General features: G+C 73.3%; 53 protein-coding genes (1 of these 53 running past the window's edge). 29 read left to right on the plus strand and 24 right to left on the minus strand.

Annotated elements, in window-relative coordinates; translation table 11 throughout:
* Window positions 1–174: 174 nt before the first annotated feature.
* Both ABID81_RS08380 and ABID81_RS08385 read right to left on the minus strand, forming a co-directional pair.
* Window positions 175–873: a response regulator gene (locus tag ABID81_RS08380; protein ID WP_354594341.1), complete on the minus strand. Its 699-nt coding sequence runs from the start codon at window positions 871–873 to the stop codon at window positions 175–177.
* On the minus strand, window positions 870–2,783 hold the full coding sequence (locus ABID81_RS08385) for a sensor histidine kinase (RefSeq protein WP_354594342.1): 1,914 nt from the start codon (window positions 2,781–2,783) through the stop codon (window positions 870–872). Before ABID81_RS08385 ends, ABID81_RS08380 begins: the two co-directional genes overlap by 4 nt.
* Before the next feature lie 196 nt (window positions 2,784–2,979).
* On the opposite strand from ABID81_RS08385, the gene ABID81_RS08390 reads away from it, so the two are divergent.
* Together ABID81_RS08390 and ABID81_RS08395 are read left to right on the plus strand one after the other, a co-directional pair.
* Window positions 2,980–3,462, plus strand: a complete 483-nt coding sequence (locus tag ABID81_RS08390) for a hypothetical protein (RefSeq protein ID WP_354594343.1) — start codon at window positions 2,980–2,982, stop codon at window positions 3,460–3,462.
* Window positions 3,463–3,724: 262 nt separating this feature from the next.
* Window positions 3,725–5,251 carry a CitMHS family transporter gene (locus ABID81_RS08395; RefSeq protein WP_354594344.1) on the plus strand — a complete coding sequence of 509 codons (1,527 nt, stop codon included), beginning with the start codon at window positions 3,725–3,727 and terminating at the stop codon, window positions 5,249–5,251.
* A gap of 78 nt (window positions 5,252–5,329) precedes the next feature.
* Here the strand turns inward: ABID81_RS08395 and ABID81_RS08400 are convergent, their stop codons facing one another.
* From ABID81_RS08400 to ABID81_RS08420, 5 genes are all read right to left on the minus strand, one after another.
* Window positions 5,330–5,671 carry a hypothetical protein gene (locus ABID81_RS08400; protein ID WP_354594345.1) on the minus strand — a complete coding sequence of 114 codons (342 nt, stop codon included), beginning with the start codon at window positions 5,669–5,671 and terminating at the stop codon, window positions 5,330–5,332.
* Complete coding sequence (fliS, locus tag ABID81_RS08405; RefSeq protein WP_354594346.1) at window positions 5,661–6,122, minus strand: flagellar export chaperone FliS; 462 nt, start codon at window positions 6,120–6,122, stop codon at window positions 5,661–5,663. The genes ABID81_RS08400 and fliS overlap by 11 nt, the downstream gene beginning before the upstream one ends.
* Window positions 6,123–6,124: 2 nt before the next feature.
* A complete protein-coding gene (gene fliD, locus ABID81_RS08410; protein ID WP_354594347.1) occupies window positions 6,125–7,519 on the minus strand; it encodes a flagellar filament capping protein FliD in 1,395 nt (464 codons plus the stop codon).
* A gap of 167 nt (window positions 7,520–7,686) precedes the next feature.
* Window positions 7,687–8,856: a flagellin N-terminal helical domain-containing protein gene (locus ABID81_RS08415; protein ID WP_354594348.1), complete on the minus strand. Its 1,170-nt coding sequence runs from the start codon at window positions 8,854–8,856 to the stop codon at window positions 7,687–7,689.
* A gap of 115 nt (window positions 8,857–8,971) precedes the next feature.
* The gene (locus ABID81_RS08420; RefSeq protein ID WP_354594349.1) at window positions 8,972–9,793 is read right to left on the minus strand and encodes a sigma-70 family RNA polymerase sigma factor; all 822 of its coding nucleotides are present in this window, start codon (window positions 9,791–9,793) and stop codon (window positions 8,972–8,974) included.
* Window positions 9,794–10,271: 478 nt separating this feature from the next.
* Here ABID81_RS08420 and ABID81_RS08425 point away from each other — a divergent pair, with 478 nt between their 5' ends.
* From ABID81_RS08425 to ABID81_RS08460, 8 genes are all read left to right on the plus strand, one after another.
* Window positions 10,272–10,775 (plus strand): flagellar protein FlgN, encoded by a 504-nt coding sequence (locus ABID81_RS08425; protein ID WP_354594350.1) that lies wholly within the window; start codon window positions 10,272–10,274, stop codon window positions 10,773–10,775.
* Window position 10,776: 1 nt separating this feature from the next.
* The gene (flgK, locus tag ABID81_RS08430) at window positions 10,777–12,201 is read left to right on the plus strand and encodes a flagellar hook-associated protein FlgK (protein WP_354594351.1); all 1,425 of its coding nucleotides are present in this window, start codon (window positions 10,777–10,779) and stop codon (window positions 12,199–12,201) included.
* A gap of 3 nt (window positions 12,202–12,204) precedes the next feature.
* Window positions 12,205–13,089, plus strand: coding sequence for a flagellar hook-associated protein FlgL (flgL, locus tag ABID81_RS08435; RefSeq protein ID WP_354594352.1), 885 nt, complete (start codon window positions 12,205–12,207; stop codon window positions 13,087–13,089).
* Window positions 13,086–13,490 (plus strand): flagellar assembly protein FliW, encoded by a 405-nt coding sequence (locus ABID81_RS08440; RefSeq protein ID WP_354594353.1) that lies wholly within the window; start codon window positions 13,086–13,088, stop codon window positions 13,488–13,490. Before flgL ends, ABID81_RS08440 begins: the two co-directional genes overlap by 4 nt.
* Before the next feature lie 156 nt (window positions 13,491–13,646).
* Window positions 13,647–14,855: a PQQ-dependent sugar dehydrogenase gene (locus ABID81_RS08445; protein ID WP_354594354.1), complete on the plus strand. Its 1,209-nt coding sequence runs from the start codon at window positions 13,647–13,649 to the stop codon at window positions 14,853–14,855.
* A gap of 178 nt (window positions 14,856–15,033) precedes the next feature.
* Complete coding sequence (locus tag ABID81_RS08450; RefSeq protein WP_354594355.1) at window positions 15,034–16,287, plus strand: hypothetical protein; 1,254 nt, start codon at window positions 15,034–15,036, stop codon at window positions 16,285–16,287.
* 21 nt (window positions 16,288–16,308) lie between these two features.
* Window positions 16,309–16,764 (plus strand): SprT-like domain-containing protein, encoded by a 456-nt coding sequence (locus tag ABID81_RS08455; protein WP_354594356.1) that lies wholly within the window; start codon window positions 16,309–16,311, stop codon window positions 16,762–16,764.
* A gap of 88 nt (window positions 16,765–16,852) precedes the next feature.
* Window positions 16,853–17,497: a CGNR zinc finger domain-containing protein gene (locus tag ABID81_RS08460; protein ID WP_354594357.1), complete on the plus strand. Its 645-nt coding sequence runs from the start codon at window positions 16,853–16,855 to the stop codon at window positions 17,495–17,497.
* A 162-nt stretch (window positions 17,498–17,659) separates the two neighbouring features.
* Here the strand turns inward: ABID81_RS08460 and ABID81_RS08465 are convergent, their stop codons facing one another.
* Entirely contained in the window at window positions 17,660–17,965 is a 306-nt protein-coding gene (locus ABID81_RS08465) for a DUF427 domain-containing protein (protein WP_354594358.1), read from the minus strand.
* Between the two features lie 49 nt (window positions 17,966–18,014).
* Window positions 18,015–18,611: a hypothetical protein gene (locus tag ABID81_RS08470; RefSeq protein WP_354594359.1), complete on the minus strand. Its 597-nt coding sequence runs from the start codon at window positions 18,609–18,611 to the stop codon at window positions 18,015–18,017.
* Between the two features lie 155 nt (window positions 18,612–18,766).
* Between ABID81_RS08470 and ABID81_RS08475 the strand changes: the two genes are divergently transcribed.
* A complete protein-coding gene (locus ABID81_RS08475; RefSeq protein WP_354594360.1) occupies window positions 18,767–19,255 on the plus strand; it encodes a hypothetical protein in 489 nt (162 codons plus the stop codon).
* Window positions 19,256–19,530: 275 nt separating this feature from the next.
* Here ABID81_RS08475 and ABID81_RS08480 read toward each other — a convergent pair whose 3' ends face one another.
* Window positions 19,531–20,034, minus strand: coding sequence for a nucleoside deaminase (locus tag ABID81_RS08480; RefSeq protein ID WP_056259843.1), 504 nt, complete (start codon window positions 20,032–20,034; stop codon window positions 19,531–19,533).
* Between the two features lie 200 nt (window positions 20,035–20,234).
* Here ABID81_RS08480 and ABID81_RS08485 point away from each other — a divergent pair, with 200 nt between their 5' ends.
* The 4 genes from ABID81_RS08485 to ABID81_RS08500 all read left to right on the plus strand — a co-directional run bounded on the left by ABID81_RS08485 (window position 20,235) and on the right by ABID81_RS08500 (window position 24,273).
* On the plus strand, window positions 20,235–20,864 hold the full coding sequence (locus ABID81_RS08485) for a DUF1684 domain-containing protein (protein ID WP_354594567.1): 630 nt from the start codon (window positions 20,235–20,237) through the stop codon (window positions 20,862–20,864).
* Between the two features lie 96 nt (window positions 20,865–20,960).
* Complete coding sequence (locus tag ABID81_RS08490; RefSeq protein ID WP_354594361.1) at window positions 20,961–21,344, plus strand: hypothetical protein; 384 nt, start codon at window positions 20,961–20,963, stop codon at window positions 21,342–21,344.
* 483 nt (window positions 21,345–21,827) lie between these two features.
* Window positions 21,828–23,738: a DEAD/DEAH box helicase gene (locus tag ABID81_RS08495; protein ID WP_354594362.1), complete on the plus strand. Its 1,911-nt coding sequence runs from the start codon at window positions 21,828–21,830 to the stop codon at window positions 23,736–23,738.
* 229 nt (window positions 23,739–23,967) lie between these two features.
* On the plus strand, window positions 23,968–24,273 hold the full coding sequence (locus tag ABID81_RS08500; RefSeq protein WP_354594363.1) for an EthD family reductase: 306 nt from the start codon (window positions 23,968–23,970) through the stop codon (window positions 24,271–24,273).
* Between the two features lie 55 nt (window positions 24,274–24,328).
* Here the strand turns inward: ABID81_RS08500 and ABID81_RS08505 are convergent, their stop codons facing one another.
* Both ABID81_RS08505 and ABID81_RS08510 read right to left on the minus strand, forming a co-directional pair.
* Window positions 24,329–25,297 carry a type IV toxin-antitoxin system AbiEi family antitoxin domain-containing protein gene (locus tag ABID81_RS08505; protein WP_354594364.1) on the minus strand — a complete coding sequence of 323 codons (969 nt, stop codon included), beginning with the start codon at window positions 25,295–25,297 and terminating at the stop codon, window positions 24,329–24,331.
* Window positions 25,298–25,435: 138 nt separating this feature from the next.
* Window positions 25,436–25,984 (minus strand): NUDIX hydrolase family protein, encoded by a 549-nt coding sequence (locus tag ABID81_RS08510; RefSeq protein ID WP_354594365.1) that lies wholly within the window; start codon window positions 25,982–25,984, stop codon window positions 25,436–25,438.
* 98 nt (window positions 25,985–26,082) lie between these two features.
* On the opposite strand from ABID81_RS08510, the gene ABID81_RS08515 reads away from it, so the two are divergent.
* The 5 genes from ABID81_RS08515 to ABID81_RS08535 all read left to right on the plus strand — a co-directional run bounded on the left by ABID81_RS08515 (window position 26,083) and on the right by ABID81_RS08535 (window position 29,984).
* Window positions 26,083–26,790, plus strand: a complete 708-nt coding sequence (locus ABID81_RS08515) for an alpha/beta hydrolase (RefSeq protein ID WP_354594366.1) — start codon at window positions 26,083–26,085, stop codon at window positions 26,788–26,790.
* 98 nt (window positions 26,791–26,888) lie between these two features.
* A complete protein-coding gene (locus tag ABID81_RS08520; RefSeq protein WP_354594367.1) occupies window positions 26,889–27,566 on the plus strand; it encodes an SIMPL domain-containing protein in 678 nt (225 codons plus the stop codon).
* A gap of 38 nt (window positions 27,567–27,604) precedes the next feature.
* Window positions 27,605–28,036, plus strand: a complete 432-nt coding sequence (locus ABID81_RS08525; RefSeq protein WP_354594368.1) for a DUF1810 domain-containing protein — start codon at window positions 27,605–27,607, stop codon at window positions 28,034–28,036.
* A gap of 110 nt (window positions 28,037–28,146) precedes the next feature.
* Window positions 28,147–29,130, plus strand: coding sequence for a prolyl aminopeptidase (gene pip / locus ABID81_RS08530; RefSeq protein WP_354594369.1), 984 nt, complete (start codon window positions 28,147–28,149; stop codon window positions 29,128–29,130).
* Complete coding sequence (locus ABID81_RS08535; RefSeq protein ID WP_354594370.1) at window positions 29,127–29,984, plus strand: NAD-dependent epimerase/dehydratase family protein; 858 nt, start codon at window positions 29,127–29,129, stop codon at window positions 29,982–29,984. Before pip ends, ABID81_RS08535 begins: the two co-directional genes overlap by 4 nt.
* Window positions 29,985–30,263: 279 nt before the next feature.
* On the opposite strand, the gene ABID81_RS08540 is transcribed toward ABID81_RS08535, so the two are convergent.
* Window positions 30,264–31,157, minus strand: coding sequence for an SDR family oxidoreductase (locus ABID81_RS08540; RefSeq protein ID WP_354594371.1), 894 nt, complete (start codon window positions 31,155–31,157; stop codon window positions 30,264–30,266).
* A 145-nt stretch (window positions 31,158–31,302) separates the two neighbouring features.
* Here ABID81_RS08540 and ABID81_RS08545 point away from each other — a divergent pair, with 145 nt between their 5' ends.
* On the plus strand, window positions 31,303–31,875 hold the full coding sequence (locus tag ABID81_RS08545) for a phosphatase PAP2 family protein (protein WP_354594372.1): 573 nt from the start codon (window positions 31,303–31,305) through the stop codon (window positions 31,873–31,875).
* Between the two features lie 37 nt (window positions 31,876–31,912).
* Here ABID81_RS08545 and ABID81_RS08550 read toward each other — a convergent pair whose 3' ends face one another.
* Genes ABID81_RS08550 through ABID81_RS08560 form a run of 3 tightly spaced genes read right to left on the minus strand, consistent with a single transcriptional unit; the run spans window position 31,913 to window position 33,889 of the window.
* On the minus strand, window positions 31,913–32,911 hold the full coding sequence (locus tag ABID81_RS08550) for an aldo/keto reductase (protein WP_354594373.1): 999 nt from the start codon (window positions 32,909–32,911) through the stop codon (window positions 31,913–31,915).
* 10 nt (window positions 32,912–32,921) lie between these two features.
* Complete coding sequence (locus tag ABID81_RS08555; RefSeq protein ID WP_354594374.1) at window positions 32,922–33,194, minus strand: hypothetical protein; 273 nt, start codon at window positions 33,192–33,194, stop codon at window positions 32,922–32,924.
* A 50-nt stretch (window positions 33,195–33,244) separates the two neighbouring features.
* Complete coding sequence (locus ABID81_RS08560; protein WP_354594375.1) at window positions 33,245–33,889, minus strand: FMN-dependent NADH-azoreductase; 645 nt, start codon at window positions 33,887–33,889, stop codon at window positions 33,245–33,247.
* 142 nt (window positions 33,890–34,031) lie between these two features.
* On the opposite strand from ABID81_RS08560, the gene ABID81_RS08565 reads away from it, so the two are divergent.
* The 4 genes from ABID81_RS08565 (at window position 34,032) to ABID81_RS08580 (ending at window position 41,883) form a co-directional block, all read left to right on the plus strand.
* Window positions 34,032–35,231, plus strand: a complete 1,200-nt coding sequence (locus ABID81_RS08565) for a Fic family protein (RefSeq protein WP_354594376.1) — start codon at window positions 34,032–34,034, stop codon at window positions 35,229–35,231.
* Window positions 35,232–35,273: 42 nt separating this feature from the next.
* Entirely contained in the window at window positions 35,274–40,268 is a 4,995-nt protein-coding gene (locus ABID81_RS08570; RefSeq protein ID WP_354594377.1) for an Lhr family ATP-dependent helicase, read from the plus strand.
* 3 nt (window positions 40,269–40,271) lie between these two features.
* A complete protein-coding gene (locus tag ABID81_RS08575) occupies window positions 40,272–41,048 on the plus strand; it encodes a DNA-formamidopyrimidine glycosylase family protein (protein WP_354594378.1) in 777 nt (258 codons plus the stop codon).
* Window positions 41,049–41,190: 142 nt separating this feature from the next.
* Window positions 41,191–41,883 (plus strand): peroxiredoxin-like family protein, encoded by a 693-nt coding sequence (locus ABID81_RS08580; protein WP_354594379.1) that lies wholly within the window; start codon window positions 41,191–41,193, stop codon window positions 41,881–41,883.
* Between the two features lie 189 nt (window positions 41,884–42,072).
* On the opposite strand, the gene ABID81_RS08585 is transcribed toward ABID81_RS08580, so the two are convergent.
* The gene (locus ABID81_RS08585; RefSeq protein WP_354594380.1) at window positions 42,073–42,537 is read right to left on the minus strand and encodes an MSMEG_6728 family protein; all 465 of its coding nucleotides are present in this window, start codon (window positions 42,535–42,537) and stop codon (window positions 42,073–42,075) included.
* 244 nt (window positions 42,538–42,781) lie between these two features.
* Here ABID81_RS08585 and ABID81_RS08590 point away from each other — a divergent pair, with 244 nt between their 5' ends.
* Entirely contained in the window at window positions 42,782–43,474 is a 693-nt protein-coding gene (locus tag ABID81_RS08590) for a peroxiredoxin-like family protein (RefSeq protein WP_354594381.1), read from the plus strand.
* Between the two features lie 160 nt (window positions 43,475–43,634).
* Here the strand turns inward: ABID81_RS08590 and ABID81_RS08595 are convergent, their stop codons facing one another.
* Window positions 43,635–45,182 (minus strand): APC family permease, encoded by a 1,548-nt coding sequence (locus ABID81_RS08595; RefSeq protein WP_354594382.1) that lies wholly within the window; start codon window positions 45,180–45,182, stop codon window positions 43,635–43,637.
* Between the two features lie 152 nt (window positions 45,183–45,334).
* Between ABID81_RS08595 and ABID81_RS08600 the strand changes: the two genes are divergently transcribed.
* Complete coding sequence (locus ABID81_RS08600; protein WP_354594383.1) at window positions 45,335–47,131, plus strand: outer membrane protein assembly factor BamB family protein; 1,797 nt, start codon at window positions 45,335–45,337, stop codon at window positions 47,129–47,131.
* 171 nt (window positions 47,132–47,302) lie between these two features.
* Here ABID81_RS08600 and ABID81_RS08605 read toward each other — a convergent pair whose 3' ends face one another.
* Entirely contained in the window at window positions 47,303–47,812 is a 510-nt protein-coding gene (locus ABID81_RS08605) for a GNAT family N-acetyltransferase (RefSeq protein WP_354594384.1), read from the minus strand.
* Between the two features lie 105 nt (window positions 47,813–47,917).
* Between ABID81_RS08605 and ABID81_RS08610 the strand changes: the two genes are divergently transcribed.
* Window positions 47,918–48,811, plus strand: a complete 894-nt coding sequence (locus ABID81_RS08610) for an Abi family protein (RefSeq protein ID WP_354594385.1) — start codon at window positions 47,918–47,920, stop codon at window positions 48,809–48,811.
* A gap of 21 nt (window positions 48,812–48,832) precedes the next feature.
* Here ABID81_RS08610 and ABID81_RS08615 read toward each other — a convergent pair whose 3' ends face one another.
* A complete protein-coding gene (locus ABID81_RS08615; protein WP_354594386.1) occupies window positions 48,833–48,988 on the minus strand; it encodes a hypothetical protein in 156 nt (51 codons plus the stop codon).
* A 187-nt stretch (window positions 48,989–49,175) separates the two neighbouring features.
* Between ABID81_RS08615 and ABID81_RS08620 the strand changes: the two genes are divergently transcribed.
* Entirely contained in the window at window positions 49,176–50,831 is a 1,656-nt protein-coding gene (locus ABID81_RS08620) for an outer membrane protein assembly factor BamB family protein (protein WP_354594387.1), read from the plus strand.
* 153 nt (window positions 50,832–50,984) lie between these two features.
* Here the strand turns inward: ABID81_RS08620 and ABID81_RS08625 are convergent, their stop codons facing one another.
* The 4 genes from ABID81_RS08625 to ABID81_RS08640 form a co-directional block, all read right to left on the minus strand.
* A complete protein-coding gene (locus ABID81_RS08625; protein WP_354594388.1) occupies window positions 50,985–53,006 on the minus strand; it encodes a glycosyl hydrolase in 2,022 nt (673 codons plus the stop codon).
* 185 nt (window positions 53,007–53,191) lie between these two features.
* A complete protein-coding gene (locus ABID81_RS08630; RefSeq protein ID WP_354594389.1) occupies window positions 53,192–53,923 on the minus strand; it encodes an efflux RND transporter periplasmic adaptor subunit in 732 nt (243 codons plus the stop codon).
* Window positions 53,920–56,013 carry a glycosyltransferase family 2 protein gene (locus ABID81_RS08635; RefSeq protein ID WP_354594390.1) on the minus strand — a complete coding sequence of 698 codons (2,094 nt, stop codon included), beginning with the start codon at window positions 56,011–56,013 and terminating at the stop codon, window positions 53,920–53,922. Before ABID81_RS08635 ends, ABID81_RS08630 begins: the two co-directional genes overlap by 4 nt.
* Window positions 56,014–56,468: 455 nt before the next feature.
* On the minus strand, window positions 56,469–56,579 hold the 3' portion of the coding sequence (locus ABID81_RS08640; protein WP_354594391.1) for a hypothetical protein. Its footprint extends 780 nt past the window's final position; 111 of the gene's 891 nt are visible here — the last part of the coding sequence; the start codon falls outside the window, past its right edge; the stop codon is at window positions 56,469–56,471.

Genomic DNA, 56,579 nt, shown 5'->3' on the forward strand with positions numbered 1-56,579 from the left:
TACCCCGTCCCCCCCCCCTCTCCGCGCCCCCGGCCTGTACCCTTGCCCCCCGCCCGGCCAACTGCCCCCTGCGCCCCGCCGCCGGGGCCCCCCCCCCCCCCCCCGGGGGGGGCCCCCCGTCCAGTCGGCGGTGCGATGCGGCAGAGGGGCGACGGGTAGGAGGCGCGGGTCGCGTCAGGGGCGCGAGTAGCGGTGCTCGGGGCGGCCGGTGGTGCCGTAGCTGAGCTTCATCGTGACGAGGCCGTCGGCGGCGAGCGCCGCGAGGTAGCGCTGGGCCGTCGCACGAGAGACCCCGACCCGCGCGGCGACGTCGGCCGCCGAGAGCTCGAGCGGCTCGACCTCGGCCCCTCCGGCGGCACCGGCACCGGCCTCCGCGCCGAACTGCTCGAGCACCGCCTGCTCGGTCGCCGACCGCGACGGCGAGGCCGCCTTCGCCGCGTCGCCGGAATGGAGGATGCGCAGGGCCCGTTCGAGCGCCTCCTGGTCCACGGTCGTCCGCTCGTCGAGGACGTTGCGGTACCGCTGGTACGCGCGCAACCGGTCGACGAGCGTGCCCGACGCGAACGGCTTGATGAGGTAGCCCAACGCCCCGCGCCGCAGGGCCCGACGCACGGTCGTGGCGTCCGACGCGGCGCTGAGCACGAACGCGTCGACGTCGACCTCGCGCAGCAGGTCGAGGCCGCTGCCGTCGGGCAGGTGCACGTCGAGCAGCAGCAGGTCGACGGGTTGCTCCACGAGGACGCGGCGCACCTCGGCGACCGTCCCGACGGCCGGCAGCGCGCGCAGGCCGGGCAACTGCTCGACCTGGCGACGGTGCAGGTCGGCGACGTAGAAGTCGTCGTCGACCACGAGCACGGTGAGTTCGGTCGTCACGGGGTGGTCCTCTCGGGATCGCGGGGGTCGCCGCCGGTGTGCGGCTCGTGCCGGTCGTCTGACGCATCGCTGGACGAGGAGGCGCGGGCCGGCCCGGACCCGCCCGTCGCCACCGCCTCGCCCGAGACCGCGCCCACGAGCCTCGCGCAGAACACGGCGCCGTGCCCGTCGCCACCCGGCGAACCCAGCCACACGTCGCCACCCCGGCGTCTGGCGATGTCGCGCGACAGCGGCAGCCCGAAGCCCAGGCCGTGCACGCGTGCGGGGTCGAGGTCGTCGGCCGGGTCGCCGTCGGGGTCGTGCGGCCCGCGGTCGAAGAGCAGCCCGGCGTCGGCGACGCCATCACCCGAGTCCATCACCGACAGGTGCAGGTCGGTGCCGTCGTCGAGCACCTCCACCTCGATCCAGGCCGGGGTGACCCGCCCGGCGACCGCGGCCCGCACCGCGTTGTCGACCAGGTTGCCGAGCACCGTCGTCACGTCGCCGGGCTCGACGACCGACCCCGTGACGAAGGTCTCGGGCCCGAGCTTCAGCAGCACGCCGCGCTCGGCGGCCTCGACGCCCTTCGCTCCGAGGAACGCCTGCAGGTACGGCTCGGTCAGCCGGTCGGCGTGGGCGACGGGGTAGCGCAGGGGCCCGTGGTCGAGCACGTCGGCCAGGTAGGCGCGGGCCTGCTCGGCCCGACCGAGCTCGAGCATCCCCGACAGGGCGTGCAACCGGTTGGCGAACTCGTGTCGCTGCGCGCGGAGGGCCGTGGTCATCGCCCCGACCGCGTCGAGCCGACGGGTGAGCGCCTCGACGGCCGTGCGGTCGCGCACCACCGCGACCCGGCCGAGGTCGACCCCGTCGCGCGAGACCGGGCGCACGTCGACCAGCAGCACGTGGTGGGCGACCACGAGCGTCGTGTCGGTCGTGGTGCCGGCCGGGGCCTCGTCGACGTCGTCGCGCCGACCGCTCGAGCCGAGCAGCGCGACGAGCCGCTCGGGCAGGTCGAGCCCGGCGAGCGGCTGCCCCACCACGGCACCCGCATCGAGCCCGAGCAGTCGGGCGGCCTGGTCGTTGCACACCGTCACCACGCCGTCGCCGGACACCGCGAGCACCCCCTCGCCGACCCCGCCGAGCACGGCCTGCTGGTTCTGGACCAGGGTCGTCAGCTCCTCGGGTTGCAGCCCGAGGGTCGCCCGGTCGAGCCGGCGGCGGATCAGCACCGACGCGACGACGCCGAGCGCGAGGGCGAGCACGGCGACCCCGACGACGGGCAGGGCGTCCCGGACGAGGGTGTCGTAGACCCGCGCCGGAGCGTAACCGACGCTGACCTCGCCGACGACGTCCGACGCGCCTCCGACGGAGGCCCCGGGCGCGTACACCGGCACCTTCGCACGGGCCGAGTCGCCGAGCGTGCCGCGCTCCCAGGCGACGACCTCCTCCCCGCGCAGGGCGGCGTCGGGGCTGGTGCTGACGCGCTCGCCGATGCGCGAGGGGTCGGGGTGGGCCAACCGCACCCCGCGGTCGTCGGTCACGACGACGAAGAGCGCCCCGGTGCGCTGCCGGGCCGCGACCGCGGTGCGCTGCAGGGCTCCCCCGGCCAGCGCCTCCTGGTCGATCTCGGTGCCGTCCACGCTCAGCCGGGCGACCTCGTCGCGGACGTCGGCGTCGCTCGCGACGCTCTGCGCCACCGCGAGCGCCGTCGCCTCGGCCTCGCGCGCCAGCCGCTGCACGGCGATGGCCGCGAACACGGCACTGGTCAACAGCACGATGGCGGTGACGACGGCGAGCTGCAGCAGCAGCACCTCGGTGGCGAACCGTCGCTTACGGAGGCGCGGTGCCGCTCCCGTCCCCGCCTCGCGCCCCGCACCCGTCCGACGCCGCGCGGCCGTGCGGCGTCGCCGGGGTGAGCTGTCGTCGGTCACGCCCGCCAGGGTACCGGGCGCGACGGACCCGACCCGCGCCTCCTCGGGTCCGCGTTCGCCCGCCGGCCGCGCGCCGACCGACCCGATCCGCCGCCACCGCGCCGCCTTTCGTGCACCGCACCCCGACTAGACGGGGTGCGGTGCACGGAACGCGGTGCCGTGGGCGCATCGGCCGGACGCTGCCTAGGCTCGGGCCATGCCGACCGAGCCGCAGCCGCAGCCGCAGCCGCAGCCGCACCAGACCCGGGGCGGCCGGGTGAGACGTGTCGTCCCGCTGCGCACGGTGTTCCCGTGGTGGTTCCTGGCCGGGACGCTCGTCACGCTGGGCGTGGCGATCGTGCTCGAGACCGGCAGCAGCGGGGCGATCATGTGGGGGCCCGTCATCGGCCTCGAGATCCGGGATCGGTGGCAGCTCGCCGCCCGCCGACAGGACGACGGCCTCCCGGTCGAGCGGCGTGACCTCGTCGGCCAGACCTGGTCGGAGCCGGTCATGGCCGTCGTCTTCACCATCGTCGCGGTCGGGCTCGGTCTGACACTCGCCCGGATCGTCTCGGGAGGCGCCCCGTGGATGCTCGTGGTCGGCCTGACGCTGCTGGCGCTCGGCGCGGCCGCGTTCGGGGCCTGTGCCCTCGTGGTGCGGAAGCGGGCCCGCCGGGCCGCAGGGCCGCCCGCCGGGTGACGTCCCGCCACCACTGCACCGCCTTTCGTGCACCGCACCCCGACTAGACGGGGTGCGGTGCACGAAACGCGGTGTCGTGCCGGGGCCAGGTGCGTGTGGGCGGGTCTGGTCGGCAGGCGACGGATGAGGAGGCGCGGCTCCCCCGAGCAGAACGCGCAGAACGCCCCGAACGCGCGATAGTCGGCCAATGCGCACAAGCGCGACGGGGGCCCGGAGGCGCCGCTAGCGTGCCCGGACACACGAACTGGACGAAGGAGTCCTGATGCTCGTCATCCTCGGCTATCTGATGATCGCCACCTTCATGGTGCTGATCATGACCAAGCGGCTCTCGCCGATGCTCGCCCTGATCATGGTGCCGACCATCTTCGGCCTGTTCGCAGGGGCCGGGCTCGGCATCGGCGACATGGTGATCGAGGCGATCGGCGACCTGGCCCCGACCGCGGCGCTGCTGATGTTCGCGATCATGTACTTCGGCCTGATGATCGACGTCGGCCTCTTCGACCCGCTCGTGCGGTTCATCCTGCGCGTCACGGGCAACGACCCCGCGAAGATCGTGCTCGGCACGGCGCTGCTGGCCGGGGCGGTCTCGCTCGACGGCGACGGGTCGACCACGTTCATCGTGACGACCGCCGCGATGCTGCCGATCTACCTCAAGCTCGGCATGAGCCCGGTCGTGCTGACCTGCGTCGCCGGCCTCGCCAACGGCACGCTCAACATCGTGCCCTGGGGTGGGCCGACCGTCCGCGCCGCGGCCGCGCTCAACGTGGCGCCGTCCGACATCTTCGTGCCGCTCGTGCCGTCGCTGGTCGTCGGCCTCGTGATCGTGTTCGCCTTCGCCTGGCTGATGGGCCTGCGCGAGCGCCGCCGCCTCGGCACCGTCGAGCTCGGCGGCTCGGTGCTCGCCGCGGCAGCCGAGAAGATGTCGCCCCTGTCGCGCGAACTGGCCACGGCCGCCCGCGGCGGCGGCCCGGGCAAGGCCGGCGTCGGCGTCTCGATGTTCACCAGCCCCACGGTCGCGCTCGGCCTCCGCGGCGGTCGCGCCGACGGCAGCCGGGCCGACGCCCCCGGCGAGCGCGCGGTCGACAACCCCGTCACCGGCACCAGCGCGAACGGCACCCCCACGACCGGCACGATGGCCGACACCATGCTCGACCCGACGCGCGAGACGCTGCGGCCGAAGCTGATCTGGTTCAACTTCGCGCTGACCGTCGTCGTCATGGTGCTGCTCGTGCTCGACCTCTTCCCGCTCGCCTACGTGTTCATGGTCGGCGTCGCGGTCGCCCTGCTGGTCAACTTCCCGAAGGTGAAGCAGCAGTCCGCCGAGATCGTGGCCCACGCGCCGAGCATCGTCGGCGTCGTCTCGATGGTCTTCGCCGCAGGCGTCCTCATCGGCGTGCTCAACGGCACGGGCATGGTGGACGCGATGGCGCAGTGGCTCGTGCAAGTGATCCCGAACGAGATGGGCCCGTACCTGGCCGTCATCACCGGCCTGCTCAGCCTGCCGCTCACCTTCTTCATGAGCAACGACGCCTTCTACTTCGGCATCCTGCCCGTGCTCGCCCAGAGCGCCTCGGCGTTCGGCATCGACCCGGTCGAGATGGCCCGCGCCTCGGTGATCGGCCAGCCGGTGCACCTGCAGAGCCCGCTCGTGCCGGCGATCCTGCTGCTCGTGAGCCTGGCGAACGTCAACCTCGGCGACCACCACAAGAAGGTGCTCTGGCGGGCGGCCGTCGTCTCGGTCGTGATGCTCGTGGTGGCGGTGCTCGTCGGGGTCATCCCCTTCGGCTGAAGCCGGTGCCGGTGCCGGTGCCGGTCGCGGTGCCGGGGCCAGGGCCGGGTGCCGGTGCCGGCCGGTCCGCGCTCGGTCTCAGCCGGTCGCGTCGAGGTAGACCGGGCGCGAGGGCTCGTGCGACGCCTCGACCGAGCGCACGGCACCGAGGTGTTGCAGCACGGCGGCGCGGGCGGCCTCGAGTCGGTCGAGCACGCGGCCCTGGCGTTCCGCCAACGAGGAGGCGCGGGTCGCGAGCTCCTGCGGCAACGGACCCAGCCCGGTCGGGGGCGTCCAGCGAGGTGTCGACGTCGACGTCGGCCCGGCTGCCGTCGCGGGGCCGCCTGCGGAGGGCGACACGTCCGCCTCGGCGACCAGCGCCTCCAGCTCGTCCAGGGCGGCACGCCACGCGGCGTGCGTGTGCTCGGTCCTAGGCGACACCGAGGGCTCCGGTCGGGGCGACCGTCGTGGTCTGCAACGAGGCACCCGCCTCGTGCCACGCCTGGCGGAGCGGCTCGAGCAGGCCGGCGACCTCGCGCGTGAGCGCCACGTCGCGGTGGACGTTCGCGTTGACCAGGGCGGTCGACGCGTAGCCGTAGAGCGCCAGCAGGCCCTCGCCGCCGTCCCAGACGTCGATCTTGAGCGACGACGACAGCTCGGCGACGATCGCCTGCGCGTGCACGAGCTGCTCGCCGGCGACGAGCCACGAACCCGCGACCTGGGCGGCCTCGGCGCGCGAGAGGTCGAGCATGAGACGGTCGTAGAGCATCGTGACGAGCTGCACCGGCGTGGCCGAGAGCACGGCGTCCGAGGTGTACTGCGCCCGCTGGCGCTGGGCGGTGGCGGCGGAGCCGCTCGCCGCGGCGAAGGCGGCGAATCCTTGTGCGTTCATGGTCAGCTGCTCGTCGATGCGGTCAGGGAGGTGATCTGGCTGCTGAGCCAGGTCGACTGCGCCTGCAACGACTGCAGCTTGACCTCGAGGTTGTTGTAGGTGGTCTGGAGTGTCGCCCGCCTCGCGGTGAGGCGCAGGTCCCAGTCGGCGATGCGGACGCCGAGGTCCTTCACGACCGACTGCTGGCCGGTGATCACCTGGGTCAGGGTGCCGGTCGTCTTGTCGGAGGCGCTCGTCGCGGCGGCCGCGATCCGGTCGGCGAGGGTGCTCATCATCGACTGCGTGCCGACCGGGTCGGCGGCCAGGGCGGCCTGGAACTTGTCGGCGTCGTAGGCGAAGGTGCCGTCCCGCGAGATGCTGATGCCGATCGACGAGGGCGACCGGCCGTCGATCGGGGCCGAGGCCGCCGACTGCAGTGCCGTCTGCGCGGCCCGCACCGACGACTCGCCGGTGTACGCACCGCCCTTGACCGTCGTGGCACCGGTCGCGCTCGTGCTGGTCGTCGTCGCCTGCCCGCTCGAGATGGCCGAGAGCACCGCGTTGAGGCTCGACACGAGCCCCGAGGCGACCTTGCCGGAGGTCGCCGTGTCGCGCGCCACCGTGACGGTCACCGGGGTCGCCGTCGCCGCGGCGGCCGAGACGGTCACCGAGACGCCGGGCAGGAGGTCGGCGAAGGTGTTGGACGAGCTGGTCACGACCTGCTCGGCGGTGGTGCCGGCGTAGAGGGTGAGCGAGGCGTCGCGGGCGGTCTTGACGACGGCGGCACCCGGCTCGGTCAGCAGGTCGGGAGCGGTCCCGGCGGCGACCTCGGCGGCCGTGCCGCGGTGCACCGAGAAGTCGCCGGTCGCTCCGGTCGCGGTCGAGGTGAGCTGGAGCCGGTACTGCACGGCGCCCGAGGCGTCCTTGCCCGAGGCGACCTTCAGGGCGGTGACGCCGGCGGCCGAGGCGTTGACGGCGCTGACGACGTCGTCGAGCGAGCCGGACGCGGCGGTGACCTCGACGGCCTTGCCGGCGGCCGAGGTGAAGGTGAGGACGGCGGGTTCGGAGGGCCAGGCGGTCATCGCGGCGGTGACCGCGGTCTTCGCCTGGGCGGTGGTGCCGACGACGAACTCGATCGAGCCGGCGGCGGCCGTGGCCCCGGCCGACGCCGTGACGGAGGTGGCACTGCTCGTCGCGGTGAAGGCCTGCAGCGAGGCGGGCTTGGCCGCGGTCTTGGCGGTGTCGGCGAGGGCCGAGACCTGGGCGTTCAGCGTCTGCATCGACGTGATGAAGGCACTCGCGGCCGAGACCTTGTTCTTCAGGAGGGTCTGGGGCGTCGCCTCGATCGAGATCAGGTTGTTGATCAGGGTCGTGGTGTCGAGCCCGCTCGCGAGGCCGTCGATGCCGAGGGTGGCCATGTCGTGCTCCTGTCGCGGGTCGGGTGTCGAGGGACGGCGGGGACGAGCGACGCGGCCGGCACGCGGCGAGCGAGAGGATCAGCTCTCGACTCGCCGCGTGCCGGTCACGCGTCAGGCCCGGGTGTCGCCCGGCGACCGCTGGGAGCGGTCGCCGGGACGCTCTCCGACTAGCGGAGGAGCGACAGGACGCCCTGGGTGCTCTGGTTCGCCTGGGCGAGCATCGCGGTGCCGGCCTGGCTGAGGATGTTCGAGCGGGTGTACTTGACCATCTCCTCCGCCATGTCGGTGTCGCGGATGCGCGACTCGGCCGCCGTCAGGTTCTCCTTCGCCACGTTCGTCACGTTGATGGCGTGCTCGAAGCGGTTCTGGACGGCACCCAGCTCGGACCGGGCGGTCGAGACCGTCTGGATCTGAGCGTCGAGCAGCTTGATCGACGCCTGGGCGTTCTCGGCGGTGTCGAACTTCAGGCCACCGGTGACGGTGGCACCGGCGGCACCCGCGACGACACCCGTTCCGGCGTCGTCGGCGACGCTGACCGCGCCTCCGTTGTTGGCGGTGACGACGATGCCGGTGCCGGCACCGTTGGCGTCCTTGGTCACCGAGACCGAGAAGTTGGCCGAGAAGTCGGCGTCCTTCGTCAGCGCGTCGGCGAAGCCCTGCACGCTGTCGAACGTCCCGGCGGCACCGAGGTCGGCCGTCGTGATCGTCTTGGTCTCGTTGCCGTTGGTGACGCTGAAGGTCTGCTTGCCGGCGACGGCCGCGATGTCGGCGATGTCGAACGACGAGCCGGTCTTGGCGAGGTCGCCACCCGACAGGTTGTTCGCGATGGCCGAGACGTTGGCCTTCGACAGGTCGACGCTGATCTGGCTGTCGGTGCCGCTGTTGGCGCCGACCTGGAACTTCAGCGAGCTCTTGCTGCCGTCGAGCAGGTTCGTGCCGTTGAAGTTCGTCGACGCCGAGATGCGCGTCAGTTCCTTCTGGAGGGCCGAGACCTCGGTGGTGATGGCCTTGCGCGAGTCGGCGTTGTTCGAGTCGTTGCCGGCCTGCACGGCGAGGTCACGCATGCGCTGGAGGATCGAGTGGGTCTCGGTGAGGCCACCTTCAGCGGTCTGCACGACCGAGATGCCGTCCTGGGCGTTGCGCGCGGCCACCGTCAGTCCGCCGACCTGCGAGCGCAGGCCCTCGGAGATCGAGAGGCCGGCCGCGTCGTCAGCGGCACGGTTGATGCGGAGGCCCGACGAGAGCTTCTCGAGGCTCTTCGACAGGTCGTTCTGCGTGGCGTTCAGGTTGCGGTACGTGTTGTTGGCCGCGAGGTTGGTGTTGATCTGCATACCCATGGTGTTCTCCTCCGTGACTGGGTGGTGTTCGTCTGCCCGTCCGTGGGCTGACACCGGCTACTGTCGGCCGGCCGACCGCGGCTGTTAGTCAGCCGCAGAAGTTTTTTCGGCGGTCTCAGACCGCGGTGGCGACCGTGGTCGCCTCGGGCTCGCGCATGGCCCGGGCGATGCCGACGGCGGCGTTGGTCGCGACGCGCGACAGGTACGCGCTGCGACGGGCGGGAGCCGTCTTCGAGACCGGGGTGAACTCGACGTCGGGGTCGTCGGCGTAGTGCGCCTCGAGGGCGTCGCGCAGCAGGCGGACGGCCTCGGTGCGCTGCTGCGACACGGCCGAGTGGGTGATGCCGAGCTCGTCGGCGATCTCGGTGACGGTCCGGTCGCCGAAGTAGACGCCCTCGACGATGAGGCGCATGCGCTCGGGCAGGGCCTGGACGGCGGCGGCCACGTAGCGGCTGCGCTCCGAGACGAGCAGGTTCTCCTCGGGCAGGGGCAGGTCGGCGGCCAGGTGGTCGGCGACGGTGTCGTCGAGGGCCGAGACGGTGCGGGCCGCGTCGGTGAGCGCGTCCGCCGCGGTCTGGCGGTCGACGCCGAGGGCGCCGGCGACCTCGTCGACGCTGGGGGTGCGCCCGAGCGAGGCGGTCAGCGCCTCCTGCACGGCGAGCGTCTCCTTGATGCGCTTGCGGGTGCCACGGCTGGCCCAGTCGCCCGAACGCATGTCGTCGGCGAAGGCGCCGACGATGCGGGTGCGGGCGTAGGCGCCGAACGGGATGCCGAGGGTGGGGTCGAAGGCGTCCGCGGCCTGGACGAGGGCGACGGCACCGACCGACGCGAGGTCGTCACGCGACAGGTGGGTGGCGCGGGCGCAGACCTCGGAGACGAGGTAGCCGACCAGCGGCAGGTTCTCCACCACCATGGCGTTTCGTTCGGTGCGGTTCATCGCGACTCCCAGTGCGAAGGGGACCTCTCGGGTCCGGTGATCGTGACTCCGGGCGCGACGAAGTGCCCTCTGATCAGGGCACGTCGACAGGGTTCGCCGAGGAGGCGCGGGTCGCCGTGCGTAGGAGACGGCGGGACCGCGGGTGGTGCTGCCGCGGCGGCCCGTCGGGGGCCCGTCGCTGCTCTGCAACGCTATCGATGAGCAGGGGGGCAGCGGCAGGTCGGGGGTGCCCCCAGTGCGGGGGAACGGCCGTCATCCCTTCGGGGGGCACGTCCCGCACCTCCACCCCCGTACTGGGTCGGAACGCCCCTTCCTTCGAGCGGTGGTTCAGGCTAGGCGCCGCCGTGAGGACGCTCGGGTCGGCCCCTAACGCCCACCGCGCCTCCGCCGATAGTCACCGGTGCAGAGGACGTCAGGCACTCCTCGCCGACGACCTGCCGTACACCGACCACCCGATGCCCCGACCGAGGAGGCCCCCATGGGCGCGAACGAACTCTCCGCGCTGCTCTGGCGAGAGCGCGAGCTGCTCGAGCTGCTGACCTTCAAGCTCGAGGAGGAGCAGCTGCTGCTCACCGCGGGCCGCAGCCGCTGGGTCGACCACGCCACCCGCGAGGTCGAACAGGTGCTCGGTCGCCTGCGCTCGGCAGGTCTCGAGCGCAGCGTCGAGGTGTCGGCCGTCGCCCGCGAGTGGGGAACCGACGAGGACGCCCCGCTGCGCGAGATCGTCTCGGCCGCCCCGGCCGGCCCGTGGGGCGACATCTTCAGCGCCCACCTGCGGGCCATGACCGAGCTGACCGGACGCATCGCCCAGCTGCGCGACGAGAACGAGCGGTTCCTCCGAGCCGCCGCCCGGGCCACCCAGGAGACCCTGGCCACCGCGTCGACCGGCCCCGCGACCGCCACGTACGACGCGACCGGCCGGACCGGCCACGTGGACTCGGCCCGCGCCTCCGGCGGTCACCTCTTCGACGGGCGGCTCTGACGTGGGCAGCACGTTCGGCGGCCTCAACACGGCGTACCGAGGGCTGACGGCCGCCCGCACCGGCCTCGACGTGGTCGGGCAGAACATCGCCAACGTCAACACCGACGGTTACACACGGCAGCGCGTCACGCAGTCCTCCGTCGAGGCCGCCGCACGGGTCGGCCTCTTCTCGACCGGGGTCCAGCCCGGCCAGGGCGCGTCGGTCGACGGCATCGCCCGCATCGGCGACCGGTTCGCCGACGCCCAGGTGCGGGGCGCCGCCGGTGCTGCCGGCTACCAGGGCGTGCGGGCCTCGGTCACGGCCGCCCTCGAGTCGTCACTGAACGAGCCGAGCACGACGGGGCTCGCGACGCAGCTGACGAAGTTCTGGTCGGCCTGGCAGGACGTCTCGAACAACCCGTCCGCCGCCGCCCCCGCCGCCGTGCTGCTCGGGCAGGCGCAGACCATCGCGGGCACGCTCGCGAGCGGCTACAAGGCGGTGGACGACCAGTGGACGGCCCAACGGCAGCAGCTCGACGGCCTCGCCTCACAGCTCAACTCCGCCGCGACCCAGGTCGCCGACCTGAACGTGCGCATCCGCACCGCCCAGCAGCAGGGCGTCAGCACCAACGAGCTGGTGGACGCCCGCTCGGTGCTGACCGAGAAGATCGCCACGCTCGCCGGAGGCACGGTGCGCGACAACGCGGACGGCACGCTCGACGTCGTCGTCGGGGGCAACGCCCTGGTGTCGGGCGACTCGGCCCGCCAGGTGCGCGTGACGGGCGACTACACCCTGAGCACCGCCACGGCGGGGGTGTCGCTCGAGTGGACCCACCGTCCCGGCGACGCCGTCTCGCTCGACGGCGGCAGCATCGCGGGATCGCTGTCGGTGCTCGCCCCGGCCGAGCCCGGCGGCGCCGGCGGCGTCCTCGCCGAGGCGGCCGCCAGCTACGACGCCCTCGCGACCCAGCTCGCGACCCAGGTCAACGCGGTGCACGCCACCGGCACCACGGCCGACGGCACCACCGGTCACGCGTTCTTCGCGTTCACGGCCGGCGTCCCCGCGGCCCGCGGACTGACCGTCGTGCCGACGGGTGCCGCGACGATCGCCTCGGGCAACGGCACGGGCGGCGCCCTCGACGGCTCGGTCGCCCGCGCCGTCGGCCAGATCGGCCTCTCGACCGGCTCGCCCGACCGCGCCTGGGGTGCGATCGTCAGCACCGTCGGGGCCGTCGCGCAGACCGAGTCCGACCGCTCGACGCTCACCGACCTCTCGGCCACGTCGGCGAAGAACCGGCAGCTCTCGACGGCCGGGGTCAGCCTCGACGAGGAGAACGTCAACCTGCTCACCTATCAGCACGCCTACCAGGGCGCCGCCCGCGTCATGACCGCGATCGACGAGATGCTCGACACGTTGATCAACGGCATGGGACGGGTCGGGAGGTAACCGATGATCACGCGCACGACCAACCAGATGGCCGTCCTGGACGCCCAACGGCACCTGACCGTCAGCAAGGCCCGGGTGTCCGAGGCCCAGGAACGCGCCTCGACCCTCGACCGCATCTCGAAGCCGTCCGACGACCCGACCGGCACCGCCGAGGCCCTGCGGGTCAAGGCGGACCAGGCGGCGAACGTGCAGTGGAGCCGCAACGCCGGCGACGCCAACGCGTGGCTCTCGACGGCCGACTCGGCGCTGTCGGCCGCCGACGACGTGCTGAAGCGCGTCCGCGACCTCACGGTGCAGGGCGCCAACACGGGTGCCCAGTCGCAGGCGTCCCTCGACGCCATCGCCACCGAGATCGACGGCCTGAGGTCCGACCTGCTCACCCGCGCCAACGCGACCTACGCCGGACGCAGCGTCTTCGCCGGCACCTCGGACGCGGGCGTGGCCTTCCGGGCCGACGCCAGCTTCACCGGCACCCCCGGGTCAGCCGTCACCCGGCAGGTCGGCAGCGAGACGAGCGTCCGGGTCGACGCCGACGGCGCCGCGGCCTTCGGGACCGGCGACGACTCGGTGTTCAGCCTGCTCGACCGCATCACCACCGACCTCCGCGCCGGCGTCGACGTGGGCCCACGGCTCACCGAGGTCGACGCCCGGCTGACGTCCCTGCGCGGCGTACAGTCCGACATCGGGGCACGACAGTCCCAGATCCTGAGAGCCGAGGACACCCTCTTGGACACCAAGACCACGCTCGAGGCGCACCGCGCCGGCATCATGGACATCGATCTCGGCCAGGCCGTGCTCGACCTGCAGATGCAGAACACGTCGTACCAGGCGGCCCTCGCGGTCACCGCCAAGGTGCTGCAGCCCTCGCTGATGGACTTCCTCCGATGAGCGCGCAGGCAGCACGCGAGGTCAGCGGCTCCGTCGTCTCGTTCACCGCGCCTCCGTTCGGCCTCGAACCGCTCGTCGACTTCTCCCTCGAGCGCATCGAGGGTGCGACCGGCCTGTTCGCCCTCCGCGCCGCCGACTCGGAGACGCGACTCTTCGTGCTCGACGCGTCGGTGCACCTGCCCGACTACTCGCCGGTCGTGACCGACGAGCAGACCGACGCCCTCGACCTGCACGACCCCGCCGAGGCCCTGCTGCTCGTCGTGGCGACGCCCGCGGCGACCGGCATGACGGTCAACCTGCTGGCCCCGATCGTCGTCAACTCGCGGACCGGAGCCGGTGGGCAACTGATCCTCGAGGGCCAGGACTGGCCGCTGCGCGCCGAGCTCAGCGCCCGACCGTAGGCGAGGCGCCGCGCCGCGCCGACGGCCGGACCGCGCCGACGGCCGGACCGCGCCGGCGGCCGGCCTGGGCACGGGCTGCGAAGCCGGTCACGGTGTGGTGACGACGGGTGCGGTCGGCGTGAACGTCCGCTTGCCTTGACGGCAGGAGGCGCGACCATGACCACGACACCCCGCACCACTCGGCACCGGCTCGCCGTCGGCGCGATGACGGCGGTCACCGCCGTCCTGCTCGTCGGCTGCACCGCCGGGGCCGACGCCCCGGTCTCGGGCGGCCAGGCCGCCACCCGCCCGGCGTCCGAGACCCCGACCGACCCGGCCGCCGTCGCGGGCCCCGGCCCGGTCGCCGCCGGCACCGACACGGGGGGCGTGACCGTCGCGGCCGACGCCGAGCCCACCGACGTCGCCACCGGGCTGGCCGCCCCGTGGTCCGTCGTCCGACTCGACACCGGGTCGTCGTTCGTCAGCCTGCGCGACACCGGCACGGTGCTCGAGCTGCTCGCCGACGGCGGCACGCGCGAGGTCGGCTCGATCGACGGGGTCGTGCACGAGGGCGAGGGCGGCCTGCTCGGCCTCGCCGTCCTGGCCGGGTCGCCGTCGTACCTCTACGCCTACGCCACGACCGCGGACGACAACCGCGTGGTGCGGGCACCGATCACGGGCGAGGCCGGCTCGTACGGGCTCGGCGAGCAGCAGGCCGTGATCACGGGCATCCCCGCGGCGCGCAACCACGACGGGGGCCGCATCGCCTTCGGCCCCGACGGCCTGCTCTACGTGACGACGGGTGACGCGAACCAGCGACCGAACGCCCAGGACCCCGGCTCGCTCGGCGGCAAGATCCTGCGCGCGACGCCGGTCGGCGGCGTGCCCGACGACAACCCCACCCCCGGGTCGTTGGTCTACACGCTCGGTCACCGCAACCCGCAGGGCATCGCCTGGGACGCGACCGGCGCCGGTTGGGCCGCGGAGTTCGGCCAGGACACCTACGACGAACTGAACGCCCTCGAGCCCGGAGCGGACTACGGCTGGCCCGAGGTCGAGGGCCGGGGCGAGGTCGAGGGCTTCTCGAACCCCGTGCTGCAGTGGTCGACCGACGACGCGAGCCCCAGCGGCCTGACCGCCGTCGGCACCACCCTCTACCTGGCCGGGCTCGGCGGCGAGAAGCTCTTCGAGATCCAGGTCGCCCCCGGCTCCGAGGCGCAGCCGACCGAGCTGTTCACCGGAGCCGACTCGCTCGGCCGCATCCGCGACGTCCTGCCCGGGCCCGACGGCACGCTCTGGCTCGTCACGAACAACACCGACGGGCGCGGAGCCCCGTCCGACGGCGACGACCGCATCGTCAGCGTCCCCCTCACCCCCCTGCCGTAGCGTCCCGCCCCCACCGCGCCGCGCCTCCCGCACCACACCGGCGCCCGACGTCCGGGTGCGGATCGCGACGGTGGGCGCACGACACGCGGGTCGGGTCCGGCACATCGGCCCCGACACTCCCCCACACGCTGCGTGCCGCGCGGCCTGTTCGGGGGCCGGGCGGTTACCCTCGTACTCGATGAGCCAGCACGACCGACCCGACACGACAGCACCCGGCAGCGCCCGCCCCCAGACCGTGCCGCCGGGTCTCGCCGCGCCCGTCGTCCGGGGCATCGGAGGCGCCGGCGGATTCGACCCGATCAGCCTGCGCACGGCCGTCGACGTGCCCGCCGCCGAGGCCCGGCTGGCCGCCCTGGGCCAGAGCCGCAGCACCGACGCACTGGGCGAGCGAGCCGACCTGCTGCGCCTGCTCGGCCGACTCGACGAGGCCCTGGCGATCGCCGAGGAGGCCTTCCGCCTGGCCCACTTCACCGGCGACCGCGCCGACTCGACGGCTGCGCGCATCCGTCGCGCCCACATCTTCCGCGAGCAGGGCAAGCTCGACCGCGCCCTGAACGACCTGCACACCAGTCGCATCACCTCCGCGACCGAAGAATGGCGAGAGCTCGAGGCCGCCGCCGCCGAGCTCGAGGGCTACACGCTCTACGACCTCGGTCGCAACGAAGAAGCCCGCGAGACCCTCGCGAAGGCACTGGAGGCCTACGAGGCGTCCGGTGCCCCGCGTGACCGCACCGACGGGCTGCGGGTCGCGATCGAGGGCGTCATGCGCGCCTACCTGAGCGACACCGGTCCCCAGCCCCGTCTCGAGGCCCCGGCCGTGGGCGACACCAACCCGGTGCCGGTCCGACCGCTCGCCCCGGCGTCCCCGCCTGCCCCGGCCCCCCGTGCGCAGGCCGTCCAGGGCCGCGTCCAGGTCCCCCGCTTCGACGGCATCGCCGGGCTCTACGGGGGCGCGCAGGCCCCGACCGCGGCCGCCGCGTCCGCCGCGTCGTCGGAGCAAGCCGCCGAGTCCGACTCCGCGTCCGCCTCCACCGACGACCACGGTGCGGTGCCGGCCCGTCCGCCCATGGACCCCGCGCGCACGGCCGCGATCAGCTTCGACCCCGAGTCGATGCCCGACGAGGCTGCCGCGTCCCCCGTCGCCGAGGCCGCGGCCGCCCGGGCCGAGAAGGTGGCCGCGACGGCTCCCGCCGCCCCGCGCGACGGCGGGCTCTGGGGCAAGATCAGCCACCTCGCCGAGCGCGCCGCGGGTCACCGCGACCGCGACTCCGACGAGTTCGACGCCGAGCGTCGAGCCGCCCAGCGTCCGACCGACGGCGACGCACGCCCCGGCGGCGACCGACCCCGCACCGGGGGCACCGGGGTGACCGGCGTGGTCGACGGCCTGCCGCGCGACGACGAGCCCACCACCTGGCCGTTCCCGCGTCGCTGACCCGCGCCTCCTGACCTCGACGTGGCCGACCTCGACCGGGTGCGGCGCTGGGCCGCCGCGCTCATCGACCTGCACCTCGACCCCGCCGTCTGGAGCTTCGGCTTCGACAACGCCAAGACCCGCGCGGGCCTGTGCAACTACACGACGAAGCGCATCACGGTCTCGCGGCACCTCGCCGGTCGCTACGACGACGACGAGATCCACCAGGTGCTGCTGCACGAGGTCGCGCACGCACTCGCCGGATCGCGCGCCGGGCACGGGCCGAGGTGGAAGGCCGTGGCGACCGACCTCGGCTACGTCGGCTCGCGCCTGCACGACGGCGCCATCGCGAGCGAGCTCGCCCCGTGGGTCGGCGTCTGCCCCGCGGGGCACGAGCACTACCGGTACCGCCAGCCGGCCCGGCCGCTCGCCTGCGGGCGCTGCTCCCGGAGGTACGACCCCGCGCACCTGATCACCTGGACCAAGCGCGCGGTCTGACGCCGCGCCTCCCGGCACGACGTCGCGGCCGGGCCGGTGACGGGCCGTCGGAGACCCCAGGAGGCGCGTAACCGGTTAGGGTGGTCAGGTGCAGACCGGACAGTGGCTCAGATCCGACACCGACACCCGGTGGTTCTTCGACTCGGGAGCACTCAGCCTCGACTTCGCGTACCTCGGCGGGTTCCGGGCCGGGTCCCGTTTCGGCCCCGAGTCGGGCCTCGACCTGCCGGCCGACGGGTCAACCCCGTGGGACGGCCTGCTGCTGCCGGCCGACCTCGACGACTGGACGCGCGAGCGCTTCGACGGCATCGCCGGTTCGGCCGGAGACCGCGAACTCGCCGACGCCAGGGGCCTGCGCGACGCGATCGCTCGACTCGCCGTGGCCGCGACCGACGGCACCTCGAGCGACCCCGACGACGTCGACACGCTCAACCTGTTCGCGGCGTTGCCGGACGTCCCGCCGTCGCTCGAGGGCGGCCGACGCCAGGCCGGGGCCGGGCGCCTTCGGCTCGGGCAGGCGATGGCGTCGGTGGCGCGCGACGCGGTGACCCTCTTCACGACCGTGGGGTTCGGCGGCGGACCGGACTCGCGCCTCCGTCGGTGCTCGAACGAGGCGTGCGGGCTCGTCTTCTACGACGAGTCGCGGGCGGCCAGCCGCCGGTGGTGCTCGATGCAGCGCTGCGGCAACCGGGCGAAGGTGCGGGCGCACCGGGCGCGGGCCGCGCGCGGCTGAGGCCTCCGCCGAGTGGGTCGACGTCACCCCCCGGGCCCGCCCGGCCCTACCCTGCCCTGCCCTGCCCTGCCCTGCGCCACTGCGCCATGAACTGAACATCCCGCCACGAGATGCCGTGGCGGGATGTTCACTTCGTGGCGGCGTGCCGTCCAGCGTCGAGCGTCAGTCGACGACCGAGACGTCCTTCCAGAAGGCGACGTAGCCCGAGTAGTCCTTGCCCACGCGGTCGAACGACGTCGGGATGGGCGTGGGGTAGCTCCAGGCGCGGTCCTGCAGCAGGTCGTCGCCCGACTTCACGCTGAAGTACTGGGTGTCGCCCTTCCACGGGCAGTGGTACTGGGTGGGGCTCTCGGTGAGCAGCTCGGTGTTGACGCTCGCGGGCGGGAAGTACCAGTTGCCCTCGATCGAGATCAGCTCGTCTTTAGGGGCCTCGGCGACGACGGTTCCGTCGGTGAGCACTGCCTTCATGATTCCTCCTGCGGGTCGGGGCGACGTCAGGGTCGCTGTCACTGCAACGCTACGCCGGCAGGGTTGATTCCTCGGGGGAACCGACTCGGGCCACGACGAGGGCGCCCCCACCGGACGAGGAGGCGCGGGCCGACTCGACGACGTCGCCCCGGCCGGTCTCCACCAGCTCGGCCGCCGAGGCCGACGCCGTGAGCAGGTGCGACGACGCCCGGGCCAGGGCGCCGGCCGCGGCGCACGCGACGGCGGCCTCGGGCGACGAGAAGTCGATGCCGGCCGCGGCGAGCGCGTCGACGACCGCACCGGCGGCGAGCTGGTCCTCGACGGCGGGCCGGAACCCGTCGGCCTCGACGGCCCCGGCGGCGACGATCGCGACGAGGGCACGGTCACCTCGACGGGCCTGACGTCCGACCACGTGCCGGGCGACGTCGGGGGCGGCGCCCGCCCCGGTGACGAGCAGCACGTCGGCGTCGACGCCGACCTCGGCCAGGTCGGCGACCGCCCGCACGGTCTCGTCACGGCTGAGCGTGCCGTGGCCGTCGAGGACGTCGACCACGACGACCACGTGAGCCTCGGACGCGACGCGGGCCGCCCCGGCCACGCCGTGGTCGAACCTCACCTGGTACTTCTGCTGGCCGTGCGGACTCATCTGACCAGCCTAGGCAGGCCCACCACCCCGTCGCGAGTGCGTGACGCGCCGTGACGGGACCGGCGTGCCGACCCGCCGCCGGTGGCGTCGACCCGCCTACTGCGTGACGAAGGGAGGCGGTGGCCCCGATCAGGCGGCGGGAGTTGGATCGGGGCATGCACGTGCAGCTCAAGCTCCGCCTCGCCTGTTCCGTCGACGTCGCGACCGACGCCCTGCGCGACCCCCGCGTGATGGTCGCGGTGACGAAGCCGCTCGTGGTCTACCGGTCCGAGTCGCCGTCGGGCTTCCCCGACCGCTGGACCGAGGAGGCGCACCCCGTGTCGGCGAGCATCCTCGGCGTCCTGCCGCTCGGCAGCACGCACGTCGACCTCGACTGGCACGAACGCGACGGGGCGTGGATCCAGCGCGACACCGGACGCGGGACGAGCGGCCAGTTCGCCCGCATGCGCATCAACCACCGGATGGCCGTCGTCCCGGACGGCGCGGGGCACACGCTGTTGCGCGACCGCCTCGAGTTCCACGCCGGCCCGCTGGGCCTGCTGCTCTGGCCGGGGCTCTGGGCGACCTGGCAGTGGAGGGCCCTGCGCATGAAGGCCCTCGCTCCGACCTGGCGCGGCGCCCCCACCCACCCGAAGCACGCCTGACCGTCGGTCGCCGACCACCCCCTCGATCGGCGCCCGACGATCCGCCTAGGCTGGGGGTCGGTGCCGAACGGCAGGGCCACCCACGGCCGCCCCCTCGACACCCCCTCGAGCGGCGTCCGACGCCCCGCCTAGGCAGGGGGTCTGCGCCGAACGACAGGGTCACCCGCGATCGGCCCCTCGTCACCCCCCAAGCGGCGCCGGAACCCGTGCCTAGGCAAGGGGTCCGCGCCGAACGACAGGGTCACCCGCATGTCGACCCGCACGTCGACCCGACGTCAGCCCCAGAAGCCGGCGTGCACCGCTGACGCCTCGTCGAACAGGGCCGGGCCGGACACCGACACCGCGCCTCCGCCCCGGGCGAAGACCTCGCGGCAGGGCAGGTCGAGGGTCGACTCGCCCTCTTGCTCGGTCACCATGCCGAGCAGCTGCTGCTCGGCGAGCGCGTAGACGACCCGGCCGATGCCGGCCCAGTGGATCGCCCCGGCGCACATCGCGCACGGTTCGGTGCTCGTGTAGAGCGTCGCGGCCTTCAGCGTCGGCTTGTCGAAGCGCTGCGCCACGAGCCGGACGAGGTTCGTCTCGGCATGGCCGGTCGGGTCGCCCTCGGTGACGACGGTGTTCTCGGCCTCGACGACGTCGCCACGAGCCGTGAGCAGCAGCGAGCCGAAGGGGTGGTTGCCGTGGTCGCGGGCATCTTGCGCGACCTCGATCGCGCGGTGCAACTGCACCAGGTCTGCCGGGGTGACGGTGGGGTCGGTGGTCGTGGTGTCGGTCGTCATGGGGCGAGCGTAGCCAGGGGTCGCCCACCCCCGGGGCCGGGACGCCAGGCTGTGGACGGGTGCCCGACCTGTGAGGGAGCCACGGGCGCGGCGGTGACCGCCTGCGTACGGTGGCAGGCGTGACCGACCCGACCAGCGCCTCCTCGTCTCCCGCCGACAGCACCGCCGACAGCATCGCCGACACCACGGCCGAGAACACGGTGCCGACGCCCGCCCAGGGCGCCCTCGACATCGCGTCGTGGCGGCGGACGATCCACGGGCTGTACCGCGACGTGCGCGAGGCGACCGACCTGGCGGCGGCTCACGACCTGTGGCGACGAACCCGGGACGAGCTGTTCTCGACGCATCCGTCGACTCCCCTGCTGCCCGAGGACCGCCCCGACTTCACGGGCCTGCCGACGAAGCCCTACGACCCGGCCTGGCGCTTCGAGGTCGCCGTCGAGCCCGCCGAGCCGCGCCGGATGGTCGTCGAGACCGGCACCGACGGCGACGTGCTGTTCGACCTGGTCGGCGTCGTCGACGTGCCCGGCGTCGGCCGCCTCGACGTGTGGAAGCTGGCGCAGTACGCGGGGGGCCTGTTCATCCCGGTCAAGGACGCCCTGGCCGGCAAGCCCGGCGGCACGTACGGTGGCGGGCGCTACCTGATCGACTCGGTCAAGGGCGCCGACCTCGGGGCCGGCGGCGAGCCCGGCACGATCGTGCTCGACTTCAACTTCGCCTACAACCCGAGCTGCGCCTACGACCCCGCCTGGGCGTGCCCGCTCGCGCAGCCGGGCAACACGGTCGCGGTCGAGATCCCCGTCGGCGAACGGTACGGGCGCGCGCACTGAGGCGCACGACGACGCGACGTCACCACGTGTCGACCGCGTCATGACACCCCAGACCGACCGGTCGACCCGCCCGTCGGAGTCGACTAGCGTCGAGTCATGACCTCGACGACGCCACCCGCCACTCCGTCGAGCCCCGAGGTCGTGACGCAGGCCCTCCTCGACCTCGGTTCGCGACCCGAGCATCCGTTCACCACCAGCATCCAGGGTGGACGAATCGTCTTCACCTGGGTCTACGACAAGGCCTCGGGCCCGTTCGGCATCCGGGAGCAGTCGTACTCGCTGCGGATCACCCTCATCCCTGAGACGTCCGAGTACAAACGGTCCGAGGCCGGGATGCAGCGCGAGAGCGGATCGGTCAGCAGCTCGTACCGCTTCAACTCGGCCGAGGTCGTCGGCCCGGTGAAGCGCACCCTCGAGACCCACGGCTGGCACCGGCGGCGGACGGCACTCGGCAAGGCGATCCGCGGCCTGTTCTCCTAGATGACGGACGCCGGGAGGCGCGGAGTCGCACACAGCGCACCCGCGGCCCTGCGGCGTGGCGCGGCTCGGCGTCGGCGAGGCGACCTGAGCGCCCGGCCCGCGCCTCCTCGGCTCGTCCGCGACCCGACGTGACGCGTGCTGCACACCCGTGCAGACCACACCCGTCGCGTTTTCGTGCCACAGCCGCTAGGCTGGGGTCACTTGCGAGCCGGTCCGATCGGCTCCCTGCGTCGTAGCACGCCCCTCACCGCCTCTCCGTCCTGGCACACACCCAGGCAGAACAGCAGGCGCGCGAAGCTCACTCTGCGGCGAAACGATCGTGCACACCTGCACCGTCGCCACACCTCGAGCCCGGCTACGACAGCCGTTCTCCCGGCACTGCCCTGCCCCTCGTGCGAGCACGTCCCCGACGTGACAGCGCACGACCAGGTGGTCAGGCAGCCTCGGCCCGGCTCGACACCGATGCCCCGAAAGGTGCACCACATGTCAACGAACACCCTCGACCAGGCGAACGCCGCCGCCGAGAACACCGACGCCACGACCGTCGACGAGACGGCCGACGCCGTCACCTTCAGCTCGCTGGGCGTGCCCGCCCCGATCGTGAAGTCCCTCGCCGCGGAAGGCAAGACCACCGCGTTCCCGATCCAGGTCGACACGCTGCCCGACACCCTCGGCGGCCGCGACGTCCTCGGCCGCGGCAAGACCGGCTCGGGCAAGACCCTCGCCTTCTCGATCCCGATGGCCGCGCGCCTCGGCGGCAAGCTGGCCGGCGGCAACCGCCGCGCCGGTCGCCCCCTCGGCCTCGTGCTCGCCCCGACCCGCGAGCTCGCCACCCAGATCGACGCCGTGCTCGCCCCGCTCGCCGAGGCCTACGGCATGCGCACCACCACGATCTTCGGCGGCGTCTCGCAGAACCGTCAGGTGCAGGCACTCAAGGCCGGCGTCGACATCATCATCGCGTGCCCCGGCCGCCTCGAAGACCTCATGAAGCAGGGCTTCGTCAAGCTCGACGCCATCGAGATCACCGTGCTCGACGAGGCCGACCACATGGCCGACCTGGGCTTCCTGCCCGGCGTCACGCGCATCCTCAAGGCCACCCCGAACGACGGCCAGCGCCTGCTCTTCAGCGCGACCCTCGACAACGGCGTGGACAAGCTGGTCAAGCAGTTCCTGCACGACGAGGTGCTGCACTCGGTCGACGAGGCCAACTCGCCCGTCGCCAAGATGACCCACCACGTCTTCGAGACGCCCGACGTCGACAGCAAGAACGCGCTGATCCAGAAGCTCGCGAGCGGCCAGGGCCGCCGCATCCTCTTCATGCGCACGAAGCACCACGCGAAGAAGCTCGCCAAGAAGCTGACCGAGTCGGGCATCCCCTCGGTCGACCTGCACGGCAACCTCTCGCAGCCGCAGCGTGACCGCAACCTCGCCGCCTTCCAGGACGGCTCGGCCCGCGTGCTCGTCGCCACCGACGTCGCCGCACGTGGCGTGCACGTCGACGACATCGAGCTGGTCATCCACGTCGACCCGCCGACCGAGCACAAGGCGTACCTGCACCGCTCGGGCCGCACCGCCCGCGCCGGAGCCGAGGGCGACGTCGTCACCCTCGTCATCCCCAGCCAGAAGCGCGACGTCGCCCAGCTGATGAAGAAGGCCGACATCCGCCCGACCATCACCGCCGTGACGCCGAACTCGCCCGAGGTCGACGCCCTCGTCGGCCAGGTCGCCGCCTACGTCAAGCCCTCGCCCAAGGCTGCCGTCCAGCAGCAGCAGGGTGGCGGCGGACGCTCGCAGGGCGCCAACGCCCAGCGCAAGCGCGCCGCCCGTCAGGACAGCACCGGGGCCCCGATCGCCCGCAAGGACCGTTCGGGCCGCCCCGACGCCGGTGGCCGACAGGGCCAGGGAGGCGCGGGTCGCGGCTCAGAGGCCGGTCGCGCCGGTGCCGGTGCCGGTCGCTCGGCGGGCTCGCGTGACGGCGGCCGCCAGGGTGGCCGTGACGGTGCGCGTCGCGACGCCGCCCCGCGCGGTGGCGCCTCGACCTTCTACTCGACCGAGTCCGGCCGTGGTGCCGTGACCCCGGTCCGCGACGACGCCCGGGGCGGCCGCGACGGTGCTCGCGACGAGACCCGGGGCACCCGTCAGACCGGTCGCCGCGCCCAGAGCAGCGGCACCCAGAGCGACGGCGGCCAGAGCCGCACCAACGCGGTCCGCAACGACCAGGCCGAGTTCGCCGCGTCGCTCGGCGGCTCCCGCGACGGCGACCAGCGCGGTGGCGGCCAGCGTTCCGGCGGACGCCGCGCCTCCTCCGAGGGCGGCCGTCCCGGCTCGCTCAAGGTGGGCGGCCTCGTCGGCGGCAAGGCCCGCACCGGCGGCGGCCAGCGCGGCGGCCGCTGAGGCGACCGTGCCGGTGGGGTGGGCCGTCCTGACGGGACGACCCGCGCCTCCTGAGCTCTGACACACGGACCGACCCCGGTCCGGACGACGCACCCGAACGCTCGGGTCGCGGCGCCCGGACCGGGGTCGTTCGTTTCGTGGACAGGTGCAGCCTGCGCACAGACTCGGCCGGTTGGGTGACGATCGGACCGCCGACGGTCCGCGCCATCCTTCGACGAAAGGCCGACCCGTGCCCACCAAGATCACGATCGTCTACGACAACCCGACCGACCCCGCCGCGTTCGAGGCCGACTACCCCGCGTCGCTCGCGCTGGCCCGGAAGCTGCCCGGCCTCGAGCGCGTCGAGTCCGCCAAGGTCTGGCCGAAGGAGGACGGCACCGAGACGCCCGCCTACCGCACGCTCGACCTGTACTTCGCCGACTACGACGCCGCGAGCGCCGCCGTCGCGGGCCCCGAGGCCGCCGAGTTCTTCCCGACCGTCTTCGCCCTCGGCGAGGCCGGCCTGACGGCGCTCTTCTCCGACATCGAGCAGTAGCGGCCCCCGTCAGACCCCACGAAACCGCTGAGACCCCCGTGCGCGCGCGGGGGTCTCAGCCGTTTTCTGGGGTCTCGGCGATCCACGGCCCGTGCGAACAGCGGGCCAGGCCGGCAGCGGACAGCTTGTCGATCATGGGCCGCTGCTTGAGCGCCTCGTCCCACGTCCATCGGGCGAAACCACGGACCCCGGGCACGGCACGGATGCGGTCCTCGCGGAGCTTCTCGTCGACCACGACCTGTTCGGGCGTCCTGCCGCCACGTTCGGTACGGCCGAGGTATTTGACGAGGCCGTCGAACTCTCCGACGACCCCGCAGCACGGCCACCAGTAGTCGACCCGGCCGATGTATCCGTCGCCGTCGTGGAACCTCTTCTGCAGGACCGGTCGGGCGAGTCCGGCCTCGTACATGCCTGCCCGGCTGAGTGATTCACCCGTCGACTCCGAGAGCGGGTCGGCGAGAGCCAGGGCCAGAGCCGCCACGCGCGTCCCTCTGTAGGTCGCGCGGGCCTCGAGGTACGTCCGCGCGTCCGCTCGACGGAACGACCTCGATCGGAGCCCGTGGTCGATCACCACGAGTCCGCCACGGAGGTCGCGGGTCCGCGAGACGTCGAGGGCGGCACGGACGGGGACGAGGGATGGCAGGCCCCATCTGCTCGTCAGGTCCGCGGCGGGGAGGTCGGCGGCGTGACGGACGAGCGTGGACGACGTGAGGGTGCGGGCTCGTCGCCGATCGACGACGTGCACGCGCTCGGGCCACCGCCCGAGCAGGGGGAACCCGTGCAGGGCGAGTGCCGATTCGTGCGAGACGACGACGTCCGACGTGAGCCGGCCGACGACGCCCCGGACCCGCAGGGCATGTCGCTGACGGGGGTCGGCCCCGGCCCAGGTCGACGCGGGGACGAAGGCCCCGGGCGCGACTCGCACGAGTTCGCCGACGCGAGCACGGCGGCGGAGCTCGTGGTCGTCACGACCACCGCGCAGCCAGGTCGTCCGTCGGATGAGGTCGTCGTCGGAGGTGGGCACGGACTCGAGCCTGACCGATCGTCGCGACGCGCGCCTCGCGCAGCCGCCGGCCTGTGGACAACCGCCCGAGACCCCAGGAAGTCGCCGACACCCCGGCTCGCGCACACGGGTCTGAGCGACTTCCTAGGGTCTGAGCGCCTAGTGCAGGGCGCCGACCGAGGCGAGGGCGCTGCGCAGCAGGGAGCCGCGGCCGCCCTCCATCTCGGCGGCGACCTCGTCGGAGGCCGCCTGGTGAGGCGTGAGCCAGGTCAGCTCGAGGGCGTCCTGCCGCGGGTCGCAGGTGCCCGTGACGGGCACCACGTAGGCGAGCGAGACCGCGTGCTGACGCGGGTCGGTGTACACCGACGATCCGGGCAGCGGGAAGTACTCGGCCACCTGGAACGGCACGGGCGACGGCGGCAGCTGCGGGAAGGCCATCGGCCCGAGGTCTTTCTCGAGGTGGCGGAAGAGCGCGGTACGCAGGCTCTCGCCGTACATCACGCGGCCCGAGACGAGCATGCGCGAGATCGACCCCTCGTCGGAGGCGCGGAGCAGCACCCCGACCTCGGTCACGACCCCCATGCCGTCGGTCCGCACGGGCACGGCCTCGACGTAGAGGATCGGCAGGTGCTGCCGCGCGTGGAAGAGCTCGTCCTCCGAGAGCCAGCCGGGATTGGGGTCGGGGTCGGGTGTCCGCACGGAACTCATGCGCCATTCTTACCGGTCCCGCGGGGCGATCGTGGGGCGTGACGCTACGGGCGAACAGCACCGGCCCCGATGTCGGCACCCGTCGCTAGGCTCGGCCCATGGTGCAGATCGACCCGTCCCTCGTCCAGTGGTCCGCCGTCGAGGCCGAGCGCGAGGGGCGACCGCTGCTTGTCCTGCTGCACGGCGTGGGCTCGCACGACGGCGACCTGATCGGCCTCACCCCCTACCTCCCGCAGCAGTTCGTGGCCGCCTCGCTGCGGGCTCCGCTGCCCCACGGCGACGGCTTCTCGTGGTACCCGCTCTCGACGCCCGGCGCACCCGACCCCGGGGCCGTCGACGACGCGGCCGAGGCCGTCCTCGCCTGGCTCGACACCCTGCCCGACGCCCAGCCGAGCGTCAGCCTGCTCGGCTTCTCGCAGGGCGGCTCGCTGTCGCTGCAGCTGCTGCGGCACGCACCCGAACGGTTCGCGTTCGCCGCCGTGCTCGCCGGCTTCGTGGTCCCCGCCGCGGGCGACGACGACGCGCTCGAGCGTGCAGCCACCCGCGACCAGGCCCTGGCCGCCGTGCGCCCCGCGGTGTTCTACGGTCGCGGCGACGTCGACCAGGTGATCCCGGTCGACGCGGTCGAGCGCACCCAGGCCTGGCTCGAGTCGCACGCCGACGCCGAGCAGACGGTCTACCCCGGGCTGGCGCACGGGGTCTCGCAAGAAGAGCTCGACGACCTCAACGCGTTCATCGGCCGGGTCACGGCGGCACCCGTCGTCGAGGCCGGTGCGTCCGTGACGGCGACCGATCCGACCGACTGACCGACCCCGTCGGGTGCGCGTCGGGTCGACTGCCCGCGACCTCTCGCCCGCACCCCCGAACGACCCTGCAGCACCCGTCGAGACGAAGGAGGCGCGCGATGGCGACGCTCTCGGTGTCCGGTTCCGCCACCCACCGCCACCGTGCCGAGCGCGGCGTCGTCCACCTCACCGTGGGCTTCGACGGCGACGACCGTGAGCAGGTCGTCCGCGACACCGCCGCGGTGCACGCACGCCTCAGCGAGCAGGCCACGGCCTGGCGCCGACAGGAGGCCGCGACCTGGTGGAGCGCCCAGAGCGTCACGGTCGCGGTCGTGACCGAGGCGGTGACCGACCGCGGCGACGGGTCCGACGCGACCCGCGCCTCCTCGGTGGTGCGGTTCCGCACCCGGGCGGCCGTCGACGTGCGGTTCAGCGACTTCGACGCCCTGGCGGCCTGGGTCGGCGACGTCGCGGTCGAGCCCGGGGTCACCGTCGAGTGGATCGAGTGGTCGCTCAGCCACGCCCGACGCCCCGAGGTCGAGAAGGCCGTCCGGGTCGCCGCGATCGCGGACGCCGTCGGCCGCGCCGGCGACTACGCCGAGGCGCTCGGGCTCGGGCAACCGACGCTGCAGTCGGTCTTCGAGCCGGGGCTGCGGCCGGGGGCCTCGGGCGGTGGCGGCCCGTTCGGCCTCACCCGCGCCGCCGCGACGTTCTCGACGGGCGGCCCCACCACGTTCGACCTGCACCCCGACGACATCGAGGTCACCGCCGAGGTCAGCGCCGACTTCGTCGCCTGACCCGGCCCGGTCCGGCGGGCGCGGCGTAGAACGGGTCGGTGACCGACCCCTTCGACCTCGACCGGTACGTCCGCGCCCAGGACGCCGGCGGCACGCACGACCGGGCCCTCGGCGAGCTACGCCGGGGACGCAAGTCGTCGCACTGGATGTGGTTCGTCCTGCCCCAGATCACCGGTCTCGGCCACAGCGGCATGGACCGCACCTACGCGATCCGGTCGCTCGACGAGGCACGGGCCTACCTCGGGCATCCCGTGCTCGGAGCCCGACTGCGCGAGGCCGCGGGCGTCGTCCTCGAGGCACCCGCGACGAGTGCGGACGACCTGATGGGCGGCATCGACGCCGTCAAGCTGCGCTCGTCGATGACGTTGTTCGGGCGGGCCGACCCGTCCGAACCGGTGTTCCGCGCCGTGCTGGACCGCTGGTTCGGCGGCGACGAGGACGACCTGACGCTCGCCCGCCTCCGAGCCTGACGGCGGGACGGCCCCGGTCGTCTCGCCCCCACCCCGGGAGGCGCGGCTCACCGCCCACAGGCCCGTCACCTCAGCTGTCGGCGTCGGTGCCCCCGGCTACGCTCGTCGACATGCCTCCGCTCTACCCCGAGATCGAACCGTACGACTCCGGCCTGCTCGACGTCGGCGACGGCCAGCACGTCTGGTGGGAAGAATGCGGCGATCCCGACGGCAAGCCCGTCGTCTTCCTGCACGGCGGGCCCGGCAGCGGCTCGTCGCCGGTCCACCGTCGACTCTTCGACCCGGCGCGGTACCGCATCGTGCTGCTCGACCAGCGCGGGGCGGGCCGCAGCACGCCGCACGCGGGCACGTTCGGCACCGATCTGTCGACGAACACGACGCAGCGCCTCGTCGCCGACCTCGAGATGCTCCGCGAACACCTCGGCATCGACCGCTGGCAGGTGTTCGGCGGCTCGTGGGGGTCGACCCTGGCGCTGGCCTACGCCGAGACGCACCCCGACCGGGTCACCGAGCTCGTGCTGCGCGGCATCTTCACCCTGCGGCAGAGCGAACTCGACTGGTTCTACGAAGGTGCCGCCTCGAACGTGCTGCCCGACCGGTGGCAGGGGTACCTCGCCCCGGTGCCGGTCCGCGAACGCCGTCCCGGCGGGTTGATCGAGGCCTACTCGCGCCTGCTCGCCGACCCCGATCCGGCCGTGCACGGGCCGGCCGCCGTGGCCTGGTCGACATGGGAGGCCTCGGCGATCACGCTGCTGCCCCGACCCGACCTCGTCGAGCGCTACTCCGACCCCGCCTTCGCGCTGGCCTTCGCCCGCATCGAGAACCACTACTTCGTCAACCGGGGCTTCGTCGACGAGGGGCAGCTCATCCGTGACGCGCACCTCGTGGCGCACATCCCCACGGTGATCGTGCAGGGCCGCTACGACCTGTGCACGCCCGCGACCACGGCCTTCGACCTGCACGCCGCGCTGCCCGACGCCGAGTTCGTCCTGGTCGACGACGCCGGGCACGCGTTCGACGAGCCGGGCATCCTCGACGCGCTGATCACGGCGACCGACCGGTTCGCCGGCTTCACCGACGAGGCCACCCGATGACGGTCGTCCTGGCCGGCTGCGGCGACCTCGGCACCGAGGCCGCGCTGCGGTTCGCGTCGCTCGGGCACCGGGTGATCGGGCTCCGTCGGTCCGCCGACCTGCTGCCCGACGCCGTCGAGGGGGTCTCGATCGACCTGAGCACGACCCGGCCCACGCTTCCCTCCGACACCGAGGTCGTCGTCGTCGCCCTCTCGGCGGGGTCGCGTGACGTCGACACCTACCGGGCGTCGTACGTCGACGGTCTGCGGAACGTCCTCGACGCGCTCGACGAGGCGGGTGCCACCGACGCCCGCGTGCTGTTCGTCTCGTCCACCGCCGTGTACGACGTCGACGACGGCAGCGTCGTCGACGAGGCGACCCCGGCGACCGGGGCCTCGCCCACGGCCGAGGTGATCCTCGAGGCCGAGACGTTGCTGCACGAGCGCCGACCCGACGGCATCGTGTTCCGGCTCGGCGGCATCTACGGGCCCGGCCGCGAACGGCTGATCGAGCAGGTGCGAGGGGGCGAGGCCCGGTTGGCCGAGCCGGCCGGCAGCTCGCCGCACACGAACCGCATCCACCGCGACGACGCGGCCGCCGCGATCGTCCACCTCACGACGACCTCGGGCCTGACCGACGACCTGTACGTCGGAGTCGACGACGAGCCGTCGAGACTCGACGACGTGCTGGCGTTCGTGGCCGGCGAACTGGGCGTGCCCGTGCCGCCGAGCGCGCCTCCTCGGGGCCGTCAGGCCGGAGGCGACAAGCGACTGTCGAACGCCCGCCTGCGCGGCACCGGGTTCGCGTTCGCGCACCCGACCTACCGTGAGGGGTACCGCGCCGTGATCGCGGGCGAGGGCGTCCGGCACCCCTGACCCCGCCCTACCGTCCCGGCCCGCCCGGCCCATCCGTGCTGGGCCCGCCCCGCGACCGCCCGGTGGCCTGAGTGCCAGGCCGAGTCCGCTCGGCACGCGGCTGGCCTGGCCAGCGCACGAAGACGCCGCCGAGTGGACACGGCACCGCGGCACACGGCGGCGCGCAGTCCACGCGACGGCGGCGCAATCAGCAGGTCGGCGCAGTCCACACTGCGGCGGCGCAGTCAGCAGATCGACGCACCGGCCCGCCCGGCGGCGTCCTCGAGGTGTGGTGCCGACCTAGTGGATCGGCGTGCCACCCGTGACGGCGATGGTCTCGCCGCTGATGTAGCTCGACTCCTGGCTGGCCAGGAACACGAACGACGGGGCCAGCTCGACGGCCTGGCCGGGGCGACCGTAGGCGGCCTCCGAGCCGAAGCTCTCGATCTTCTCGTTCGGCACGAAGGCCGGCTGCAGGGGCGTCCAGACGGGGCCGGGCGCGACGCCGTTGACACGGATGCCGCGCTCGGCGAGCTGCTGCGCCATGGCACGGGTCCAGTTGGCGATGCCCGCCTTCGACACCGCGTACTCGGCGAGGTCGGGCGACGGCTGGAAACCCTGGATCGACGACGTCGTGATGATCGACGCCCCCGGCTGCAGGTGCGTCGAAGCGGCCTTCGTCAGCCAGAAGAGCGGGTAGATGTTGGCCTTGAGCACGTGGTCGAGGGTCTCGGTCTCGAAGTCGTCGATGCTGCTGACGGTCGGCATGACGCCGGCGATGATCGCGAGGATGTCGAGGCCGCCGAGTTCGGCGACCGTCTTCTCGACGATGTCGACGTTGGTCTGCTCGACCTGCAGGTCGCCCGGCAGCAGGACGGCCGTGCGTCCGGCCTCGCGGACGAGGGCGGCGACCTCTTCGGCCTGCGACTGCTCGTCGGCGAGGTAGCTCAACGCGACGTCGGCGCCTTCACGGGCGAAGGCGATGGCGGTGGCGCGACCGATGCCGCTGTCGGCACCGGTGACGAGGGCCTTGCGGCCGGCGAGGCGGCCGCTGCCGACGTAGCTGGTCTCGCCGTGGTCGGGCTCGGGCTTCATGGCGTGGACGTCGCCGGGCGCGCTCTGCTGCTGGTGCTCGAACGGCGGCTGCGGGTACTGGGTGACGGGGTTCTGGGGGGTGTACATGTTGTCTGCCATGTCCCCGGTGTACGCGGCACCCGTCGCGGACCGGCCAGCTTGTACCCCTCGGCGCGGCCGCGACCTCGTTCGTCGGCCCCGGGGACGCGGGGCGCGGCCCCGAGGAGGCGCGGGCACGGTCCCCGAGGAAAGATACGGTGGACCGGTGCCCCTGCTCCCCTTGCCCTCCGAGACGCCCCGTCAGGTCCTGCCCGCCTGGGTGCTGCGTGCCGACCGTCGGGCCGCGACGCGCATCAACGCCGTCCGCGGCGTGCCCGTCGTCGACCGGAACCTCAGCCGCCTCAGCCACTTCGCCGACCACGGGTTGCTCTGGGCGGCCGTCGCGACGGGTCTCGCCCTCGTCGGTCAGCGCCGGGCCGCCGTCCGCGGAGCACTGTCGCTCGGCTTCGCCAGCGCCATGGCGAACATCGTCGGCAAGCGCATCTTCGGCGGCAACCGTCCGCTGATCGACGACGTCCCGATCGAGCGGCGGCTGCGCAGCCAGCCGCTGTCGGCCTCGTTCCCGTCCGGCCACGCGGCGTGTGCGGCCGGTTTCGTGACGGGCGTCGCGATCGAGTCGCCGGGGGCCGCAGCCGCCCTCGTGCCGCTGGCCGGCGCGGTCTCGTGGTCGCGCCTCCACGTGGGGGCGCACTGGACGTCCGACGTCGTCGGCGGGCTGATCATCGGCTCGGGCGTGGCGTTGCTCGGCCGCCTCGTGGCGACCCCGGGCCCGCGCTGATCCGACCCGTCGCGCGGTGCCCGGCGTCGTGCCGGGGCTACCAGCGGCCGTGCACGGCCTCGCGGAAGTACTGGTCGTAGATGCGGACGACCTCGCTGTCGAGCCCGTCGTCGAGGTCGCCCACGCTGCCCGCCGCGGCGTTCGCGGTCGCCTGGGCGACGTTGCGCGCGCCGGGGATGACCGTGCTGACCCCGGGCTGCTCGACGATCCAGGCGAGGGCCGCCTGCGGCACGGTGACGCCGTCGGGGACGGCCGCGGCGAACTCCTGAGCGGCGGCGACGCCCCTCTCGAAGTCGACGCCGCTGAAGGTCTCGCCCTGGTCGAAGGCCTCGCCGTGACGGTTGTAGGTGCGGTGGTCGTTCTCGGCGAACGTCGTCTCGGTCGTGTACTTGCCCGACAGCAGGCCGCTGGCCAGGGGGACACGGGCGATGATGCCGACACCGGCACCCTGCGCGGCGGGCAGCACCTCGTCGAGGGGCTTGAGCCGGAAGGCATTGAGGATGATCTGCACGGTCGCCAGGTTCGGCCGGGCGATGGCCGTCAGGGCCTGGGCGGTCTCCTCGACGCTGACGCCGTAGGCGCGGATCGCCCCGGCCTCGACCAGCTCGTCGAGGGCGTCGTAGACGGCGTCGCTCTCGAACACGGGAGTCGGCGGACAGTGCAGCTGCACCAGGTCGAGCGTGTCGACGCCGAGGTTGCGACGCGAGCGGTCGGTCCAGGCGACGAAGTTCTCACGGACGTAGTTCGACGGCACCTGGTCGAGGCGGCGACCCATCTTGGTGGCGACGGTCAACGGCAGGTCGGGGTTCGACGCGCGGAAGCGCCCGATGATCTGCTCGCTGCGGCCGTCACCGTAGACGTCGGCCGTGTCGAAGAAGGTCACCCCCGACTCGACGGAGGCGCCCAGCACGTCGAGCGCGTCGCTCTCGGAGACGTCGCCCCAGTCGGCACCGAGCTGCCAGGTGCCGAGGCCGACGACCGAGACGGGTCGGTCGGCGAGGAAGGATGAACGGGTTCCGAGGGTGCGGCTCTGCATGCCTCCGAGCCTAGCGACGACGGTCGCCGCCCCGCCCAGGCTGCCCGTCGGGCCGGCGCCGCCCGTCGGGACGACCTGGCCCGTCGGGCCGGCGCCGGCCGTCGGGACGACTTCGGGACGCGTTCACGCTGCGGACGAGGGCGTACGACACGACGACAGAGACGAAGGCGGCGAACAGGAACGCGGCACCGAACCCGGCCTGCCCCTGCAGCAGCCGGACGAGCCCGATGACGGCGAGCGCGGCCGCCAGCATGCCGAAGACCCGAGCGACGACGGACTTCACGCGACGCACGGCACCGGCCCGACGACCGCCCCGGGCGCGCGACGACACGGTCAACCGAGGCGACGGGCCGAGGCGACCGCCGCCTCGATCGCCTCGCCGAGCTCGCGGACGGCACGCTCGCGCGCCTCGTCGGGCATGGGCAACCGGTCGCTGAGCGTGAGGTTCGTCGTGATGGTCTCGACGCGCATGCCGAGGGTCGCGCCCAGGACGATCTCGAGCACCGGGACGGCGTGGTCCCGGCCGGCCGTCGGGGTGCCGGGGTCGTACGAGCCGCCGCGGCTGGTCACGACGACCGCAGCACGCCCGAGCATCGGCTGCTGGTCGTCGCCGTCGAACGGGGCGGTGACCCCGGGCAGGTGGACGTTGTCGACCCAGGCCTTCAGCGTCGAGGGCAGCGAGTAGTTGTAGAGCGGGGCTCCGATCACCACGACGTCGGCGGCGACGAGCTCGGCGATCAGCGCCTGCTGCAGCGCCTCGTGCGCGGGGTCGGGGGCGTCGCCCGGCTGACGGAGGCGCGGCGGCCAGTGCAGCGAGCTGTCGCTCAGGTGCGGCAGGGGGTCGACGTGCAGGTCGCGACGGGTGACGGTGTGGTCGTCGCCGAGGGCGCGCCAGGCGTCGGCGAACGCCGCGGTGATCGCACGCGAACGGCTCGTCGCGAGGTCGGCGGACGAGTCGAGGTGCAGCAGGTTCGGCATGCGCCCACCGTAGCCGGGGCCGCCGACGCCGTCGGCCGATGGTCGCGCCGCCGGGTGACGAATGACGTTCTCGGCACAGCGATTATGACTTAGTGTTGCAAGTCATAAAACGAACGGACCGGATTCTGACTTGTGAGGTGTCGTGACCGCCATCTGGCCTCCCCTCGACCACGAGCAGGTCGCGTGGGTGCCGTCCGGGCGCCCGACGGCCGGGCTGCGCACCGAGCCGTTCCGCCCGGCCGTGTTCCGTGCGGCGGTGCCCCCGCTGATCGGCGCTCTCGACCCCGCTCCGTCGCCCGAGGTCGCCGCTCTCGCCGAGGACGCCTCTCTCGAACTGACCCGCTTCGATGCCACCCTCGGCGGCGAGGTGGCGGCCTTCGCCCCGCTCCTGCTGCGCAGCGAGGCCGTCGCCTCGTCGCGCATCGAGAACCTGACCGCGAACGCCCGATCCGTGTTCTCGGCCGAACTCGGGGACGAACGCAAGCGCAACGCGACCCTGATCGCGGCGAACACGCGGGCCATGTCGGCGGCGATCGACCTGGCCGACGAGTTGACCCCCGCCTCCGTCCTGACGATGCACGCCACGCTGATGGCGTCGGACGTGCGACACACGCCGGGTGCCCTCCGGAGCGAGCAGGTCTGGATCGGCCGAAGCAGCGCCAGCCCCGTCGGCGCCGAGTTCGTCGCCCCCGTCAGCGAACGGGTCCCGGGCCTGCTCGACGACTGCCTGACCTTCGCACGACGCGACGATCTACCCGTCCTCGTCCAGACCGCCGTGACCCACGCCCAGTTCGAGACGATCCACCCCTTCACGGACGGCAACGGCAGGACGGGGCGATCGTTGACCCAGGCGATGCTGCGCTCCAAAGGGGTCACTCGATCCGTGACGGTGCCGGTCTCGGCCGGCCTGCTGACGGACGTCGACGCGTACCACCGGGCCTTGACCGCCTACCGAGCGGGCGAGCTCGACCCGATCGTGCGGCTGACGGCCGAAGCGTCCCTGCGCGCGGTCGCGAACGCCCGCAGGCTCGTGGACGACCTCCACGAGGTACGGGCGTCGTGGACGACCCGGGTGACGGCACGTCGCGACTCGTCGGTCTGGCGCCTGCTCGACCTGCTCGTCCACCAGCCCGTCCTCGACGCCGCGACCGCGGCCGCGCGTCTGTCGCTCGCCCCGAGCAACGTCTACCCGCTGCTCCGTCGCTTGGTCGAGTCGGGCGTCCTGAAGCAGAAGGCCGAGTACAAGCTGGGGACCATCTGGCGGGCCGACGAGGTCCTCTCGGCCCTCGACGCCTTCGCGGCACGGTCCGGACGCCGGGGCGAGGCCACCGTGCTCAGCTGAACCCCCGGCGGAATGTCGGTGGTGCAGAGCAGGATGGCACCGATGACCGACGTTCTCGACCGCTTCTCCCCCGCGACCCGCGAGTGGTTCCGGGGGGCCTTCGCCGCGCCGACGCGGGCGCAAGAGGGTGCCTGGACGGCCATCAGCCAGGGCGACCACGCCCTCGTCATCGCGCCCACCGGCTCGGGCAAGACGCTCGCGTCGTTCCTCTGGTCGATCGACTCGCTGGCCTCGTCGCCGCCGCCCGACGAGAAGCTGCACCGCACCCGCGTGCTCTACATCTCGCCCCTCAAGGCGCTCGGCGTCGACGTCGAGCGCAACCTCCGCTCGCCGCTCGTGGGCATCACCCAGACCGCCAGGCGGCTGGGCACCGAGGCACCCGACATCACGGTCGGGGTCCGGTCGGGCGACACCAGCTCGAGCGACCGCGGTCGGCTGGCCCGCACTCCGACCGACATCCTCATCACCACGCCCGAGTCCCTCTACCTGATGCTCACGTCCCAGGCGCGCGAGACCCTCAAGGGCGTGCAGACCGTCATCGTCGACGAGGTGCACGCCGTGGCGTCCACCAAGCGCGGCGCCCACCTGGCCCTCTCGCTCGAGCGCCTCGACGCCCTGCTCGAGAAGCCCGCCCAGCGCATCGGGCTCAGCGCCACCGTGCGACCGCCCGAAGAGGTCGCACGATTCCTCGCCGGCCCGGCCCCGGTCACGATCGTCAACCCGCGCGCCGACAAGAAGTTCGACCTGCGGGTCGTCGTCCCCGTCGACGACATGACCGAACTCGGCACGGCCGCGCCGCTCGAGGGCTCGGCGGCCGGCGCGGCGCCGCAGGGCTCGATCTGGCCCCACGTCGAAGAGGGCATCGTCGACCTGATCGCGGCGCACCGGTCGACCATCGTCTTCTCGAACTCGCGCCGCCTGGCCGAACGCCTGACGGCCCGGCTCAACGACATCTGGATCGAACGCCAGGGCGGCGACCTCGAGGCCGCCGTGCGGGCCACCGAGGACGCACGGTCCGGCGCCTCGGCGACCCGCGCCTCCTCGGCGGACGGCGACGCCGGTGACGACGACCAGGAGGCGCGGGGCGAGCTGGTCGCGGCCGGTCGCGTCGGCGACGGCGCGGCCGGTGACACCGTCGACCCGTTCGCCCCGGCCCCCGCATCACAGCGCAACCCGGCCGTGGGCGGTGGCGCCCCCGCCCAGCTGATGGGCGGCTCGGGCCAGACCGCGGGCAGCGAGCCCCTGCTCGCCCGCGCCCACCACGGGTCGGTGTCGAAAGACCAGCGCGCCCTCATCGAGGACGACCTCAAGAGCGGCCGCCTGCGCTGCGTCGTCGCGACCAGCTCGCTCGAGCTCGGCATCGACATGGGTGCGGTCGACCTGGTCATCCAGGTCGAGTCGCCGCCCTCGGTCGCCAGCGGCCTGCAGCGCGTGGGGCGGGCCGGGCACCAGGTCGGCGAGACCTCACGCGGTGTGCTGTTCCCGAAGCACCGGGCCGACCTCATCCACTCCGCCGTCGCCGCCGAACGGATGGTGGCCGGGCTGATCGAAGAGCTCCGCGTGCCGACCAACCCCCTCGACGTGCTGGCGCAGCAGACGGTGGCCGCCGTCGCCCTCGACGAGCTCGACGCCGACGCCTGGTTCGACACCGTCCGGCGCAGCGCACCGTTCGCGACGCTGCCCCGGTCGGCCTTCGACGCCACCCTCGACCTGCTCAGCGGCAAGTACCCGTCCGACGAGTTCGCCGAGTTGCGGCCCCGCATCGTCTGGGACCGCGTGCACGGCACGCTGACCGGTCGACCCGGCGCCCAGCGCCTGGCCGTCACCAGCGGTGGCACGATCCCCGACCGCGGCTTGTTCGGCGTCTTCATGGTCGGCGAGAAGGCCGCCCGCGTCGGAGAGCTCGACGAAGAGATGGTCTACGAGTCGCGGGTCGGCGACGTGTTCGCCCTCGGGGCGACGAGCTGGCGCATCGAGGACATCACCCACGACCGCGTGCTCGTCTCGCCTGCGTACGGCCAGCCGGGGCGCGTCCCCTTCTGGAAGGGCGACGGCATCGGGCGGCCCGCCGAGCTCGGCAAGGCGATCGGCGGCTACGTCCGCGAGCTGTCGAACTCGAACGAGGCCGACGCCACGACCCGCGTCGCGGCCGGGGGCCTCGACGAACGCGCCGCCCGCAACCTGATCGCCTTCCTCGCCGAACAGAAGGCCGCCACCGCGTACGTGCCGACCGACACCACCCTCGTCGTCGAGCGCTTCCGCGACGAGCTCGGCGACTGGCGGCTCATCCTGCACTCGCCCTACGGCATGCAGGTCCACGCCCCGTGGGCGCTGGCCGTCTCGGCGCGCATCCGCGACCAGCTCGGGGTCGACGGCGGCGCGATGGCGGCCGACGACGGCATCGTCGTGCGCATCCCCGACACCGACGCCGAGCCTCCCGGGGCCGAGCTGTTCTCGTTCGAGCTCGACGACCTCGACGAGATCGTCACCGAAGAGGTCGGCGGCTCGGCGCTGTTCTCGTCGCGCTTCCGCGAGTGCGCGGCCCGGGCGCTGCTGCTGCCCCGGTACAACCCCGGCAAGCGCTCCCCGCTCTGGCAGCAGCGCCAACGGTCGTCGCAGCTGCTCGACGTCGCCCGCAAGTACCCGCAGTTCCCGATCGTGCTCGAGGCCGTGCGCGAGGTGCTGCAAGACGTGTACGACCTGCCGGCCCTGATGACCCTCACCCGCGACCTCGCCAGCCGCACCGTCCGCATCGTCGAGACCGAGACCGAGGTGCCGTCGCCCTTCGCCCGGTCGCTGCTGTTCGGCTACGTGGCGGCCTTCATGTACGAGGGCGACTCGCCCCTCGCCGAACGCCGGGCCGCCGCCCTGTCGCTCGACTCGAGCCTGCTGCAAGAGCTGCTGGGCCGTGCCGAGCTGCGCGAGCTGCTCGACGCCGACGTCATCGACCAGCACGAACTCGAGCTGCAGCGACTCGCCCCCGACCGTCGGGCCCGCGACATCGAGGGCGTCGTCGACCTGCTGCGGCTGCTCGGCCCCCTGACCACCGACGAGATCATCGACCGCAGCTGGCTCGCCGCCACCCTCGTGACCGGTGACGTCGCCGCACGCGACGACGCCCACCGGTCGCTCGAGACCGCCCTGACCGACCTCGCGTGGTCGAACCGCGTGCTGCGCTTCACCCACGCCGGCACGGTGCGCTGGGCCGGCATCGAAGACGCCTCGCGCCTCCGCGACGCCCTCGGGGTCGCCCTGCCGATCGGCGTGCCCACCGCGTTCGTCGAACCCGTCGACGACCCGCTGGGCGACCTGATCGGCCGGTTCGCCCGCACCCACGGGCCGTTCACCCCCACGATGGTGGCCGAGCGGCTGGGCCTCGGCACCGCCGTCGTCCTGGACACCCTGCACAAGCTCGCCACCCAGCGCCGTGTCGTCGAGGGCGAGTTCCGGCCGCGTCAGCAGGGCAGCGAGTGGTGCGACTCCGAGGTGCTGCGTCGGCTGCGCGGCAAGTCGCTGGCCGCTCTGCGGCACGAGGTCGAGCCCGTCGCCCCCGAGACCCTCGGTCGCTTCCTGCCCGCGTGGCAGCACGTCGCCACCGGGCTGAAGGGCTCGGGCCTGCGAGGGCTCGACGGCGTCGTGCAGGTCGTCGACCAGCTGAGCGGCGTCTCGCTGCCCGCCTCGGCGTGGGAGTCCCTGATCCTGCCGGCGCGCGTGACCGACTACAACCCCTCGATGCTCGACGAGCTCACCGCGACCGGCGACGTCATCTGGTCGGGCACCGGCACCCTCCCCGGGCACGACGGCTGGGTCAGCCTGCACCTCGCCGACGGCGCCCAGGTGACGCTGCCCGAACCGTCCGGAGCCGAGACCGACGACCTGCAGCGCGAGGTGCTCGCCGCCCTCGCCGGCGGGGGTGCGTACTTCTTCCGGCAGCTCTCCGACGCCGTCGGCAGCACCGACGACGACTCGCTGGTCACGGCCGTCTGGCAACTCGTCTGGGCCGGCCAGATCACGAACGACACGTTCGCGCCGCTGCGCACCCAGGTCGGCGGCGGCCGCACGTCGAAGCCGCGCACGCCCACCCGCTCCCGCTCGTCGTACCGCAGTCGCGGTCGCGTGGCCATGCCCCGCCAGGCCGGTCCCCCGACGGTGGGCGGGCGGTGGTCGCTGCTGCCCCTCGCCGAACCCGACGGCACGGTGCGCGCCGCCGCGACGGCCGAGATCCTGCTCGAGCGGCACGGCGTCGTCACGCGCGGCGCGGTCGTCAACGAAGGCGTCCGCGGAGGCTTCTCGACGGCCTACAAGGTGCTGAGCGGCTTCGAAGAGACCGGCCGGGCGCGCCGCGGCTACTTCGTCGAGGGGCTCGGCGCGGCCCAGTTCGCCACCGGGCCGACCGTCGACCGACTGCGGTCGTTCGTCCGCGACGAGGGCGACCGACGCGACGACGACGCCCTGGTCGCCGCCGGACGCCAACGCGACGTGCCCGTGGTCACGCTGGCCGCGACCGACCCGGCCAACCCCTACGGCGCCGCCCTCCCGTGGCCGGGCCAGACGCTCGACGGCGCACCCGCCGACGAGGCTGCGGCCGTGACGAGCGCGGCGGCACGAGCCGCCACCTCGGCGGCGGCGAGCACGGCGACCGGCGCCGGGACGCGCGACGACGCGGGCTCCGGGGCGGGCTCGACCCGCGCCTCCTCGGGGTCCACCCACGCCGAGACGGCCGACGGGGCCGCGGGCGGCAAGAAGAAGTCCGGGCACCGGCCGGGCCGCAAGGCCGGGTCGCTCGTGGTGCTCGTCGACGGCCGACTCGTCGTCTACGTCGAGCGGGGCGGCAAGACCGTGCTGACCTTCGGCGATCCCGACGACCGAGAGCTCGCCCTCGCGGCCGGGTCGCTGGCCTCGACCGTCCGCAACCGCATCGGCAAGCTCGCCGTCGAGCGGGTCGACGGCGAGTTCGTGCTGGGCACCCCGCTCGGCGACGCGCTGCGCGACGCCGGCTTCGCGCCCACGCCGAGCGGCATCCGGTTGAGGTCCTGACCGATGCCCGAAGGAGACACCGTCTACCGTGCCGCGAAGAACCTCGACGCGGTGCTGCACGGCCAGACGCTCACGGCCAGCGACTTCCGGGTGCCGGCGTTCGCCACGGTCGACCTGACCGGCGAGGTCGTCGACGACGTCGTCGCCCGGGGCAAGCACCTGCTGCACCACATCGGCGACCTGACGCTGCACACGCACCTCAAGATGGAGGGGTCGTGGCACGTCTACCGTCACGGCACGAAGTGGAAGCGCCCGGCCTACCAGGCCCGCGTCGTGCTCGAGACCGCCGACTGGGTGGCCGTCGGCTTCGACCTGGGGATCGTCGAACTGGTGGCCCGTGACGACGACGACAGCGTCGTGTCGTACCTCGGCCCCGACCTGCTCGGCCCCAACTGGGACGCCGGCCGCGCCCTCGCGAACCTCGAGGCCGACCCGACCCGCGAGGTCGGGCTCGCGCTGCTCGACCAGCGGGTGCTCGCCGGGGTCGGCAACGTGTACCGCAACGAACTGTGCTTCTTGCGGGGCGTGTTGCCCACGCGACCCGTCGGCGAGGTCGAGAACCGACCGAAGATGATCGACCTGGCCCACCGGCTCATCCAGGCCAACAAGGACCGCGTCGACCGCACCACCACGGGCAACCTGCGGGGCACGACCGACTGGGTCTACGGCCGGGCGGGCAAGCCCTGCCTGCGGTGCGGCACGAAGATCGTCCGAGGCGAGCTCGGCGAGAGCGAGCTCGAGCTGCGCGACACGTACTGGTGCCCGCACTGCCAGAGCTGATCACCGGCCACCTCCGCCTCGGCGTCCGCGTCGGCGTGTGACGCTGCGTGACGACGCACCGGCTCGGCACCGGGCGACGTGCCTACGATCGTCGGCACCCGACGGCCGTACCCGGCGAGCCCGTCACCGCGAGGGGACGACCATGTCGAACGCCAGCACCCCCACCCCCGACCGCCGCATCGCCGACCAGGTCGCCGAGTTCGACGAGGGCTTCACGGCCCAGATCGGCCCCGACTTCTCGAAGGTGTTCGCCGACGAGCAGAGTGCCCTGCGCGAGGCCGGCGTGCCCGACGGCGCCGTCGCACCCGGCGACACCCTCGTCGAGGCGACCCTGCTGACGCCCCGCGGCGACGAGGTCTCGCTCGCCGAGACGGTCGGCGAGGGGCCCGCCGTACTGGTGTTCTACCGGGGCTCGTGGTGCCCCTACTGCAACCTGACCCTCAAGACCTACCAGGCCGAGTTGCTGCCCCGCCTGCGCGAGCGCGGGGTCGCCCTCGTCGCGATCAGCCCGCAGACGCCCGAGGGGTCCGAGGCGTCGGTGGCGAACGGCGCGCTCGAGTTCCCCGTGCTGTCCGACCCCGGCAACGTGCTGAGCGGTGCCCTCGGCATCCGCACCAAGCCCAGCGCCGACGCCCGGGCCGTGCACACGCAGCTCGGCTTCGACGTCGCCGACAGCAACGCCGACGCGACCGGCGAGATCCCCTTCCCGACCGTGCTCGTGATCGACCGCGACGGCACCGTGGTGTTCGCCGACGTCCACACCGACTACACCACCCGCACCGAGGTCGACGAGATCGTCGCCGCCCTCGACCTGCTGGAGGCGCGCGCGGCCTGAGCGCGTCGGCGCGCGGCCCGAGCGCGTCGGCAGGCGGTCCGCCCGCGTCGGCGCGCGGCCCGAGCGCGTCGGCGCGCGGCCCGAGCGCGTCGGCGCGCGGCCCGAGCGCGTCGGCGCGCGGCCCGAGCGCTCAGCACGCGGCCTGCGCTCGTCGGCACGCGACCTGACCGGCCCGTAACGCGGCCCCGGTCAGGTCGGCGTGCCGTGCGCCGTCGAGACCGGCCAGACGTAGTCGAGGTCGGCGGGTTCGTCGCCGAACGCCTCGGCGTACGACTCCGGGGCCTTCGCGAGCAGCTTCGAGCGGTGCGAGCGGTGGACGTCGTCACGGCCGAACCACGGTGGCAGGTCGTAGTCGCCCGTCCGGAAGGCGGCGGCGTCGGCCGGCACCTCGTCGAGGGTGGCGAGCGTCTTCTCGAGGCAGGTGTCCGCGAACCCGCGGGAGGCCCACGCCGCACAGGTCTCGACCTGGTAGGCCATCAGAGCCGGACGGTAGCCGCGCCACATCGCCGTGACCGGGTGGTTCTGCCAGCCGTAGCCGGGGACGACGAGCGCCCGCATGACCTGCAACGTCTCGACCCGCTGCTTGCCCAGTCGGCGGTCGTCGAGCACCTCGACGCTGGCTCGCAGGTCGGCGTACGGGAGGAACGTCTGCATGCGACCAGCCAACACGCCCGTCCCGGCGCGCGTCCCCCGGTCCACGCCACCGCCGCCGGCCCGGGGACGAATGCGAACGTCACCCGGCCCGGGACGGACGTCACCCCTCGCACCGTCTACGATCGACCCCGGCGACCGGACGTGACCGCACGTCCCCCCTCGCGCCGCACCTCCCGGGGTGCCGCCGCGGACCGGTCGCCCAGGGCACGCACCCGACGAGCCACCGCCCCGCCGAGAGGACCCCATGTCGACCCACGACGCCAGCGCCGCGACCTCCATCGCCGACCAGGTGAGCGAGTTCACCGAGGGCTTCAACGCCCGGATCGGTTCCGACGCCGCGAAGGTGTTCGACGACGAGCAGTCCGGCCTCCGTGATGCGGGCGTCCCGGCCTCGGCCGTCCGGCTCGGCGACACGATCGTCGACGCCACCCTCGTCGACACGTCGGGCGCCGAGGTGTCGCTGTCCGAGACGGTGGGCGAGTCGGTCGCCGTGCTCGTCTTCTACCGCGGCGCCTGGTGCCCGTACTGCAACCTGACCCTCCAGACGTACCAGGCCGAGCTGTTGCCCCGCCTCCGCGAGCGCGGGGTCGCCCTCGTCGCCGTCAGCCCGCAGACGCCGGAGGGGAGCGAACGGTCGGTCGCGAACGGCGGGCTCGAGTTCCCCGTGCTGTCCGACCCGGGCAACGTGCTCGTCCGCGCGCTGGGCATCCAGACCGAGCCGGTCGCGGCCGCCCGCGAGGTGCACAGCGGGCTCGGCTTCGACGTCGCCGACAGCAACGCCGACGCCACCGCCGACGTGCCGTTCCCGACGGTCCTCGTCGTCGACCGTGACGGCAAGGTCGTCTTCGCCGACGTCCACGTCGACTACACCACGCGCACCGAGGTCGACGACGTCGTGGCCGCGGTGGACGCGCTCGACGCGCCCCGCGCCTCCTGACCCTCGCGCCTCGCGACCCCGAGGAGGCGCGCTCGGCCCGGCAGCGCCGGTCACCTCGCTGCGCCGGGCACACCGCGGAGGACCCCGTTCACGACGACGAACCCCGAGTGTGCGGGGTCCGTCGTCGCGAACGGGGTCCGTCGTCGATCGGCCGTGCCGCTCAGCGCGGCGGGCCACCGGCGTCGACGGCCGGCGCAGGCGCCGCGGCGTCCTCGCCGAGCCCGACGCGCGAGTGGCGACGCCCGTAGGCGAGGTACACGACCACGCCGATGACGAGCCAGATCGCGAACCGTGCCCAGGTCAGCGTCGTCAGGTTGAACATGAGCCACACGCAGAGCACGGCCGAGAGGATCGGCAGGACGGGCGACAGCGGCACCCGGAAGGCGCGCGGCAGGTCGGGGCGCGTCCGGCGCAGCACGATGACGCCGACGCTGACCAGCACGAAGGCCGACAGGGTGCCGATGTTGATCATCTCTTCGAGGACGCCGACGTCGGTGAACCCGGCGATCAGGGCCACGAGCACGCCGGCGATGACCTGGACGCGCACGGGCGTCTTGCGGACGGCCGAGGTCTTCGCGAGCCAGCGGGGCAGCAGGCCGTCGCGTGCCATCGAGAAGACGATGCGGGCGAGGCCGAGCAGCAGCACCATGATGACCGTGGTCAGGCCGATCAGGGCGCCGATCGCGATCACCTGGGCGGCCCAGCCCACGCCGACGAGGTCGAACGCGGTCGCCAGCGTCGGGGCCTCGACCGAGGCGAGGTCGCGGTACGACACCATGCCGGTCAGCACGATCGACACGAGCACGTACAGCACCGTGACGATGGCGAGGCCGAGGAAGATGCCGCGCGGCATGGTCTTCTGGGGGTCCTTGACCTCCTCGGCGCTGGTCGCGACGACGTCAAAGCCGATGAAGGCGAAGAAGACGAGCGAGGCGCCGGCGAGCAGCCCGAAGACGCCGTACTGCGCCGGCTCGGCACCCGAGACGAACGAGAAGAGGGACTGCGTCCAGACGTCGCCCTCGCCGGCCGGGCGGGGCTGCGACTCGGGCACGAACGGCGTGTAGTTCGACGCCTTCACGAAGAAGAAGCCGACCACGATGACGAACAGCACGATCGCCACCTTGACGACGGTGAAGACGCTGCCCACGCGTGAGCTGAGCTGCGTGCCGAGCACGAGCAGCACGGTGAAGAAGGCGACGATGACGAACGGAGCCCAGCTGAGCTCGAGGGGCCCGATCGACAGGGTGGCGGGCACGTCGAGCCCGAAGCCCTCGAACACCGTGCTGAGGTAGATGCCCCAGTACTTGGCGAGCACCGCGGCGCCGGTGAGGGTCTCGAGGATGAGGTCCCAGCCGATGATCCAGGCCAGGAACTCGCCGAGGGTGGCGTAGGTGAAGGTGTACGCGCTGCCCGCGACGGGGATCGTCGAGGCGAACTCGGCGTAGCACATGATCGCCAGGCCGCAGGTGACGGCGGCCAGCAGGAACGACAGGGTGACGCCCGGGCCCGCGAAGTTGGCCGCGGCGTTCGCGCCGACCGAGAACATGCCGGCCCCGACCGCGACGGCGATGCCCATGAGCGTCAGGTCGGTGACGCCGAGCGAGCGCTTCAGCCCGTTCTCGGGCCCGGTCGAGTCGGCCAACGACGACTCGACCGACTTGGTGCGCCACAGGGTGCCGAGACCCCGGGCCTTGGGGACGGTGCTCATGCTGCCTCCTGGGTGGTGCGGGCGGGGTGGCGCCCCGGGGTCGTGTGGGCGGGGTCGTGCGGGCGGGGTGAGGCCCCCTCCTCGGGGGACGACGCGCCAGCATACCGGTGGACCGGTCCCGTCTCGTAGCATGGCGACCTGAGGGGGTCGGCATGAGCGGACGGTCGTGGCAGCCGGTGCGTCCCGAGCGCCCGCCGACGGCCTGGGGGGCGCGGGCCGGCTCCCCGACGCTGCCCGCCTCGGTGCCCGGTCACCCCGGCGACCGCGCGGCCGTCCTCGACGGTCACGACCACCACGACGACGACCGCGACGGCGGGGAGACGACCGGAGCGGGCCGGCGTGGACGGCGGTCACCGCGGCAGGCGCCGGGCGGACGGGTGCCGGGCGCGCTGCGCCGGGTCTGGACCCGCGCCTCCCGGGCTCGTCGCCTGGCGCTGACGGTCGGCGCCGTCGCCGCCGTGACCGTGGCCGTCGCGGGAGCGGGCCTCGCGGTCCAGCCGCGGTACGACGAGCCGGCGCGGCCCGCGATGCTGGTCGACGACCTGCGCGGCGAGCCGACCGCGACGGTCTGGAGCACCGACCTGACCGCCGAGCTGACGCCGGGCACGCCCGACGGCTGCGCCTACTACCTGCGGGTCGGCGGGGTCGGTGACGACGCGATCATGGCGGCGCAGTCGGCCGAGCTGTCCGACCGGTGCGGCGGGGCGGGCGGGCGCCTGGCCCGGGTCGACGGCGAGACCGGCGACGTGACCTGGAGCACGAACGTGGCGACGGCCCTCGGCCGGGCGGTGCGCTCGGTGTCGGTGACGCCCGACGGCGACGGCCGGGCGGCCACCCTGACCGTCGACGTCGAGACCGGTTCGACCCTCGCCCGGCTGGACCTGGCCACGGGAGAGGTGACCGACCGGTCCGCGGCCGTCGAGTCGACCGACGCCGACCAGGTCACGCGCGTCGAGGGCGTCTCGTCGTCGAGCATCCTCGTCTCGCACCAGCCGCGCTCGCGCTTCGGGGCCGACGGCACGGGTCCGACGACGGACGACGGCGACCGGACGGAGTTCGAGCTGCGCCCGCTCGACGACCTCGACACGGTGTCGTGGCGGGGGGACGAACCGGCCCAGGCGACCGTCACCCTGTTCGACGACGAGCTGTACGTGCTGACGACGGCGGGCGAGGGGCCGCGGGTGATCGACGCCACGACCGGCGCCGAGCACGCCGTGCCGATCGACGACGACACGTACGGCTGGCCCGAGCAGGCGGGCGACCACGTGCTCGTCGCGTTCGCGGCGATCGACGGACAGCGCCTCGTCGCGTTCTCGCAGGACGACCCCGGCACGATCGACTGGTCGGCCGACCTGCCGGGGGACGCCTCGCTGATCGTGTCGGACCGCTGCGTCACCGTCACGGCCACCGTGGCCAGTGGCGACCCCGTCGTCGAGGGGCCCCGGGGCCCGGGTGACGCCGGCGACGCGGACGACCCCGTCGGCCGGGTCTCGGTCACCTGCCTGTCACCCTCGACCGGCGAGGCCCGCTGGACGACGACCGTCCCGGTCCGCAGCGGTCAGACCGTGCAGTCGGGCTGGAACCCCCTGCCGGACTCGGCGTTCGACCAGGTGCAGGTGTCCGTCTCGCCCTCGAGCAGCTTCGCGGACGAGAGCTCGACCGTCACGACCTTCGACGCCGACGACGGGCACGTGGCCTTCACGGCGACACTGCCGGGGTACTCGGTGCCGCTGGCCCAGGGGCGCACGACCACCTACCACCTCGCGTTCGGCGTCGACGGCCGGACGTCCGTCGTCGCCTTCGACGGGCACAGCCACCGCGAGCTCTGGCGCACCTCCCCCGCCGACGCGATCGACGTCGGTTTCTGGGGTCCGCACCTGGTGGTCACGGGGCAGGACGGCGTCGTCCACCGCCTCGACGACCCGACGGCGGTGGCCGACCGCGGGTGACGGCGCGGCGCGGGCGGGCACGACACCACGAGGTGGGCACGACACCACGACTGGTCGTGGTGCTGTGTCCAGGACGTGGTGCTGTGCGGCGGAGGCACCGCGGCACCGTTCGCGTCCAGGCGGCCGTCTTCGCGTTCCGCTCCGGCTTCGCCCGCACCGGCGGCGACTGAGTCAGAGCACCCGCTCGAACCGCTGCACGGGCCTCTCCAGCAGCGAGTGCTCGAACGGCACGCCCGCGGCCGTCCAGCCCTCGCTCTCGTAGAGCCGGACGGCCCCGACGTCGTCGAGCAGCGCATGCAGCACGACACGCTCGTGCCCACGAGCGGCGAGCTCTCGCGTCGCCGCCCTCAGCAGGGAGCGCCCGAGCCCCCGGGACTGGGCCCCGGGTCTCGTCGCCAGCAGGCCGAGGACCGCTGCGTCGGCGGGGTCGCCGGTCAGACCGCTGCCGGGACGCGTCGCCAGGACGAAGCCGTCGATGCCGTCGGAACCGTCCGAGCCGTCGACGACCAGCCAGACGACGGCCGCGTCGAACTTCGGCCGGGCCCTCTCGGCGACCCCGTCGACGGCGCGTCCGTCGCGGGCGGCACACGCCGCGACCCACACCGCCACGCACGCCTCGACGTCGGCTGCCGCACCGGGACGCATCTCGCCGGTCCCCCTGGTCGGATCCATGTCGGACATGCTCGCAAAGCTAAGGCCTTCGAGCTAGGATCGAAGCAATCGACCCCCTCCCAAGCCTCTCGACGATGCTCAAATGGGAGGGGCCTTTTCGTTCTGGAACACGTCATGAAGCCGAACCTCTCCCTCGAACAGCAGACGGACCTGCTCAGATCGCGCGGCCTGATCGTCGCCGACGAGACAGAATGCCGGTCGTTCCTCTCGACCCACAACTACTACCGCCTGTCCGGTTGGGCGAGGTACTTCCAGACCGCGCCGCACGAGGGTGACGACTCCTTCCGGCCGGGTACCAGCTTCGACGACATCCGACGCGTCTACGAAGCGGACGAAACCCTTCGAGCACGCCTCGTGGCCCCGCTGGCGCGGGCCGAGCTGGTCCTCCGAACGCACGTAGCCAGGGTGATCAGCGACAGGCACGGCCCTCGTGGGTGTTACCTAGAGCAGAGTTTCTACACCGACGTCGGCGATGCCGAACCCACCGTCTCGGCGTGCCTTCGGGATGTCGGTCGCAGCAAGGAGCGGCACATCCTCCACTTCAAGACCGACGGCGGAAGCGGCGCCCCGTTCGGTGACCTACCGATCTGGTCGGCGGTCGAGGCCTTCTCGTTCGGAACGCTGTCCAGGTGCATCGAGCGAGGGGCTGGGGGCACACTCGCTGCTGAGGTGGCGAGCAGCATCGGGGTCGCCACCTCAGGTTTTGCGTACCGCGTGAGGGCCTTGGTCTACCTGCGGAACCGCTGCGCCCACCACAGCCGACTCTGGCATCACTCCGTCATCGACGCCGGCCCGACACCCAACAACGTCCGAGCCAAGGCGAAGAGGCTGGTGGGCCAGTTCGGACCACGTTCGGTTCTCGACGTCGTCGCCTCCCTGGACGACGTCCTGGTCCGCAGTGGGGCTTCTGAGGCCACGCTTCCCGACCTCGTTCTCGATCGGACCGGAGGCGAGGACTTCTGGCCCGGCATCGCGACCCCTCGCGTGCCGATCGACCACCGGCCCTGATCGGTCACTGCCTGAAGGCCGCTACCCCCGCACGAGCAGCGGGAACACGAACACCGCGAAGAGCAGGAACGCCGCCATCACCCCGAACACGACGTAGCTGCCGCGGCCGACGACGCGCTGCCCGGCGGCCTCGCGGCGCCGCAGCACACGGCGACGGTAGACCGCCTGGACCACCACGAGCACGACGATCGCCAGGGCGAGGATCGAGATGACGACGGCTTCGATGGCGCGGCTCCTTCGTGGGCGGGGGGGGGCGGGACGACCCGCATCAGCCTAACGGGCGGCCCCGGGGACGAGGAGGCGCGGGTCGGGCCCCCGGGCGACCTCACGGCCCGGGCGCGCACCCGACTCGTAGCATGGCCGGGTGACGGACCAGGCCTCGCCGAGCGACCCGCCGCTCGCGCGCGCCCGCCGGAGCTCCGCGGCCGCCTGGCACCGCGCCTCCCGGGCCCGTCGCCTCGCGCTCGTGACCGCCGCGGTCGTCGTGACCGCGGCCCTGGTCACGACCGTCGGCCTCGTCGAGGCGCCCCGGTACCCGTCGGCCGTCGCGCTCGACGGCGTCGACGGCGACGACCTGCGGCACGAGCCCGTGGCCGCGTCGTGGACGCTCACCCCCGCCGACGTCGGGGTGCCCGACGACCGGGCCGACTGCCTGCTCTGGCAGGCCGAGCCCCGCGTGGGCCCCGACGTGCTCGGCGGCGACGTGCTGGTCAGCGCGAGCGGTGACGGCACGGACGACGGCGCCGCCACCGGTGCCGCGAGCGACGCGGGGTGCCGCTTCGACGGCGGCTTCGGCGGCACGGCGCAGACCTCGAGCCGGTTGGCGCGCGTCGACCCCGTCGACGGCACGGTCCGCTGGTGGGTCGACCTCGGCGCCGAGCTCGACGCGGGTAGCGGGTTCGTCCAGGTCTGGCCGGCCGACGACGCCACGGGCACGACGCTCGTCTCGTCGCTCGGCTTCGGCGAGGACGGCTTCGCCTCGGGCTACGGCCGCCTCGACCTCGCGACGGGCGAGCTGACCGACGTGACCACGTCGGCGAACGGGCGCGCCCGCCTGACCGACGCCACCGCCTCCTGGGTGCTCGTCTCGAGCGACCCCGAGTTCTCGTACCAGGACTCGGCGGTGTACTACGACTCCGAGCCCGGCACGGGCGAGTTCGCGCTCTACCGCGCCGACGACCTCGACACCCCGGTCTGGACGGGCGAGACGTCGGGCCGCCAGGACGAGGCGCTCACGCCCGACGGCCTGCTGCTCCTCGACGACGGCGTGATCACCGCGGTCGACGGGCGGACCGGCGAGACCACGCCGTGGGGCCCCGACCTGCCCACGGCCACGACGCTCACCGTCGACGGCGACCTCGTCGTGGTCGGCCTCGACCCCGCGATCCCCACCTCGACCGGCGACACCGACGGCACCGTGGTCGCCCTCTCGCTCGACGGGACCGAACGGTGGCGACACGGCTACCGCCAGGACCGCGGCGTGCAGCCGACGGACGCCTGCCTGGTCTTCTCGACCACGCCGGGGGTGGTCTGCGTCGACCGACGCACGGGAGCCGAGCTCTGGACCACCCCGCCACGCGACCGACGCCACGGCCTCGCCCGCGTGACGACCGACCCGGCCGGCGACCGCGGCTCGCTCGTCTTCGCGCAGACCTTCGAGCCGGGAGGCGCGGCGGCGGCGTCCGGCGACCTCACGTCGGACGAGGCGGACGAGCGCACCGTCCGGCTGCTCGACGCGACGACCGGTGACGAGGTCGCCCGCGCGGCCGTTCCGGGCGAGTCGCAGATCGCGCTCGTCGGCCGGACCACCGGCTACGCCACGACCTCGCCGTCGGGCGGCCGCACCTCCGTCGTCACGGCGTTCGACCTCGCCGACGGCCACCGCCTGTGGCAGCTCGACAGCGAGAGCGACCAGCTCGGCTTCTGGGGCGGCGTGCTGGTGGCGAACCGGCCGGACGGCAGCGTGCGACGGCTCGTCGACCCGGTGCGGCTGGTCGACCCGGTGCGCGAGGTCGGCTGAGGCCACGCCGCTCCGACGCCGCGGAGCGGACAGGGCACCGCCGCGTGCCGCGGTGCCTCGTCCACTCGGCGGTGTCGTCGTGACCGGACCCGCGCCTCCTGCGCCAGGCGCCCTGCGCCCTGCGCCCTGCGCCCTGCGCGTACCGGGCCCCGGCTACCGGGCCCCGGCGCTCATGACGTAGGCCATCGCGTAGGCCCGCGAGTTGCCGTCGTCGATGCCCGACTCGGGCAGGTCGGCCAGTGCCGCCAGGGCCGCCGTCGCCTGGTCGGGCCCCTGGAGGGCCGAGTACATCAGCACGTAGTCGCCGAGGGGCGCGTCGAAGCCCGACGCCGCGGCCTCGTCGACGACGGCGGCGATCTGCTCGGCACCGCCGGCGGCCGACGACGTCAGGTACGACACCGAGGACGGGCTGAGCGGGATCAGCTGGATGCCGGCGATCGCCGACGGTTCGGCCGAGAACCAGGTGCCGTAGTCGCGCTTGCCACCCCAGGTCAGCGACACGATGGCGTGGTCGTACCCGTCCGCCGTCGAGCCGCTCAGGTCGGGGTTCAGCCAGTAGGCGAGCGCCGACGACGCCTCGCTGCTGAGCAGCCACGACGCCTCGCCGCCGAGTGCCTCGTCGCCCGTCGCGGCCGCCCACAGCGACAGCCCGGCGTAGGCGGTGACCGCCTCGGACGACGACTCCTGGTTGTTGCCGTCGGCGAACGGCGCGTAGCCCGAGGCCCAGCTGTGCGACCAGTACGGGTCGAACGCCCGCTGGTCGGGGAACGACCCGTTGCCCGAGCCCGAGCCGATGTCGGCCGCCAGCAGGTCCATCACGGGCTGCCACCGCTCGGCCAGCTGGGGGTCGTCGGCGGCGACCACGCCGGCCGCGTAGAGGAAGTACCCGTAGTGGAAGTAGTGGTCGTTGAACTCGTCCGAGCCGAACGACGCGACCTTGCCGACGACGCCCTTCACGGCGGGGTCGTAGACGAAGCACTCCTGCTCGCGCGTCTCGCAGCCGGAGGGGTCGGTCCAGGTGTCGAGCCGGTCGACGATCGACGCGCGGAGGGTGTCGGCTGACGCGTCGTCGCCGAGCTGCTCGGCGAGCTGCATCAGCATGGCCGACCGGTACAGCGCCTTGCCGCCGAAGTAGGTGTCGGCCGCGGGCGCCGTCGTCGAGGCGACGTCGGCCCGCACCTGGTCGCCGAGCTGCTGCCGCTGGTCGTCGCTCAGGCCCGACAGGTCGAGTTCGGCCGAGGCCGTCGTGACGGGCGCGTCGAACGAGAGCGACGTGCCGACCGCCACCGGCACGGTGCCGTAGATCGTCTCGTAGCTCAGCCCGGTGTCGCCGCCCGTCGCCGAGTCGCCCATGTGCGGCGCCGACACCAGTAGGGTGTCGCCGCCGGCCGCGGTCTCGTAGCCGAGCTCGGTGGTCGAGACCGCCGACGACCCGGACCCGGAGGCGCGGTGCCCGGTGGTCACCGACACCAGCGGCGAGGCGGCCGCGTCGAGCACCGTCCCCACCTGGTCGGCGTCGGCTCCGTCGGGCACCGGCACGAGCACGACCGAACCGCCCTCGTCGAGTCGGACGGCCGTGCCGTCGAGGTCGCCGCCCGTGACGACGACGCCCCAGGTCGCGTCGCCGACCGTCAGCGTGCCGCGCCCCTCGCCGACGCTCGTCACGGCGGCGCCGAGGGTGTCGGCCTGCGCCGTGGCGGCGGTGTACGAGACGAGCGGCGACCCCTCGGCGACGGTCGTGTGGCCGAGCACCGTGTCGCCGTCGAGGTGGGCGACGGTCACCGAGACCTTGTCGTAGGCGCTGACCTCGGTCGCGGTGGCGCCGACGTCGAGGGTGACGTCGGGCAGGGCGGGCCCGACGATCGCCTTCTCGGAGGCCACGGGCGTGGGCAGCCCCGCCGCGAAGCCGTCGTCGGTCAGCTGGAACGAGATCGGGAACGGGAACACCGGTTGCGGCTCGTCGCCGAACGCGAGCCCCGAGAACCAGGCGTTGGTCGGCGGGACGAGTCCGTCGGCGAGGCGCGTGGTCGGCACGGCGCCGACCGACTCCTGCGGCAGGGCGGCGACCAGGGGGTCGACCTGCGAGGCGGGCAGCACGTCGCCCGCGGCGTCGGGTCGCCCGGTCGTGTCGCCGTCGCCGTCCGTGCCCGAGCCGCCGGTGCAGCCGGCCAGCACGAGCGCGCCGGCCGTGCCGAGGGCGACCCCGGCGACGAGGCGGCGGAAGGCCGGGAGGCGCGGGGCGCGTCGGATCCCGACCCGCGCCTCCCGGGGGTGACGGGCCGGCCCGGCGTCGATCGGTGATCCCGAACGATCCCGTCGGCCGGACCGACCCGTCGTCTCTCGCGCTGCGCCGCGGATCGTCAGACCCCGATCTGGCGCAGGAAGTCCTGCATGGTGTCCACCGGCCCGGCGAGGATGCCGTCGTCGCGCAGGTGCATGGTGGCCTCGACGGGCGTGCCGCTCGCGACCAGCCCGTTGTACGAGCCCTCGGTGAGCTGGTCGCTGACGACGCGGACGGTGGCCGCGGCCGCGCCGTCCTTCGTCTGCACGCTGACCAGGTCGACGCTGCCCTCGACCACCACCTGGTTCGGCAGCATGACGTCGACGGTCGCGCCGTCCTGGATGCGCTCGTAGTCGCGGGGGGTCAGGGTGAAGTCGGCGTCCACGAACAGCGTGCCGGCCTTCTCGATGGTGGCGACGGACGTGCCCGACCCGAGGAACCCGCCCTCGCGGACGTCCATGCGCGACAGGGTGCCGTCGACCGTGGCCAGGAAGGTGATCGTGCCGTCGTCCGCCACGGTGTACGCCTCGGTGTCGGGGACGACCACGTCGTCCGCGAGGTCCTTCTGCAGCGAGGGGCTCTGCAGCGCGAACAGCACGTCGCCCTTCGAGACGACGTCGCCGACCTCGGCGTCGGTCGAGGTGACCGTGCCGCTGTAGTCGGTGCCGACCGGGAAGTCCTGGCTGGCGATGGCGGCGCTCGTGCTGATGACCTGCGCCTGCCGCTGCGTGAAGATCACGGTGAAGACGGCCACGAGGGCGAGCACCACGAGGATGCCCACGGTCATCTTGATCCTGTTGCCCCAGGTCATGAGACCACCTTCTCTCGGTCGTTCGTGTCGTGTCGGTCGGGTCGGGGGGCGGCGGCGTGGTGCCCCGCCTCGTCGGCGTGGCGCTCGTCGGCTAGGCGCTCGTCGACGTGGTGCTCGTCGACGTGGTGCTCGTCGACCATCGCCAGCTCGGCCTCGAGCAGGTGGCGCCGTTCGTCGTCGCGGCGCAGCTGCTCGGCACGCTGCTCGGCCGACAGCTCGAGGAACTCGTCGTGGCTGCGCGGCAACGGCCGGGCGACCTGGGTGCGGAGCGTGCGGTCCGGCACGGACGCGGTGCCGATCGGACCCGCCATCGTCGTGCGGGCGCTCGACCCGGTGCGGGCCGCCCGCTTGATCGCGCGGGCCTCGCGCAGCGCCGCCAGCAGGAAGGCGGACAGCACGGCGGTGTTGATCAGGTTCCAGACCGTGGCCAGGGTGAGCACCCGGTTGTCCCAGTCGCGCCAGATGGCCACGAGCGAGGTCAGCGTCAGGAAGAGCCAGAACAGCACCTGGGGCACGAGCACGTTGAACGGGCTCGCCGCCTTGCCGCCGCCGGTCACGTGCCAGGCGGTGTCCTTGCCGCTGAGCACGTTCCAGAGCGCCTTGACGTAGATCGGGAACGACACGGACGCCAGCATCAGGACCTCCCACCGGAACGACCCGAGCGTGAAGAAGGCCAGGGCGATCTGCAGCAGGTAGAAGCCCGAGTAGAACAGCAGCCACTGCAGCACCGAGATGTGCAGGTTCATCGGGCGCAGGTCGAAGAAGATCTCCATCGGCGGCACCATGATCAGCAGCAGCGGGGCGATGCCCGTCAGGTAGTGCGTCGCCGTCAGCGTGTACTGGAAGCGCTGGTCCATCGTGAGGGTGCGACGGGGGCTCAGCGGGTTGTGCCGGAAGAGGATCTCGAAGCCGCCGGTCGCCCAGCGCAGCTGCTGCTTGCTGTAGGCCTCGATGGTCTCGGGGGCGTCGCCGATCGCGAGCGTCATCGGGATGTAGATCGAGCGCCAGCCGGCCTCGTGCAGGAACAGGCTGGTCCAGACGTCCTCGGACTTCGAGTCCGTGTCGATGCCGCCGACCTCGTCGATCGCCGCTCGACGGAAGATCACGTTGGTGCCGACGCAGAACGCCGCGTTGAAGCGGTTGCGGCCGGGCTGGATGTACCGGTAGAAGACGGCCTGCATGTAGCCGGCGCCGCGGCTGACGATGCTGACGAGGTTGCCGTACGACTGCGGGGTCTGCACGAAGGCGACCTTCGCGTCGATGAAGAACGGCACCGTCTCGTGCAAGAACATCGGCTTGGGCACGAAGTCCGCGTCGAAGATGGCGAAGTAGTCGCCCTTCGCCACCGACAGGGCGTAGTTGACGTTGCCGGCCTTGGCGCCGTTGCTGGTCAACCGGCGGATGTACCGGGCGCCGAGCGTCGCCGCGAGGTCCTTGACCTCGTCGCTGCGACCGTCGTCCAGCACCCAGGTGCGGTGCTCGCCCTGCATCGCGAGCGCTGCCTGCACCGTCATCGCGATCTTCGACAGCTCCTCGCCGTAGACGGTGACGAAGACGTCGACCACCACGGGCTTGCCGTCGACGACGATCGGCCACAGGTGCGGCTGGTCGCGCACGCCGAGGCGGTCGATGGCCTCTTCGTCGTAGAGGGTGTCCTGGGTCGAGTGGAAGTCGAAGTCGCGGGGGTTCTGGCCGCCCGAGAGGATCGTCCACATGGCCAGCAGCGCCTGGAGGACCAGGACGGCCTCGGCGATGATCACGGCGACGTAGGGCAGCAGGTCGCCGCGGTTCGCCGGGTTCAGCAGGAACTGCCCGTAGAGCAGGATGCCCATGGTGCAGGCGAGCACCAGCAGCACCATGAACGGCGAGTGGGCACGCCCCTCGGTCCGCGAGACGACCGACGCGTGGTGGTCGCTCGTCATGCGGGTCGAGGGGCGCGCACGCGCGCCCCGCTCCTCGTCGCGCTGTGCCAGGCGCCTCAATTCGCTTCGCGAGCGGGGTGCCGCGTCGAGGGCGGGGCCGGTGTCGGGTGCACCGGGGGTGTGTCGGTTCTCGGCGTCGCTGTCGCGGACGCGCATGGTTCGGGACATGCGTGTTCTCTCCGGGTTCGGGTCTGAGAGACGACCGGACGCCGGCAGGCGGTGAGAGCCGCCGTCGGACGTCCGGAGGGGCGTCGGCGACAGCGGCGACTCGAGTGACGCGCCGGGGTGGGCGGCGGTCGGGTGGGAGCCAGGGACTCCCTGTTCGGGTCCGTCGACTGCGAGAGGGGTCAGTCGTCTCGATCGACGGGCTCGTCACCGGTGTGGGCCTTTCGGGGGACCGTTCCGGGGACGTGTGGAACAGTACAGGGTCGATCCGGCTCCACCGCGACACCCGTTCGGGGGGTGCGTCCCCTCGAACGGGTCACAACCCGCTCGGTCAGCGGGCAGGTGACACCCGTCCGCCGCGCAGGCTCACCCGTATCACCCGTCCGGGGGCCACGCCGAGCGGCGCGACACGCCGGACGAGGAGGCGCGGGTCGGGCGTGTCGGACCGGTCGCCCGACCTAGGCGGTCAGGTCGGCCAGCCACGCGGCGAGGAACTCGGCACCGGCCTCGTCGTGGATCGCGCCCGTGGCGCTCGTCAGGACGGGGTAGGGCGTCGTCGGGACGCCGTC

Source organism: Frigoribacterium sp. PvP054, assembly GCF_040547465.1.
Lineage (GTDB): Bacteria > Actinomycetota > Actinomycetes > Actinomycetales > Microbacteriaceae > Frigoribacterium.

Bases quoted from the DNA above. Each gene is read 5' to 3' on its own strand.
- ABID81_RS08390 (WP_354594343.1), top strand. From the start codon at position 2,980: ATGCCGACCGAGCCGCAGCCGCAGCCGCAGCCGCAGCCGCACCAGACC.
- ABID81_RS08395 (WP_354594344.1), top strand. From the start codon at position 3,725: ATGCTCGTCATCCTCGGCTATCTGATGATCGCCACCTTCATGGTGCTG.
- fliS (WP_354594346.1), bottom strand. From the start codon at position 6,122: ATGAACGCACAAGGATTCGCCGCCTTCGCCGCGGCGAGCGGCTCCGCC.
- fliD (WP_354594347.1), bottom strand. From the start codon at position 7,519: ATGGCCACCCTCGGCATCGACGGCCTCGCGAGCGGGCTCGACACCACG.
- ABID81_RS08415 (WP_354594348.1), bottom strand. From the start codon at position 8,856: ATGGGTATGCAGATCAACACCAACCTCGCGGCCAACAACACGTACCGC.
- ABID81_RS08420 (WP_354594349.1), bottom strand. From the start codon at position 9,793: ATGAACCGCACCGAACGAAACGCCATGGTGGTGGAGAACCTGCCGCTG.
- ABID81_RS08425 (WP_354594350.1), top strand. From the start codon at position 10,272: ATGGGCGCGAACGAACTCTCCGCGCTGCTCTGGCGAGAGCGCGAGCTG.
- flgL (WP_354594352.1), top strand. From the start codon at position 12,205: ATGATCACGCGCACGACCAACCAGATGGCCGTCCTGGACGCCCAACGG.
- ABID81_RS08440 (WP_354594353.1), top strand. From the start codon at position 13,086: ATGAGCGCGCAGGCAGCACGCGAGGTCAGCGGCTCCGTCGTCTCGTTC.
- ABID81_RS08445 (WP_354594354.1), top strand. From the start codon at position 13,647: ATGACCACGACACCCCGCACCACTCGGCACCGGCTCGCCGTCGGCGCG.
- ABID81_RS08450 (WP_354594355.1), top strand. From the start codon at position 15,034: ATGAGCCAGCACGACCGACCCGACACGACAGCACCCGGCAGCGCCCGC.
- ABID81_RS08465 (WP_354594358.1), bottom strand. From the start codon at position 17,965: ATGAAGGCAGTGCTCACCGACGGAACCGTCGTCGCCGAGGCCCCTAAA.
- ABID81_RS08470 (WP_354594359.1), bottom strand. From the start codon at position 18,611: ATGAGTCCGCACGGCCAGCAGAAGTACCAGGTGAGGTTCGACCACGGC.
- ABID81_RS08475 (WP_354594360.1), top strand. From the start codon at position 18,767: ATGCACGTGCAGCTCAAGCTCCGCCTCGCCTGTTCCGTCGACGTCGCG.
- ABID81_RS08480 (WP_056259843.1), bottom strand. From the start codon at position 20,034: ATGACGACCGACACCACGACCACCGACCCCACCGTCACCCCGGCAGAC.
- ABID81_RS08490 (WP_354594361.1), top strand. From the start codon at position 20,961: ATGACCTCGACGACGCCACCCGCCACTCCGTCGAGCCCCGAGGTCGTG.
- ABID81_RS08495 (WP_354594362.1), top strand. From the start codon at position 21,828: ATGTCAACGAACACCCTCGACCAGGCGAACGCCGCCGCCGAGAACACC.
- ABID81_RS08510 (WP_354594365.1), bottom strand. From the start codon at position 25,984: ATGAGTTCCGTGCGGACACCCGACCCCGACCCCAATCCCGGCTGGCTC.
- ABID81_RS08515 (WP_354594366.1), top strand. From the start codon at position 26,083: ATGGTGCAGATCGACCCGTCCCTCGTCCAGTGGTCCGCCGTCGAGGCC.
- ABID81_RS08520 (WP_354594367.1), top strand. From the start codon at position 26,889: ATGGCGACGCTCTCGGTGTCCGGTTCCGCCACCCACCGCCACCGTGCC.
- pip (WP_354594369.1), top strand. From the start codon at position 28,147: ATGCCTCCGCTCTACCCCGAGATCGAACCGTACGACTCCGGCCTGCTC.
- ABID81_RS08535 (WP_354594370.1), top strand. From the start codon at position 29,127: ATGACGGTCGTCCTGGCCGGCTGCGGCGACCTCGGCACCGAGGCCGCG.
- ABID81_RS08540 (WP_354594371.1), bottom strand. From the start codon at position 31,157: ATGGCAGACAACATGTACACCCCCCAGAACCCCGTCACCCAGTACCCG.
- ABID81_RS08550 (WP_354594373.1), bottom strand. From the start codon at position 32,911: ATGCAGAGCCGCACCCTCGGAACCCGTTCATCCTTCCTCGCCGACCGA.
- ABID81_RS08560 (WP_354594375.1), bottom strand. From the start codon at position 33,889: ATGCCGAACCTGCTGCACCTCGACTCGTCCGCCGACCTCGCGACGAGC.
- ABID81_RS08570 (WP_354594377.1), top strand. From the start codon at position 35,274: ATGACCGACGTTCTCGACCGCTTCTCCCCCGCGACCCGCGAGTGGTTC.
- ABID81_RS08575 (WP_354594378.1), top strand. From the start codon at position 40,272: ATGCCCGAAGGAGACACCGTCTACCGTGCCGCGAAGAACCTCGACGCG.
- ABID81_RS08580 (WP_354594379.1), top strand. From the start codon at position 41,191: ATGTCGAACGCCAGCACCCCCACCCCCGACCGCCGCATCGCCGACCAG.
- ABID81_RS08585 (WP_354594380.1), bottom strand. From the start codon at position 42,537: ATGCAGACGTTCCTCCCGTACGCCGACCTGCGAGCCAGCGTCGAGGTG.
- ABID81_RS08590 (WP_354594381.1), top strand. From the start codon at position 42,782: ATGTCGACCCACGACGCCAGCGCCGCGACCTCCATCGCCGACCAGGTG.
- ABID81_RS08595 (WP_354594382.1), bottom strand. From the start codon at position 45,182: ATGAGCACCGTCCCCAAGGCCCGGGGTCTCGGCACCCTGTGGCGCACC.
- ABID81_RS08600 (WP_354594383.1), top strand. From the start codon at position 45,335: ATGAGCGGACGGTCGTGGCAGCCGGTGCGTCCCGAGCGCCCGCCGACG.
- ABID81_RS08605 (WP_354594384.1), bottom strand. From the start codon at position 47,812: ATGTCCGACATGGATCCGACCAGGGGGACCGGCGAGATGCGTCCCGGT.
- ABID81_RS08610 (WP_354594385.1), top strand. From the start codon at position 47,918: ATGAAGCCGAACCTCTCCCTCGAACAGCAGACGGACCTGCTCAGATCG.
- ABID81_RS08630 (WP_354594389.1), bottom strand. From the start codon at position 53,923: ATGACCTGGGGCAACAGGATCAAGATGACCGTGGGCATCCTCGTGGTG.
- ABID81_RS08635 (WP_354594390.1), bottom strand. From the start codon at position 56,013: ATGTCCCGAACCATGCGCGTCCGCGACAGCGACGCCGAGAACCGACAC.